General features: G+C 65.1%; 62 protein-coding genes and 4 tRNA genes (2 of these 66 only partly in view). 23 read left to right on the top strand and 43 right to left on the bottom strand.

Annotation, left to right across the window (positions count from 1 at the left end; genetic code table 11):
- The 3 genes in view from ACIGGF_RS08950 to ACIGGF_RS08940 are tightly spaced (at most 35 nt apart) and all read right to left on the bottom strand, a layout consistent with a single transcriptional unit that may run on beyond the window.
- A protein-coding gene (locus ACIGGF_RS08950) for a phosphatidylserine decarboxylase (protein ID WP_397521012.1) crosses the window boundary here: on the bottom strand, positions 1-484 show its 5' portion. It extends 221 nt beyond the left edge of the window; only the first 484 of its 705 coding nucleotides appear in the window; it begins with the start codon at positions 482-484; its stop codon lies off the left edge, out of view.
- A 35-nt stretch (positions 485-519) separates the two neighbouring features.
- Positions 520-717: a serine/threonine protein phosphatase gene (locus ACIGGF_RS08945; protein ID WP_397521011.1), complete on the bottom strand. Its 198-nt coding sequence runs from the start codon at positions 715-717 to the stop codon at positions 520-522.
- Position 718: 1 nt separating this feature from the next.
- Positions 719-1,957, bottom strand: coding sequence for an SDR family oxidoreductase (locus tag ACIGGF_RS08940; RefSeq protein WP_397521010.1), 1,239 nt, complete (start codon positions 1,955-1,957; stop codon positions 719-721).
- A gap of 237 nt (positions 1,958-2,194) precedes the next feature.
- Here ACIGGF_RS08940 and ACIGGF_RS08935 point away from each other — a divergent pair, with 237 nt between their 5' ends.
- Positions 2,195-4,141, top strand: a complete 1,947-nt coding sequence (locus ACIGGF_RS08935; RefSeq protein ID WP_397521009.1) for a CocE/NonD family hydrolase — start codon at positions 2,195-2,197, stop codon at positions 4,139-4,141.
- Positions 4,142-4,151: 10 nt separating this feature from the next.
- Positions 4,152-5,063, top strand: a complete 912-nt coding sequence (locus tag ACIGGF_RS08930) for an alpha/beta fold hydrolase (protein WP_397521008.1) — start codon at positions 4,152-4,154, stop codon at positions 5,061-5,063.
- A 71-nt stretch (positions 5,064-5,134) separates the two neighbouring features.
- Here ACIGGF_RS08930 and rplA read toward each other — a convergent pair whose 3' ends face one another.
- From rplA to ACIGGF_RS08875, 11 genes are all read right to left on the bottom strand, one after another.
- Positions 5,135-5,854, bottom strand: a complete 720-nt coding sequence (gene rplA / locus ACIGGF_RS08925) for a 50S ribosomal protein L1 (RefSeq protein WP_341245277.1) — start codon at positions 5,852-5,854, stop codon at positions 5,135-5,137.
- An 83-nt stretch (positions 5,855-5,937) separates the two neighbouring features.
- Positions 5,938-6,372 (bottom strand): 50S ribosomal protein L11, encoded by a 435-nt coding sequence (gene rplK, locus ACIGGF_RS08920; RefSeq protein WP_008713829.1) that lies wholly within the window; start codon positions 6,370-6,372, stop codon positions 5,938-5,940.
- 64 nt (positions 6,373-6,436) lie between these two features.
- Positions 6,437-7,279 carry a transcription termination/antitermination protein NusG gene (nusG, locus tag ACIGGF_RS08915; protein ID WP_397521007.1) on the bottom strand — a complete coding sequence of 281 codons (843 nt, stop codon included), beginning with the start codon at positions 7,277-7,279 and terminating at the stop codon, positions 6,437-6,439.
- A gap of 65 nt (positions 7,280-7,344) precedes the next feature.
- The gene (gene secE / locus ACIGGF_RS08910; RefSeq protein ID WP_397521006.1) at positions 7,345-7,809 is read right to left on the bottom strand and encodes a preprotein translocase subunit SecE; all 465 of its coding nucleotides are present in this window, start codon (positions 7,807-7,809) and stop codon (positions 7,345-7,347) included.
- Between the two features lie 30 nt (positions 7,810-7,839).
- Positions 7,840-7,912 (bottom strand) — tRNA-Trp (locus ACIGGF_RS08905).
- 202 nt (positions 7,913-8,114) lie between these two features.
- Complete coding sequence (gene hadB, locus ACIGGF_RS08900) at positions 8,115-8,540, bottom strand: (3R)-hydroxyacyl-ACP dehydratase subunit HadB (RefSeq protein ID WP_397521005.1); 426 nt, start codon at positions 8,538-8,540, stop codon at positions 8,115-8,117.
- Positions 8,527-9,039 (bottom strand): (3R)-hydroxyacyl-ACP dehydratase subunit HadA, encoded by a 513-nt coding sequence (hadA, locus tag ACIGGF_RS08895; RefSeq protein WP_397521004.1) that lies wholly within the window; start codon positions 9,037-9,039, stop codon positions 8,527-8,529. The genes hadB and hadA overlap by 14 nt, the downstream gene beginning before the upstream one ends.
- A gap of 142 nt (positions 9,040-9,181) precedes the next feature.
- Entirely contained in the window at positions 9,182-9,349 is a 168-nt protein-coding gene (gene rpmG, locus ACIGGF_RS08890; RefSeq protein ID WP_027498281.1) for a 50S ribosomal protein L33, read from the bottom strand.
- A gap of 81 nt (positions 9,350-9,430) precedes the next feature.
- Positions 9,431-9,503 (bottom strand) — tRNA-Met (locus ACIGGF_RS08885).
- A gap of 62 nt (positions 9,504-9,565) precedes the next feature.
- A tRNA-Thr gene (locus ACIGGF_RS08880) sits at positions 9,566-9,638 on the bottom strand.
- A gap of 149 nt (positions 9,639-9,787) precedes the next feature.
- Positions 9,788-9,870: transfer RNA gene (locus ACIGGF_RS08875), tRNA-Tyr, on the bottom strand.
- A gap of 175 nt (positions 9,871-10,045) precedes the next feature.
- Between ACIGGF_RS08875 and ACIGGF_RS08870 the strand changes: the two genes are divergently transcribed.
- A complete protein-coding gene (locus tag ACIGGF_RS08870) occupies positions 10,046-10,546 on the top strand; it encodes a YajQ family cyclic di-GMP-binding protein (protein ID WP_135041210.1) in 501 nt (166 codons plus the stop codon).
- Between the two features lie 62 nt (positions 10,547-10,608).
- On the opposite strand, the gene htpX is transcribed toward ACIGGF_RS08870, so the two are convergent.
- Positions 10,609-11,475, bottom strand: coding sequence for a zinc metalloprotease HtpX (gene htpX, locus ACIGGF_RS08865; protein ID WP_397521003.1), 867 nt, complete (start codon positions 11,473-11,475; stop codon positions 10,609-10,611).
- An 83-nt stretch (positions 11,476-11,558) separates the two neighbouring features.
- Positions 11,559-12,578: a polyprenyl synthetase family protein gene (locus ACIGGF_RS08860; protein ID WP_397521002.1), complete on the bottom strand. Its 1,020-nt coding sequence runs from the start codon at positions 12,576-12,578 to the stop codon at positions 11,559-11,561.
- A 186-nt stretch (positions 12,579-12,764) separates the two neighbouring features.
- Here ACIGGF_RS08860 and ACIGGF_RS08855 point away from each other — a divergent pair, with 186 nt between their 5' ends.
- Positions 12,765-14,012 carry a geranylgeranyl reductase family protein gene (locus ACIGGF_RS08855; RefSeq protein WP_397521001.1) on the top strand — a complete coding sequence of 416 codons (1,248 nt, stop codon included), beginning with the start codon at positions 12,765-12,767 and terminating at the stop codon, positions 14,010-14,012.
- Positions 14,013-14,019: 7 nt separating this feature from the next.
- On the opposite strand, the gene ACIGGF_RS08850 is transcribed toward ACIGGF_RS08855, so the two are convergent.
- From ACIGGF_RS08850 to ACIGGF_RS08835, 4 genes are all read right to left on the bottom strand, one after another.
- Positions 14,020-14,715 carry a demethylmenaquinone methyltransferase gene (locus ACIGGF_RS08850; protein ID WP_397521000.1) on the bottom strand — a complete coding sequence of 232 codons (696 nt, stop codon included), beginning with the start codon at positions 14,713-14,715 and terminating at the stop codon, positions 14,020-14,022.
- Positions 14,716-14,728: 13 nt separating this feature from the next.
- Positions 14,729-15,868: a glycosyltransferase family 4 protein gene (locus tag ACIGGF_RS08845; protein ID WP_397520999.1), complete on the bottom strand. Its 1,140-nt coding sequence runs from the start codon at positions 15,866-15,868 to the stop codon at positions 14,729-14,731.
- Between the two features lie 63 nt (positions 15,869-15,931).
- Positions 15,932-16,357, bottom strand: a complete 426-nt coding sequence (locus tag ACIGGF_RS08840) for a glutaredoxin domain-containing protein (protein ID WP_397520998.1) — start codon at positions 16,355-16,357, stop codon at positions 15,932-15,934.
- The gene (locus tag ACIGGF_RS08835) at positions 16,350-16,811 is read right to left on the bottom strand and encodes a DUF3592 domain-containing protein (protein WP_397520997.1); all 462 of its coding nucleotides are present in this window, start codon (positions 16,809-16,811) and stop codon (positions 16,350-16,352) included. Before ACIGGF_RS08835 ends, ACIGGF_RS08840 begins: the two co-directional genes overlap by 8 nt.
- A gap of 54 nt (positions 16,812-16,865) precedes the next feature.
- Here ACIGGF_RS08835 and ACIGGF_RS08830 point away from each other — a divergent pair, with 54 nt between their 5' ends.
- Positions 16,866-17,369, top strand: a complete 504-nt coding sequence (locus ACIGGF_RS08830; protein WP_397520996.1) for a DUF2505 domain-containing protein — start codon at positions 16,866-16,868, stop codon at positions 17,367-17,369.
- Here the strand turns inward: ACIGGF_RS08830 and menD are convergent.
- Positions 17,366-18,976, bottom strand: coding sequence for a 2-succinyl-5-enolpyruvyl-6-hydroxy-3-cyclohexene-1-carboxylic-acid synthase (menD, locus tag ACIGGF_RS08825; RefSeq protein WP_397520995.1), 1,611 nt, complete (start codon positions 18,974-18,976; stop codon positions 17,366-17,368). The genes ACIGGF_RS08830 and menD overlap by 4 nt on opposite strands.
- A gap of 62 nt (positions 18,977-19,038) precedes the next feature.
- Between menD and ACIGGF_RS08820 the strand changes: the two genes are divergently transcribed.
- Genes ACIGGF_RS08820 through ACIGGF_RS08805 form a run of 4 tightly spaced genes read left to right on the top strand, consistent with a single transcriptional unit; the run spans position 19,039 to position 22,990 of the window.
- Entirely contained in the window at positions 19,039-19,626 is a 588-nt protein-coding gene (locus ACIGGF_RS08820; protein WP_397520994.1) for a flavin reductase family protein, read from the top strand.
- Positions 19,623-20,687: an AbrB family transcriptional regulator gene (locus tag ACIGGF_RS08815; protein ID WP_397520993.1), complete on the top strand. Its 1,065-nt coding sequence runs from the start codon at positions 19,623-19,625 to the stop codon at positions 20,685-20,687. Before ACIGGF_RS08820 ends, ACIGGF_RS08815 begins: the two co-directional genes overlap by 4 nt.
- Positions 20,688-20,736: 49 nt before the next feature.
- On the top strand, positions 20,737-21,570 hold the full coding sequence (locus tag ACIGGF_RS08810) for a siderophore-interacting protein (protein ID WP_397520992.1): 834 nt from the start codon (positions 20,737-20,739) through the stop codon (positions 21,568-21,570).
- A 22-nt stretch (positions 21,571-21,592) separates the two neighbouring features.
- The gene (locus ACIGGF_RS08805) at positions 21,593-22,990 is read left to right on the top strand and encodes a DUF2252 domain-containing protein (protein ID WP_397520991.1); all 1,398 of its coding nucleotides are present in this window, start codon (positions 21,593-21,595) and stop codon (positions 22,988-22,990) included.
- A 42-nt stretch (positions 22,991-23,032) separates the two neighbouring features.
- On the opposite strand, the gene ACIGGF_RS08800 is transcribed toward ACIGGF_RS08805, so the two are convergent.
- From ACIGGF_RS08800 to ACIGGF_RS08790, 3 genes are read right to left on the bottom strand one after another with little or no spacing between them, the layout of a single operon-like run.
- Positions 23,033-23,476: a DUF6918 family protein gene (locus tag ACIGGF_RS08800; RefSeq protein WP_397520990.1), complete on the bottom strand. Its 444-nt coding sequence runs from the start codon at positions 23,474-23,476 to the stop codon at positions 23,033-23,035.
- 52 nt (positions 23,477-23,528) lie between these two features.
- Positions 23,529-24,500, bottom strand: coding sequence for an o-succinylbenzoate synthase (locus tag ACIGGF_RS08795; protein ID WP_397520989.1), 972 nt, complete (start codon positions 24,498-24,500; stop codon positions 23,529-23,531).
- Positions 24,497-25,141, bottom strand: a complete 645-nt coding sequence (locus ACIGGF_RS08790; RefSeq protein ID WP_397520988.1) for a PaaI family thioesterase — start codon at positions 25,139-25,141, stop codon at positions 24,497-24,499. Before ACIGGF_RS08790 ends, ACIGGF_RS08795 begins: the two co-directional genes overlap by 4 nt.
- Positions 25,142-25,209: 68 nt before the next feature.
- Between ACIGGF_RS08790 and ACIGGF_RS08785 the strand changes: the two genes are divergently transcribed.
- From ACIGGF_RS08785 to ACIGGF_RS08775, 3 genes are read left to right on the top strand one after another with little or no spacing between them, the layout of a single operon-like run.
- Positions 25,210-26,103: a 1,4-dihydroxy-2-naphthoyl-CoA synthase gene (locus ACIGGF_RS08785; RefSeq protein ID WP_397520987.1), complete on the top strand. Its 894-nt coding sequence runs from the start codon at positions 25,210-25,212 to the stop codon at positions 26,101-26,103.
- A 7-nt stretch (positions 26,104-26,110) separates the two neighbouring features.
- Positions 26,111-27,232: a diguanylate cyclase gene (locus ACIGGF_RS08780; RefSeq protein WP_397520986.1), complete on the top strand. Its 1,122-nt coding sequence runs from the start codon at positions 26,111-26,113 to the stop codon at positions 27,230-27,232.
- Between the two features lie 24 nt (positions 27,233-27,256).
- The gene (locus ACIGGF_RS08775) at positions 27,257-27,637 is read left to right on the top strand and encodes a VOC family protein (RefSeq protein WP_397520985.1); all 381 of its coding nucleotides are present in this window, start codon (positions 27,257-27,259) and stop codon (positions 27,635-27,637) included.
- Here ACIGGF_RS08775 and ACIGGF_RS08770 read toward each other — a convergent pair.
- Positions 27,634-28,914 carry an EAL domain-containing protein gene (locus tag ACIGGF_RS08770; protein WP_397520984.1) on the bottom strand — a complete coding sequence of 427 codons (1,281 nt, stop codon included), beginning with the start codon at positions 28,912-28,914 and terminating at the stop codon, positions 27,634-27,636. The genes ACIGGF_RS08775 and ACIGGF_RS08770 overlap by 4 nt on opposite strands.
- 105 nt (positions 28,915-29,019) lie before the next feature.
- Positions 29,020-30,408: a hypothetical protein gene (locus ACIGGF_RS08765; RefSeq protein WP_397520983.1), complete on the bottom strand. Its 1,389-nt coding sequence runs from the start codon at positions 30,406-30,408 to the stop codon at positions 29,020-29,022.
- Between the two features lie 98 nt (positions 30,409-30,506).
- Between ACIGGF_RS08765 and menE the strand changes: the two genes are divergently transcribed.
- Positions 30,507-31,655, top strand: a complete 1,149-nt coding sequence (gene menE, locus ACIGGF_RS08760; RefSeq protein WP_397520982.1) for an o-succinylbenzoate--CoA ligase — start codon at positions 30,507-30,509, stop codon at positions 31,653-31,655.
- Between the two features lie 115 nt (positions 31,656-31,770).
- Here menE and ACIGGF_RS08755 read toward each other — a convergent pair whose 3' ends face one another.
- Together ACIGGF_RS08755 and ACIGGF_RS08750 are read right to left on the bottom strand one after the other, a co-directional pair.
- Positions 31,771-32,145 (bottom strand): DUF4440 domain-containing protein, encoded by a 375-nt coding sequence (locus ACIGGF_RS08755; RefSeq protein ID WP_397520981.1) that lies wholly within the window; start codon positions 32,143-32,145, stop codon positions 31,771-31,773.
- Positions 32,146-32,319: 174 nt separating this feature from the next.
- Positions 32,320-33,996, bottom strand: a complete 1,677-nt coding sequence (locus ACIGGF_RS08750; RefSeq protein WP_397520980.1) for an alpha/beta hydrolase — start codon at positions 33,994-33,996, stop codon at positions 32,320-32,322.
- 62 nt (positions 33,997-34,058) lie between these two features.
- Between ACIGGF_RS08750 and ACIGGF_RS08745 the strand changes: the two genes are divergently transcribed.
- From ACIGGF_RS08745 to ACIGGF_RS08735, 3 genes are all read left to right on the top strand, one after another.
- Entirely contained in the window at positions 34,059-34,838 is a 780-nt protein-coding gene (locus ACIGGF_RS08745) for a PIG-L family deacetylase (protein WP_397520979.1), read from the top strand.
- Between the two features lie 162 nt (positions 34,839-35,000).
- A complete protein-coding gene (locus tag ACIGGF_RS08740) occupies positions 35,001-36,254 on the top strand; it encodes an Hsp70 family protein (RefSeq protein WP_397520978.1) in 1,254 nt (417 codons plus the stop codon).
- Positions 36,255-36,301: 47 nt separating this feature from the next.
- On the top strand, positions 36,302-37,171 hold the full coding sequence (locus tag ACIGGF_RS08735) for a 1,4-dihydroxy-2-naphthoate polyprenyltransferase (RefSeq protein WP_397520977.1): 870 nt from the start codon (positions 36,302-36,304) through the stop codon (positions 37,169-37,171).
- Here ACIGGF_RS08735 and ACIGGF_RS08730 read toward each other — a convergent pair.
- Genes ACIGGF_RS08730 through ACIGGF_RS08720 form a run of 3 tightly spaced genes read right to left on the bottom strand, consistent with a single transcriptional unit; the run spans position 37,168 to position 38,307 of the window.
- Positions 37,168-37,548, bottom strand: coding sequence for a phage holin family protein (locus tag ACIGGF_RS08730; protein ID WP_397520976.1), 381 nt, complete (start codon positions 37,546-37,548; stop codon positions 37,168-37,170). The two genes, ACIGGF_RS08735 and ACIGGF_RS08730, sit on opposite strands and share 4 nt — an antisense overlap.
- A gap of 33 nt (positions 37,549-37,581) precedes the next feature.
- Complete coding sequence (locus tag ACIGGF_RS08725; protein WP_397520975.1) at positions 37,582-38,085, bottom strand: Clp protease N-terminal domain-containing protein; 504 nt, start codon at positions 38,083-38,085, stop codon at positions 37,582-37,584.
- 6 nt (positions 38,086-38,091) lie between these two features.
- Positions 38,092-38,307 (bottom strand): helix-turn-helix domain-containing protein, encoded by a 216-nt coding sequence (locus ACIGGF_RS08720; protein ID WP_397520974.1) that lies wholly within the window; start codon positions 38,305-38,307, stop codon positions 38,092-38,094.
- 15 nt (positions 38,308-38,322) lie between these two features.
- On the opposite strand from ACIGGF_RS08720, the gene ACIGGF_RS08715 reads away from it, so the two are divergent.
- The 4 genes from ACIGGF_RS08715 to ACIGGF_RS08700 all read left to right on the top strand — a co-directional run bounded on the left by ACIGGF_RS08715 (position 38,323) and on the right by ACIGGF_RS08700 (position 42,855).
- Positions 38,323-38,673 (top strand): FAD-dependent oxidoreductase, encoded by a 351-nt coding sequence (locus ACIGGF_RS08715; protein ID WP_397520973.1) that lies wholly within the window; start codon positions 38,323-38,325, stop codon positions 38,671-38,673.
- A 249-nt stretch (positions 38,674-38,922) separates the two neighbouring features.
- Positions 38,923-40,053 (top strand): DUF222 domain-containing protein, encoded by a 1,131-nt coding sequence (locus tag ACIGGF_RS08710; RefSeq protein ID WP_397520972.1) that lies wholly within the window; start codon positions 38,923-38,925, stop codon positions 40,051-40,053.
- A gap of 25 nt (positions 40,054-40,078) precedes the next feature.
- Complete coding sequence (gene pepN / locus ACIGGF_RS08705) at positions 40,079-42,538, top strand: aminopeptidase N (protein WP_397520971.1); 2,460 nt, start codon at positions 40,079-40,081, stop codon at positions 42,536-42,538.
- Between the two features lie 5 nt (positions 42,539-42,543).
- On the top strand, positions 42,544-42,855 hold the full coding sequence (locus ACIGGF_RS08700; protein ID WP_397520970.1) for a hypothetical protein: 312 nt from the start codon (positions 42,544-42,546) through the stop codon (positions 42,853-42,855).
- A gap of 8 nt (positions 42,856-42,863) precedes the next feature.
- On the opposite strand, the gene ACIGGF_RS08695 is transcribed toward ACIGGF_RS08700, so the two are convergent.
- Positions 42,864-43,946: a PLP-dependent cysteine synthase family protein gene (locus ACIGGF_RS08695; protein WP_397520969.1), complete on the bottom strand. Its 1,083-nt coding sequence runs from the start codon at positions 43,944-43,946 to the stop codon at positions 42,864-42,866.
- Complete coding sequence (locus ACIGGF_RS08690) at positions 43,943-44,296, bottom strand: DUF4229 domain-containing protein (RefSeq protein WP_397520968.1); 354 nt, start codon at positions 44,294-44,296, stop codon at positions 43,943-43,945. The genes ACIGGF_RS08695 and ACIGGF_RS08690 overlap by 4 nt, the downstream gene beginning before the upstream one ends.
- A gap of 198 nt (positions 44,297-44,494) precedes the next feature.
- Between ACIGGF_RS08690 and ACIGGF_RS08685 the strand changes: the two genes are divergently transcribed.
- Together ACIGGF_RS08685 and ACIGGF_RS08680 are read left to right on the top strand one after the other, a co-directional pair.
- A complete protein-coding gene (locus tag ACIGGF_RS08685; protein WP_121873449.1) occupies positions 44,495-44,710 on the top strand; it encodes a BldC family transcriptional regulator in 216 nt (71 codons plus the stop codon).
- A gap of 134 nt (positions 44,711-44,844) precedes the next feature.
- Entirely contained in the window at positions 44,845-45,042 is a 198-nt protein-coding gene (locus ACIGGF_RS08680) for a hypothetical protein (protein WP_397520967.1), read from the top strand.
- On the opposite strand, the gene ACIGGF_RS08675 is transcribed toward ACIGGF_RS08680, so the two are convergent.
- The 7 genes from ACIGGF_RS08675 to hemL all read right to left on the bottom strand — a co-directional run bounded on the left by ACIGGF_RS08675 (position 45,032) and on the right by hemL (position 52,768).
- On the bottom strand, positions 45,032-46,663 hold the full coding sequence (locus ACIGGF_RS08675; protein ID WP_397520966.1) for a MinD/ParA family protein: 1,632 nt from the start codon (positions 46,661-46,663) through the stop codon (positions 45,032-45,034). The two genes, ACIGGF_RS08680 and ACIGGF_RS08675, sit on opposite strands and share 11 nt — an antisense overlap.
- A 110-nt stretch (positions 46,664-46,773) precedes the next feature.
- On the bottom strand, positions 46,774-47,739 hold the full coding sequence (gene ccsB / locus ACIGGF_RS08670) for a c-type cytochrome biogenesis protein CcsB (protein ID WP_397520965.1): 966 nt from the start codon (positions 47,737-47,739) through the stop codon (positions 46,774-46,776).
- A gap of 3 nt (positions 47,740-47,742) precedes the next feature.
- On the bottom strand, positions 47,743-49,356 hold the full coding sequence (locus tag ACIGGF_RS08665) for a cytochrome c biogenesis protein ResB (RefSeq protein ID WP_397520964.1): 1,614 nt from the start codon (positions 49,354-49,356) through the stop codon (positions 47,743-47,745).
- A complete protein-coding gene (locus tag ACIGGF_RS08660; protein WP_397521104.1) occupies positions 49,353-50,162 on the bottom strand; it encodes a cytochrome c biogenesis CcdA family protein in 810 nt (269 codons plus the stop codon). Before ACIGGF_RS08660 ends, ACIGGF_RS08665 begins: the two co-directional genes overlap by 4 nt.
- 5 nt (positions 50,163-50,167) lie before the next feature.
- Positions 50,168-50,755, bottom strand: coding sequence for a TlpA disulfide reductase family protein (locus ACIGGF_RS08655; RefSeq protein ID WP_397520963.1), 588 nt, complete (start codon positions 50,753-50,755; stop codon positions 50,168-50,170).
- Positions 50,748-51,410 carry a histidine phosphatase family protein gene (locus tag ACIGGF_RS08650; RefSeq protein ID WP_222093841.1) on the bottom strand — a complete coding sequence of 221 codons (663 nt, stop codon included), beginning with the start codon at positions 51,408-51,410 and terminating at the stop codon, positions 50,748-50,750. The genes ACIGGF_RS08655 and ACIGGF_RS08650 overlap by 8 nt, the downstream gene beginning before the upstream one ends.
- Positions 51,411-51,448: 38 nt before the next feature.
- Positions 51,449-52,768, bottom strand: a complete 1,320-nt coding sequence (gene hemL / locus ACIGGF_RS08645) for a glutamate-1-semialdehyde 2,1-aminomutase (protein ID WP_397520962.1) — start codon at positions 52,766-52,768, stop codon at positions 51,449-51,451.
- Positions 52,769-52,882: 114 nt separating this feature from the next.
- Between hemL and ACIGGF_RS08640 the strand changes: the two genes are divergently transcribed.
- Positions 52,883-53,416, top strand: a complete 534-nt coding sequence (locus ACIGGF_RS08640) for a pyridoxamine 5'-phosphate oxidase family protein (protein ID WP_397520961.1) — start codon at positions 52,883-52,885, stop codon at positions 53,414-53,416.
- Here ACIGGF_RS08640 and ACIGGF_RS08635 read toward each other — a convergent pair.
- From ACIGGF_RS08635 to ACIGGF_RS08625, 3 genes are all read right to left on the bottom strand, one after another.
- The gene (locus ACIGGF_RS08635; protein ID WP_397520960.1) at positions 53,413-54,057 is read right to left on the bottom strand and encodes a hypothetical protein; all 645 of its coding nucleotides are present in this window, start codon (positions 54,055-54,057) and stop codon (positions 53,413-53,415) included. The two genes, ACIGGF_RS08640 and ACIGGF_RS08635, sit on opposite strands and share 4 nt — an antisense overlap.
- A gap of 65 nt (positions 54,058-54,122) precedes the next feature.
- On the bottom strand, positions 54,123-54,812 hold the full coding sequence (gene bioD / locus ACIGGF_RS08630; RefSeq protein WP_397520959.1) for a dethiobiotin synthase: 690 nt from the start codon (positions 54,810-54,812) through the stop codon (positions 54,123-54,125).
- On the bottom strand, positions 54,809-55,252 hold the final stretch of the coding sequence (locus ACIGGF_RS08625; RefSeq protein WP_397520958.1) for an 8-amino-7-oxononanoate synthase. 675 nt of this gene lie beyond the right edge of the window; only the last 444 of its 1,119 coding nucleotides appear in the window; its start codon lies off the right edge, out of view; it ends in the stop codon at positions 54,809-54,811. Before ACIGGF_RS08625 ends, bioD begins: the two co-directional genes overlap by 4 nt.

Below are 55,252 nucleotides of genomic sequence, written 5' to 3'. Positions count from 1 at the left end.
CCCAGAGATCGGCAATCTGTGTCACCGTCACCACGGCACCGGACTCGTGCTCGACCGAGATGGTGAGCCGCTCGTTGGTGAGCAGGTAGTCGCAGCCCTCGTCGTAGGGAGTGCGCCGGGTCAACAGGTTCGCACCGACTCTGGCCATCGACTTGTTGAACGGTGCCGCGGACCGATGACGACGCATGCCGATGGTGCCCGATACCGGAATTCGGTTGCGGTGCACCGAATATTCGGACATGTAGATCCCGATCAGGTAGCCGCTGGCGGTCGAGCCGACTCCGGCGATCTCGTCGAGGACGATCGTCCGCCCCTTCTTGACGGCGAACGCGGCACTGCCCGCCTCCACGCGCTTGACGTACGTGACGAACCCGTCGGCCGGAGCGAGCACCGCCCGCGGATCGGCCGGCGGTTCGCGGTGCGGATCGCGGAAGAAGAACCGGGTCCGCCAGTACACGAACAGCGCGAAGAGAGCTGCCGGCACCGCAGCGAGGCCGAGTACCCACCGACACCACGACATCAGCTGTGCCGCTGTCCGTCGACGCTCTCCGACCAGGTCACGAACGCATCCGCTGCCCGGTTCCGCACCGGGCCGGGCAGCAGTCCGATCAGCCCACACACCACGTAGAAGCCCAGCGAGAGAACGCCGTTTATCACCTCGCGGCCGATGGGTACGTCCCGTAAGCGCACCGAAGTGGGTTCGAATCCGTCCGCCACGTCAGTTGACGGCGGCGGGCGTGAGCGTCTTGAGCTGTGCTTTCTCGAAATAGAGCTCGAACAGTCGGCGGTGGTCGCACCACGAGACGTCGTGATCGAGGGGCAGGATCGCCTCGGGCTTGTGCACCAGGCGCATGAGCTGATCGATGTTGTCGGCCAGCATCGTCTCGGCGAAACGAGGAGAGATGCGCACGCTGACACGCTCCTTGAACTCCTCCCAGCTCACCAGATCGAGCCCGAGCAGCTCGGCGTAGAGGTCGTGCCCGTATCCGGTGGGATTGCTCGGCAACAGCCTCGTCAGAGGATGACTGCGCAGCGAATTGCTGGCCATGACGTCGCACATCACGTCGACCGGGACGTAGTTCATGCCCGGGCCGTCCCAGATGGCACCGGCTGCGATCGCCAGTTCGATAATGCGCCAGAAGCTGTACACGCGACCGGGATCACGGCCGAGCTCGGTGCTGCCGAGGATGTACGGAGCCTCGCACAGAGTGACGGAGTAGGTGTCCGACATCGACAGCCATCCGAGCAGAGTTGCGTTGACCCACTTCATCTGCGCGTATCCGGAGTACCACCACGAGTCGGGACGACGGAAGTCCTCGGGCTTCTGATAGAGGTGGGCACCGATGCTGCCCACGTACGTCAGGTGCTTACGGGCGGAGGTGATGCTGAATTCCAGGATGCGCAGCACGCTGACGAACCAGTCGTCACGCAATTCGGCATAGCTCTCGGTGTAATCGGTGGAGCTGGCGCAGTTAAAGATCTGTCCCACTCCGGCAGCCAGGTCGTAGTAGGCGGCCTTGTCGAGGCCGAACCGGAACGTCGTGGGAGTGCCTTCGACGATGCGAATCTTGTCGGCGTCGACCTCGATCTCGTACTGGTCGAAGGTGCGCTGCAGGCGCTCGAACGCCGTCTCCTCCTCGGTGGGGCGCACCATCGCATAGACGACCTCGACGGCGGAATCACGAGTGAGGCGGCCGATCAGGTGCGCGCCGAGGAATCCGTTGGCTCCGAACACCAGCGCCGAGTCGGTGCGCGGCGGTGCCATGCTCGCCACCCGGCGGCGGGTGTCCTCGTCGACGAACGGCCGCAACGCGGTCGGATCACCGTTGCTCAGAGCGACGACGTCGGCGTACTTGCCGGCGAAGCGAAGCCCCGGGCATTCGCTGGTGATCAGTGCATCCGCGTGCGGCCAGATCGGACGCAACGAACCATCTCCGAACAGTGCTTCTACGTGCATTCTCGCTCCCCTGCAACGATCGGTGTCCCATGTCACTTCGGACCGGCAGAACGTAGCAATTTCGAGGGCTCGAGATCGGGTGACCAGGAAAGTCTGGTACGCCCCATAGCGTGGCTCAACTTTTGTTGAGAGGGTTCCCAACACAACACAGTCGAACGTGCGAATTATTGGAGCAAACTACGACCGATTCGCGTTCCTCGGGACAAACAGGGTCGTTCGACGGTCTAATCGACGTTCATGACTGCCGTGGCGCCCCACCCCCTACTGCAACCCGTACGCGACCCCAGCGGCGGCGACGCGGCAGCGGCGTGGGCGGCGATCGTGCGCGAGGAACCGCGGTATCCGCGAGTGTCGGTATCGGCGAACGTTCGTATCCCGATGAGCGACGGCACAGCGCTGCGCGCGTACGTCGTCCGCCCCGCCGACGCATCGGGTGAGGCGGTGACGGGGAGTTTTCCCACCGTCCTGAACCTGACGCCGTACAACAAGCTGCTGATCAAGAGCATCGACACGATCCTCGAGACCCCAGTTCTCGGTCGTGCGATCAGAGCCTTCTCGTCCGCGTTCGACCTCACCGGAACCCGTTTCGACGGCATCACCGAGATCACCCGAGTGGTTGCAGGCGGGGCGGCGGACCTGCTGTCGGTCAACCGGCACCTCGTCCGCAGCGGGTACGTTCAGATGATCGTCGACGTCCGCGGCACCGGCAGTTCCTCGGGCACCTGGGACGTGCTGGGCACCCGCGAACAACTCGATTCCCTCGAGGTGATCGACTGGGCCCGACGCCAGTACTGGTGCAACGGCAGGGTGGGAATGGCCGGCATCTCGTACTCGGCGATCAACGCGCTGCAGGCCGCAGCCAAGCAACCCGCCGGACTCGACGCGATCTTCGCCGTCGAGGGCTCGGTGGACATCGTCCGAGAAATCTTCGCAACCGGAGGGGCCACCTCGGCGTTCATCCCGCTGTGGCTCACCGCCGTCAACGCATTGAAGTGGGCACCGGCCATCGGCGGCATCGACACGTTCATCTGGCTCCGCGATCGCACCCTGTCCCCCGCCACCAACCTATTCGATCTGGCCAAAGGCTTTGTCACAGGACAAGATTCACGAATCTACGACGACGAGTACTACGACACCATCGACGCCGCCATCGAGGACATCGCCGTGCCGACATTCTTGTACGGCTGCTGGCACGACATCTTCGGCGGCTCCGCGCCCGACATCTACAACCGGCTGTCCCTCGAACGCGGATCGAAGCAGTTGCTCGTCGGTGACGGGTACCACGGCAACCCCGGAATCGGGTTCGGCGAACCGGGCTTTCCACCGCGTCTCGATGTGCTCGAGCGAGCCTGGTTCGACAAGTGGCTGCGCGACATCGACAACGGAATCGAGAACTACGGCCCCGTCACGTTGCGTCAGCAGGGCGGCAATTGGACTGCGCACGGCCGCTTTCCGGCTCCGCGGGCGCAGCCACACAGGCTGTACCTGTCGGCGACGCCCTCGGGAACGGCAGCCCACGCCGTCGCCGACGGCAGCCTCACGACCGAACCGGCCACGTCCCGCGACATCCTGACGGTGCGGCCCTCGTTGCGGGCCGTCGTCTCGCGTGACACCACCCAGGTACTCGCCGGCGTGACGGCAGTGTTGGGGGGCGGATTCACTTACGACAACCGGTTCGCCGAAGGTGCCGCAGTCACCTTCACCACCGGCCCGGCCGAGTCGGACGCCGTTCTGTCCGGTCCGATGAATCTGCATCTCCGGGTGGTCTGCCACGCGCGGGAAGCATTGTGGACCATCATGATCTGCGACGTCGCCCCGGACGGCACCTCGACCGTACTCAGTAACGGCGCACTGCTCGCCTCGCGCCGAGCCGTGGACGACGAGCGTTCGCTGTTCGCTCCCAACGGCGACTACACCCGGCCGTACCACCCGCTCACCGAGGCTGCACTGCTGCCGGTGCCCGTCGGCACACCCATCGTTCTCGACATCGACATCCTCACCACCGAGGCCGTGATCGCCACTGGTCACCGCCTCCGGGTCGACGTGTTCGCCACCGACACACCACGGTTCATCCCGATCCTGCCGGATCTGGTGCGTACGCGACTGCGCAAACAGGACATCAGCATCGACCCACAGGATCCGAGCTACCTGGTGGTGCCGATACTGGGTGAGCCGGGCTGGTAGGAACGACACCATGAGAATCGAACAAGGCATCGCGCCGGCGAACTCCGTCGAGATCGCGTACGAGGACATGGGTTCGGTGGACGATCCCGCGGTCCTGCTCATCATGGGCCTGTCCGCGCAATTGACGTTGTGGCCCATGGATTTCTGTACCCGCCTCGTCGATGCAGGATATCGAGTGATCCGGATCGACAATCGCGACATCGGGCTGTCCACGAAGATGACCGGGCAGAAGGTGCGGGGATCCCAGATCCTCCGAATGATCCGACACGAGCTCGGGATGTCTTCCGACGTGCCCTACACGATCGTCGACATGGCCGCCGACGCCGTAGGAGTACTCGATCACCTCGGCATCGATACCGTGCACGTCGTCGGTGCATCGATGGGCGGCATGATCACTCAGGTCTTCGCCGGTAGTTACCCCGAACGAACCGAATCGGTGGGCATTCTCTTCTCGAGCACCAACGAGCCGTTCCTGCCTCCGCCGGACCCACGCGCCCTGCTGCCCCTGCTCGGTGGCGTCGGGAAGGACGCCACGAAAGAGGAAATCATCGCGCATTCGGCAAAGACGTTGTCCACCATCGGCTCTCCCGGCTTCCGCACTCCGCTCGAGGAACAACTGGAGATTGCGCAGGTGATGTACGAGCGGAACTACAACCCCTCGGGCGTCGTACGGCAGATGGCTGCGATCACCGGCACCGGCAGCCTGCGGCCGTACGCGAAGAAGATCACCGCGCCGACCACCGTCATTCACGGGACCGCCGACAGACTGGTCCGACCCTCGTGCGGCAAGGCCATCGCCCGCGCCGTTCCCGGAGCCGAGCTGACGCTGATCGACGGTATGGCCCACGACCTACCCGCAGCATTGCTGGACCGCATCAGCGGCATCATCCTGGCCAACTTCGCCCGCGCGAAGGTTGCCTAGAGCATCGGTGGGCCACGACGAAGGCCGGCCTCCCACGGGGAGACCGGCCTTCGTTTTGAGCTGAGAAGAGATTACGCGTTCGCGTCGTCCTCGAGGAGGTTGCGCGTACGGTTCGGATCGACCTGGACGCCGGGTCCGGTGGTGGTCGAGACGGTGACCTTCTTGACGTAACGACCCTTGGCCGACGACGGCTTCGCACGCAGGATCTCGTCCAGCGCTGCGCCGTAGTTCTCCACCAGCTTGGTCTCGTCGAACGAGGCCTTGCCGATGACGAAATGCAGGTTGGCCTGCTTGTCGACGCGGAAGTTGATCTTGCCGCCCTTGATGTCGTTGACGGCCTTGGTCACATCGTTGGTGACCGTGCCCGTCTTCGGGTTCGGCATCAGACCACGCGGTCCGAGGACACGGGCGATGCGGCCGACCTTGGCCATCTGGTCGGGGGTGGCGATCGCGGCGTCGAAGTCCAGGAACCCGCCCTGGATGCGCTCGATCAGATCTTCTGCACCAACGACGTCGGCTCCTGCTGCCTCGGCTTCAGCAGCCTTCTCACCAGCGGCGAAAACAATAACCCGAGCGGTCTTGCCGGTGCCGTGGGGAAGGTTGACGGTGCCGCGCACCATCTGGTCTGCCTTGCGAGGGTCGACGCCGAGTCGCACTGCGACCTCGACGGTGGGATCGAACTTGCTCGACGCGGTCTCCTTGGCCAGCTTGGCGGCCTGGAGGGGAGAGTAGAGGTTGTCCTGATCGATCTTCGCGGCCTGCTCGAGGTAGGCCTTACTGCGCTTTGCCATGTCTTACTGTCCTTCGTTCGAGTTCAGAGTGGTTGACGAGCCTGGCCGGCTCTCCCACGTGTGATGCTTGGAGAGGCTGAAAATCAGCCTTCGACCGTGATGCCCATCGAGCGAGCAGTGCCGGCGATGATCTTCGCGGCCTGATCGATGTCGTTGGCGTTGAGGTCTTCCTGCTTGGTCTTGGCGATCTCGCGCACCTGATCCATGGTCACCTTGGCGACCTTGGTCTTGTGCGGCTCGCCGGAGCCCTTTGCCACGCCTGCAGCCTTGAGCAGCAGCTTGGCAGCGGGAGGAGTCTTGAGCTTGAAGTCGAACGTACGGTCCTCGTAGACCGAGATCTCGACCGGCACGACGTTGCCGCGCTGCGACTCGGTCGCGGCGTTGTACGCCTTGCAGAACTCCATGATGTTGACGCCGTGCTGACCCAGTGCTGGGCCGACGGGCGGTGCCGGGTTGGCGGCACCGGCCTGGATCTGAAGCTTGATGATCCCGGCTAGCTTCTTCTTCTTCGGGGGCATTTCTTTTTCCTTGTATTCGCTCGGGTTTCTTGCGGTTGCTACTGCAAGTCTGTGCGCGCGGCTTCTAGATCTTGGAGACCTGGGTGAAGCCGAGCTCGACCGGGGTTTCACGGCCGAAGATCGATACCAGCACCTTGAGCTTCTGCTGCTCGGCGTTGACTTCGCTGATGCTGGCGGGGAGCGTCGCGAACGGGCCGTCCATGACGGTGACCGACTCGCCGACCTCGAAGTCGACCTCGATGGTGGGCTTGGACGTGGTGTCGCCGCCCTGCTCGGTTGCGCCTGCGGTCGCTTTCGCGTCCTTCTTGGCACCTTCCTGCGGCATGAGGAACTTGACGACCTCGTTGATGGTCAACGGCGACGGGCGTGACGTCGCACCGACGAAGCCGGTGACACCGGGGGTGTTGCGCACCGCTCCCCAGGACTCGTCGTTGAGTTCCATCCGGACGAGGATGTAACCCGGCAACACCTTGCGGTTGACCTGCTTGCGCTGGCCGTTCTTGATCTCGGTGACCTCTTCGGTGGGAACTTCCACCTGGAAGATGTAGTCGCCGACGTCGAGGTTCTGCACACGGGTCTCGAGGTTGGCCTTGACCTTGTTCTCGTATCCGGCGTAGCTGTGGATGACGTACCAGTCGCCGGGAGCCCGGCGCAGAGCCGCCTTCATCTCGGCGACGGGATCCTCGGGCTCGGCAGTGACGTCGGCGTCTGCAGTGACATCGGCATCGGCGGTCTCGCCGTCTTCGGCGGGTGCGTCCTCACCGGCGGCAGCGGCAACGTCGGCCTTGATGGCTTCGTCGGTCTCGCGGTCCTGAGCGGCCTGCTCCGCTTCGAGGCCCTGCTTGGTCGCCTCGACATCGGCGTCGAATGCGGCCACTTCGGTGGCGTCGTTGTGCGGCGTGCTCACGTCAGCACCCTTTCTCTAGTTTCCTGCTCGGTTCGATCGTCGAAAAGTCTCGGCAGCCGTCTCGGTCAGCCGAACAGCCAGCCGACGCCCCTGAGGAACAACACGTCGAGGCCGCTGATGTACGCGACCATGAACGCCAGAAAGACGAGCACGACGCTGGTGTAGGTGACCATCTGCTTCTTGTTCGGCCAGATGACCTTGCGCAGCTCGGCAACGACCTCACGGAAGAACTGCAGCAACCGCAGAAAAACGTTCGGCCGCTTGTCCGTCTTGGTCTTGCCCGGACGTTCCCTACCGGAGTTCGCTTTGGCCGGCGCGGTCGACGACTTGGTCATCGACACCCCGGCACTGCTGCGGGACCTGCTCGACGATCGCTTGCCGGTGGGTACCGCCGCACCTGCAGCGGCATCACCGGTGGACGTGTCAGCGTCAGAAGGACGGCCCTCGGAGCCAGGTACGACGTCGTCTGGGGTCGAAGAGTCCTCGAACTCCCCCGATCGACCGTCGCGCTTACCGCGCTCCTCGCTCACGTCGTTCCTCTCAGTTGCTGACACCTTGGGCAGGGGCGACAGGACTTGAACCTGCAACCTACGGTTTTGGAGACCGTTGCTCTACCAATTGAGCTACGCCCCTTCGGCCGAAACTTCTCGGCCGTTCTGGTGTCCATCCGGCTGTGCACGGTCCACGCTCACCTTCTCAGGAGGACGCGGGCAGCGCGGAGCGCCGGATTACCCCAGAAATCTCAGTGTACTGCACACCCTTCGGAACAGATAAATCCCGTGCTCCCGGCAGGAAACGGTCCCGGCTGCCAACTGCTTCTGCCGGATCGACATGGTCAGGCCAAGCGAACCGTGGCGGTCGCTCGCCCGAAGATCTTCTTGCCCGCGGACTTCGCGACGATGGCAACAGTCGCAGTTCGCGTCTGGGCGTCCACGGATTTGATCTTGCCGGTGAACTCGACCTGCGCTGCGGAATCGGCCGAGACGTACACCGGCGTGGTGAAGCGCACGTTGTACTCGGTGACCGCACCCGGGTCGCCCAGCCACGATGTGACGAAGCCAGCGCCGAGACCCATCGTGAGCATTCCGTGCGCGATCACGTTGTCCAGCCCAGCCAGTTCGACTACCTCGTCGCTCCAGTGGATGGGGTTGGGATCGCCGGAAACGCCGGCGTAGTTCACCAGGTCGCCGCGGGTCAGTGACACGATCCGCTCGGGCAGCTCGTCGCCGACGGACACGTCGTCGAAGCTACGAAGCGCCATGCCGGATCACTTCCTTGACCGCGTGGGCGATGTTCTGGTCGATCTCCCCACCGGTACGCGCCACGATGGTCGTCCAGGTGGTTTGCACGAGGTCACCGTTCTGATCGGTGATGATGTTCTTGGTCGTCATGATGTCGCTACCGCTCATCTGCCGAAACGACTCGAGGTAGACATCGCAGAAGATGCGGTCGCCGACCTGGATCGGGCGGTGGAATTCGAGCCGCTGATCGGTTTGCAGAATCTGGCTCGGGTCGTAACCGGTGATGACCTCTTGCAACATCCGGGTCTGCGACATGATGCCGAGCAGGGAAACGAACGTCAGGGGCGCGATGAGACCGTCGTACCCGAGGCCTTTCGCCGCTGCCTCGTCGTGATGCGCGGGATGAGAATCCTGGACGGCACGCGCATACTCCCGGACCTTCTCGCGGCCGACCTCGTAGAAGTCCTCGACGCGAAAATGAGAACCGACCATGGACGCCGCATGTGCGGACGCATCCATGGTCGGTTCGTTGTGTGAAGCCTGTGACACGGGAAAGTCAACCTTTTCTACCCTGGACGCAAAAGCCGTTAGGGGTAGAGATTACGACCTAACGCCGGGCGCCGACTGGAGATCGGAACTGCGAACCAGCGAGCCGTGAAACCTAGCGAGATTCGCGGTGAGCCCGGTGCGTTCCGCAGTTGGAGCAGAACTTCTTCAGCTCGATGCGGTCGGGATCGTTGCGACGATTCTTCTTGGTGATGTAGTTGCGGTGCTTGCAAACCTCGCAGGCCAAGGTGATCTTGGGCCGCACATCGGTGGAGGAGGCCACTGGACGCCTACTTTCGGGTAAATCTGATCTGGGTCAATCAGGACTGTTCATGCGTGCTACTTGCCGTGCTTGCCTACTGTGTAGCGGTGACCGGACTTGAACCGGCGACGCAACGATTATGAGTCGTTTGCTCTACCAACTGAGCTACACCGCCTCAGGTGCTCATCGTCCACCATCCCACGAAGGGAGGTCGGCGTCGAGCCATCCAATCCAGCGAGCCCCCTAACGGAATCGAACCGTTGACCTTTTCCTTACCATGGAAACGCTCTACCGACTGAGCTAAGGGGGCGGGATCAGCACGTGCGTTGCCGTGCGCTGAAGCCTTCAAGAGGTTACACATTCGGAGCGCCGACTACCAAATTGCGTGGTCAGCGAGCCGTTCATGCCCCTCTCACATGGAAACCCCAGCGAGAGAAATCCTCGCCGGGGTTCCAGGTGTGGCAGATGTAGGATTCGAACCTACGTAGGCATAAGCCGACGGATTTACAGTCCGCTCCCATTGGCCGCTCGGGCAATCTGCCGTGTTGCGATCGAAGTCCATGCTGGTCTTCGGCGCGGTGAGAAGAATACAACGAACGTCCCCCTGGAACGCAAACCGGGTGGATACGGTCGGTAGCGGGCCGATAAAGTCCCTGCAGGATGTGGGCGAACATCATCACCGCATCAAATATTCGATTCGACTGGAGAGTGTGAGAAGTGGCTGATTCGTCCTTCGACGTAGTGAGCAAAGTCGACCGCCAGGAAGTGGACAACGCTCTGGGACAAGCCGCGAAGGAGCTGGCGACCCGCTTCGACTTCCGCGGATCCGACACCAGCATCGAATGGTCCGGTAGCGGCGAGGCCGAGACCATCGTCATCACGTCCGAGTCCGAGGAAAAGGTCAAAGCCGCCCTGGACGTGTTCAAGGAAAAGCTGATCCGGCGGGACGTGTCGCTCAAGGCCTTCGAGACCAACGACCCGGCCGCGTCGGGCAAGGTCTACAAGGTCACCGGCAAGCTCGTGCAGGGCATCAGTACCGAGAACGCCAAGAAGATCTCGAAGAAGATTCGGGACGACGGCCCCAAGGGCGTCAAAGCGCAGATTCAGGGCGACGAGCTGCGCGTGAGCAGCAAGAAGCGCGACGACCTCCAGGCCATCCAGCAGCTGCTCAAGAACGAGGACTTCGGGATCGCTCTGCAGTTCGTCAACTACCGATAATGCCTTCGGCAGTGGTGTGCTCGAGTGCCCCAGGAGGCACTTAAGCACACCACTGCTCGGCACTACGGCCGGTGGCCGGCCATCCGTTCGAGTCGCTCGATACGGTCGGCCATCGGCGGGTGGGTGGCGAACAGCGCACCCGCCTTGTCGCCGATCCGGAAGGGATTGGCGATCATCAGATGTGACTCCGCGGCCAGCCGCGGCTCGGGTGGCAGCGGTGCCACCTGCACTCCGTGCTCGAGCTTTCGGAGCGCCGACGCCAGCGCCAGCGGATCACCGGTCAGTTCGGCTCCGGACTGGTCGGCCTGATACTCACGCGAACGAGAGACCGCAAGGCGAACCAGGCTGGCGGCAATGGGCCCCAGCATCGACACCAGCAGTAGCGCGAGCGGATTCGCTCCCCCACTGCCGCGTCCACCGAAGACGTTCGCGAAGAAGGCCAGGTTCGCCAGGCCCGAGATGACCGACGCCATGGCACCGGCAACCGAAGAGATCAGAATGTCTCGGTTGTAGACGTGGGACAGTTCGTGCCCGAGCACCGCGCGTAGTTCCCGTTCGTCGAGGATCCGCAAGATGCCGTCGGTGCAGCACACCGCTGCGTTGCGCGGGTTACGTCCGGTGGCGAACGCGTTGGGATTGTTGGTCGGGCTCACGTACAGCGCAGGCATCGGCTGATGAGCCGCCGTTGCCAATTCGCGCACGATCCGGTACATCGCCGGCTGCTCGATCTCGGTCACCGGCACCGCGTGCATGGACTTCAGAGCCATCTTCGCGCTGTTGAAATACGCATAGCCGTTGACGCCGACCGCCAGCACGATCGAGCCGACCAGGATGGTCGAGTTACCGAACAGCGAGCCGATGAAGACGATGAGTGCAGACATTCCGACCAGCAGGCCGAACGTCTTCGCACCGTTGGCGTAACTGTTCATCGTGGCGAGCGCCTCCTCGTACCGGGTGTTCCTACCCGATGCAACGAATACACCCCGACCTGCAGTTCCCGCCTACAGGTTCGCTAGCCGACGCGTTCGACGGTGTAGTTCACCAACCGTCCGAGTGCGTCGTTGGCCGGTCCCTGCGGAAGCTGCGCGAGCTCCGCATGCGCCCGAGCTGCGTACTCGCCGAGGGTGTTCTTGGCCGAGACCATTCCCGGCGAGCGCTGCAACAGCTCGAGGGCCTCGGTGACCAGGGCGTCCTCGGTGACCGGGCCGGCCAGGATCTCGCGGAGCCGATCGCCGTCGGCACCTTCTTCGCGGAGCGCGAACAGCACCGGAAGGGTGTGCACGCCTTCGCGCAGGTCGGTGCCGGGGGTCTTGCCGGACTGCTCGGTGGCCGACGAGATGTCGATGATGTCGTCGGAGATCTGAAAGGCGGTGCCGACCGCGTCACCGAGGCGCTCGAGGCGTCCCACGTGCTCGGCGTCGCCGCCACTGAACGTGCCGCCGAACCGTCCGCACGACGCGATCAGCGACCCGGTCTTCTCCCACACGACCTTGAGGTAATGCGCGACGGGATCGTCGGTGCCTTTGGCTCCGATCGTCTCGCGCATCTGCCCGGTGACCAGCTCGGCGAATGTCTCCGCGATGATGCGCACTGCGTCGGGCCCGAGAGTCGAGACCAGCCGTGACGCGTGCGCGAACAGGTAGTCGCCCGCGAGGATCGCCACACTGTTACCCCAGCGTGAGTTCGCACTCTCGGCACCTCGGCGCATCGACGCCTCGTCCATGACGTCGTCGTGATAGAGCGTCGCGAGATGAACCAGCTCGACGACCGTGGCGGCGGTGACGATCGCCGGATCGGTCGGCGACGGCCCCAGTTGGCCGGTGAGGACGGTGAACAGTGGCCGGAATCGCTTTCCACCGGCCTTGGCCAAGTGCAGCGCTGCCTCGGTCAGAAAATCTTCGCCATCGGAGAGTTCGCTGATCATCAGCTCCTCGACGCGGGCGAGGCCGTCGGCGACCGACCGTGCGAGCTCCGGGTCACCCAGGTCGACTCCGGCAACGACCGTCGCTACGGCAGCGTCGTCTGTACTCACGATGTTGGTCCCTGTCCTGTCGTCGACTGCCGGCGAGGGCAGCGAAGCGCCGCTGCTCGCCTTCTACCGTAGTGAACCTAGCGTGCAGACAGGTGCGACGGTGTCACCGACCACAGGTGACGCTTCACACGGCGTCGACCATAGGCCCCCGACGCACCTGCCCGCGAAATCGGGATACTGGACTGTGTGAGCACCCCCAATCCGTCCCCACCCACCTCGACCGACGTCCTGGTCGTGGGCGCAGGCCCCGCAGGATCGTCCGCTGCGGCGTGGGCCGCGCGATCGGGCCGAGACGTCGTCCTCGTCGATGCGGCCGTCTTTCCGCGGGACAAGACGTGCGGTGACGGATTGACTCCTCGTGCCGTTGCCGAACTCGATGAGCTCGGTCTGGGCGAATGGGTGCGCGGAAAGGCACGCAACCGTGGTTTGCGGTTGAGCGGGTTCGGCCAGGAACTGCAGCTCGAGTGGCCGAGCAAGTCCTTGCCCACCGTCGGAAGCGCCGTCGCCCGGACCGAATTGGACGATCGCATTCGCGCAGTCGCCGTCGAATCCGGGGCGGTCATGGCCGAGGGAGCGAAAGCAATCGCGGCCACGCGCGAGGGCAACTGCGTGCGGTCGGTCACCCTGCAGACCGAGACCGGAACCAGCGATATCTCGTGCCGCACACTCATCGTGGCCGACGGCGTCCGCTCCACCCTGGGTAAGCAACTCGGGCGGCAGTGGCATCGGGACACCGCTTTCGGCGTCGCCGCTCGTGCATACATCGACTCGGGGCGCAGCGACGACGAGTGGATCAGCTCGCACCTCGAACTGCGCGATGCCGCAGGCACTCTGCAGCCCGGCTACGGCTGGGTCTTCCCACTGAACGACGGCAACATCAACATCGGCGTCGGCACGTTGGCCACCGCCAAGAAGCCGGCAACCGGGGCGCTGCGCCCGCTGCTCGACCTCTACACCCAGCAGCGGCGAAACGAATGGGAACTGACCGGCGAGTTGCGCTCGGTGGCGTCGGCGCTGCTACCGATGGGCGGTGCCGTCTCCGGAGTTGCGGGCGTCAACTGGGCCATCATCGGCGACGCCGCCGCGTGTGTGAATCCACTCAACGGCGAGGGCATCGACTACGGGCTCGAAGGCGGCCGCATGGTCGTCGACCTGCTCGATCACCCCGATCTCACCGACGCCTGGCCCAGTCTGCTGCGCGAGCACTACGGGCAGGCCTTCTCCATCGCTCGACGCCTCGCCGGACTGTTGACCGTGCCCAGATTCCTGCCCGCAGCGGGACCGGTGGGCATGCGCTCACGAGCCCTGATGAAAGTGGCCGTCCGCTGCATGGGCAACCTGATCACCGAGGCCGACAGCGACCTGGTTGCGCGTACCTGGCGAGCGTCGGGAACCGGTTCGTTGAAAATCGATTCCCGGCCGCCGTTCAGCTGAAATAAGATCAGGGTCGAATTGCCTTGTGCAGCGCCACGATTCCGCCGGTGAGGTTGCGCCACTGCACGTCGGTCCACCCGGCGTCGACGATGCGTTGGGCCAGCTGTTCCTGTGTGGGCCACGCACGGATCGATTCGGCGAGGTAGACGTAGGCGTCGGGGTTACTGCTCACGGCGCTGGCAACTTTCGGTAGCGCCTTCATCAGGTACTCCATGTACACGGTGCGGAAGGGGCCGAACACCGGGGTGGAGAACTCCGACACGACGAGGCGTCCACCGGGTTTGGTGACGCGGGCGATCTCACGCAGTCCGGCGTCGAAATCCGAGACGTTGCGGAGGCCGAACGAGATGGTGGCGGCATCGAAGCTGGCGTCGGCGTAGGGCAGCGCCATCGCGTCGCCTGCCACCATCGGGACTCCGCGTTGCAACCCCGCCTGCAGCATGCCCTTGGAGAAGTCGGTGGCCACGCACCAGGCTCCGCTGCGGCCGAGTTCGACGGTCGACACGCCGGTGCCAGCGGCGAGGTCGAGAACCCGCTCGCCCGGTTTCAGGTCGAGGGCTCGACGCGTCAGTTTGCGCCAACTACGGTCCTGCCCGAACGACAGAACCGTGTTGGTGATGTCGTAACGACGGGCGACGCCGTCGAACATCGACGCCACCTCGTGGGGCTCTTTTGCCAGGGTCGCGCGCGATGTCTGTGCCACGAGTCCAGACTACTCAGGCAACGTCGGCTGCTCGCGGTGCTGTGATGCCTTGCACGTCGTAGTAGTGCGAGATCAACTCGTCGCAGATGGCGGGCCACGTTCGGTGCAGAACCGATGTGCGGGCGGCGTGGCCGAAGCGGGCGCGGGTGGTGGGTTCGGCCAGGGCTCCGACCGCGCTGGGTAGCAGCTCGGTGAACCTCTCGACCGGCAACAAGTAGCCGTTGCGGCAGTGCGAGACCAGGTCCCGCGGGCCGCCGGCGTCGGGTCCGATGACGGGGACACCACTGGCGAGTGCTTCCTGGACCGCCTGGCAGAAGGTTTCGTGTTCGCCGGGATGGACGAAGATGTCGAAACTGGCGTACGCCTGGGCGAGTTCCACGCCGCCGAGTTGTCCGGTGAAGATGGCGCTCGGCATCAACGCCTGCAGTGCTGCCGAGTCGGGGCCGCCGCCGACGATCACCAGTTGGATCGACGGGTCTGCGGCGAGGACGGCGAGCCGCTCGACATGCTTCTCCGGCGCCAGCCTGCCGACGAATCCGACGATCAGCTTCTCGCCCGATCCCCACTGGCTACGCAGGCCTGCCGACGCGGCCGAGGGCGCGAAACGGACGGCGTCCACTCCCCTGGCCCACCGGTGCACGCGCGGGATGCCATGCGATTCCAACGCATCGACGGCCGAGGTGGATGGCGCCAGGGTGCGCGCCGCGCCGCGGTGCAGCCGCCTGGTCCAGCGCCACGCCGCTTTCGAGGTGAGTCCGAGGCCGTAGCTGGCGGCGAAACCAGCGACGTCGGTCTGATAGACCGCAACTACCGGCACATCGAGCCGGTTCGCTGCAGCCAGCCCACCGGCCCCGAGCAGGAACGGCGAGGCCAGGTGAACGACGTCGGGGGCGAACTCGCGCAGCGCCGAGACCATCCCGAGCCCGGGGACGCCGACGGGCAGCGAGCTGACCTTCGGGACCATGACGGACGGCACTCGATGCACCGGAACGTCGCCGTGCCACGTCGAGGCCTTCGGCCCGGACGGATTGTCGGGGGCGATGACGACTGCATCATGCCCGGTCTTGTCGAGGTGTTCGAGGACACGGATCACCGAGTGGGTGACGCCGTTCATGTTGGGTAAGAACGATTCCGCAACGATGGCTACTCGCACGAGCCTCAGTGTTCGCGAGCTGCCCGTCGACCAGATGTGGACAGCGTTACGGGTGAGCCAACGTCACACGAATTGCGCGAGCACCCACGACGGATCGGGATTGGTGCGGTGCTCGGCACCTACGAACACCGTGGGAACCGTCTCGTTTCCGTCGTTGACCGACCGAATCCGCGCTGCTGAGGCCGGATCCTGGCGGATGCTCGCCCACACAGCCTTCTTTCCGCGCAGCAGCAGGGCCACCCGCAGCCGCAGGCAGAAGATGCAGCCCGGTCGCCAGTAGATGAGCGGCACCGACCTGTCCGACGCCTGCTCACGCGAGGCGTCGTCGGGCAGAGATCGTGGATACAGCACCGGTGTCGTCAGAACGAGAAGGAAGCCCACCGCGAGCACCATCACGACGATCGACGACGCGACATTGCCGAAATTCACCAACGAGAATCCGGCCACCGCGGCGAGAGCGGCGATGCCCCACTGTTTGGCGTTACGCATACTGTGCCTCCTTACGCTGGGTCTCCTTGCGGCGAAGCCACACCAGCACGGGCCCGGCGATGAGCCAGGTGACGACGATGACCGATCCGGCCGGAACGATGGCGACGGTAGCGTCACGGCCGGCGACCCGCACCAGCAGTTCGACGTCGTCGGGGTCGGCCCGGTAGTACTCCACTTCGATGCGTTGGCCCGCGACGAGGTTGGTGGGATACAGGACGCCGAGCGCCGGGTTGTGGGTCACCCCGTCCGGCGTGATGAAACTGACGGCCGACCGTAGTTTGCCCGCCGACAGCACTTCGGCGGTCGCGGTGCCCTTGTCGGAGTCGATGGTCACGTCGTTTCGCCAGGCCCCGACCACCAGCAGCACGGCCAGCACCGAGATCGCGACGGCGACCACGAGCACGACCAGCCGGGTTCTGCGCAGCGTTCGGCTGCCTCGGGCTGTGTCGGTCACGTCCACAGATTACTTCGCAGCGGATCGGGCTCGGCTCGGGTAGCGTCTGCTCCCATGTCTCGCAGTTTCGAACACACACTCCGCGCGTCCAATCCTCCTGCTGAAGTGCACGCAGCATTGACCAGTGAGGATCAGTGGATGGCGCGCTTCGCCAAAGCGAAGAAGACGGACGGGTACGAGCTGACCAAGCATGCCGACGGCGGCCTGACGGTCGACATTTCCGAAGAGGTCGGCACCAACGAGCTCCCCGGATTCGTCACCAAGGTCATCAAAGGCAAGCTGATCGTCTCCCGCACCGATCACTGGGGTCCGCTCGAGGGCGACCACGCCGAAGGAACGCTGACCGGTAGCACCACCGGCCTACCGGCCAAGATCACCGGCACGTTGTCACTGCAGCCCGACGGCACCGGCGCGAAGTTGCACATCAAGGGTGAATCGACGGTCAAGATCCCGCTCGTCGGCGGCAAGATCGAAGACCTGATCAACAAGATGATCAAGGACATGATCGATCAGGAAACCGGCGAAACTCTCGAATGGGTTGCAGCGCAACAGAGTTAGAGACGGGCCCGGATCGCTGCGTGTAGATCGCGCAGTCCGGACCGTTCGGTGGTCACTTCCAACACCCTGATTCCCGCGGCATGCGTCGCGAGTTCGGCTGCCAGCTCGGACAACTCGACCAAACGATGCTCGACGCGGTACGCCCCGCACAACGCTCCGAGATCCATTCCGTGCGGTGTCCCGAACACCCGCTCGAAGACACCCGCGTATTGCGGATCTCCCTGTTCGAGCAACTCGAAGATGCCGCCGCCGTCGTCGTTGGCAACGACGATCGTCAGATCCTCGGGACGCGGCTCGCCGGTTCCGATGAGCAGGCCCGCTGCGTCGTGCAGAAATGTCAGATCACCGAGAAGCGATACGGTGCGGCGCTTTCCGGCCATCGCGGCCCCGATGGCCGTCGAGACGGTGCCGTCGATACCGGCGACGCCGCGGTTGGAGAGAACTTTCACCCCCGGGATCGGAGTCGAGACCAGGGCCGCGTCGCGCACGGGGTTGGAGGCACCGAGCACCAGCTGATCGCCGGGCTGCAGCGCGGACATCACCACCTCGGCCACGTGCAATCCCGTTGCCTTCGGATGTTCTCGAAGCTGTTCGTGCACAGCATGTTCGGCGCGCTCCGACAGTGCGGCACAGCGAGCGATCCACGCCGGATCCGGCGTGCCGGTGGTGACTGCGCGAGTTCCGGTGGCCAGCACGTTGCCCGAGACGTCCGGCCACCGCGGACCGGTGGTGAGCGCGATGACATCCACCGCCGGATCGGCGAGCAACGCCGAGACCTGCCGATGCAACGTCGGACGCCCGGTGATGACAGCCTGCCGCGGCTTCAACTGCGCAAGGGCCAAGGGATGCAACGCAATTCCGTGTAGCGGCGCGGTCGGCTCGGCGACGGTCGGCAATCCGGCCAACTCCGGGCGCACGCCGCCGCCGTGGCCGGAGACGACCACGGTGTCGACCGACAGATCGAGTTCGACCGGTACGTCGAGCGTCGCCTGGGTGGTCGAGGTCCACGGCATCCCGTCGGGACGGCCTTCGGGACGCGCCCCTGGATCACCGAGGGCGGGAACCAGCGGCTCGCGCAGTGGGATGTCGAAGTGCACCGGCCCGGCATTGCCCGAGCGCGCACCACGCGCGGCCGCGATGACTCGCGAGACCGCACTGCGCCACTGACTGTTCTGCTTCGGTCCCTCTTCGGCGAGTCCCAGGCTGATGGTCGCGCGAACCTGGGATCCGAACAGCCCGAGCTGCTCGATGGTCTGGTTGGCTCCGGTGCCGAGCATCTCGTAGGGCCGGTTGGCGCTGATCACGATCAAGGGGATGCGGGCGTAATTCGCTTCGAGGACGGCAGGCCCGAGGTTCGCCACCGCGGTTCCCGACGTCATCACCACGGGAACGGGTTGGCCGCTGCCCAGGCTCAATCCGATGGCCAGGAATCCGGCGGTCCGTTCGTCGATCCGCATGTGCAGTCGGAGCCGCCCGGCCACGTCGGCTTCCTGCAACGCGAACGCCAACGGGGCGTTCCGCGAGCCGGGGCACAACACGACGTCTTCGATGCCGCTGCGCGCCAGTTCATCGACGACGGCAGTGGCCTGAGCGGTGGACGGGTTCACAGAATCCAGAGTGTCAGATGCTCCGGTCGGCCGCCGCAACCGGGCTTTGACAGTATTGAGACGTGCGTACCGTCTTCCGGCCCGATGAGGTCTCCCCCCGCCGCTTCTACCAGCTACTGACCGCGTCGGTGGTCCCGCGGCCCATCGCGTGGATCTCCACGGTCTCCGCCGACGGTGTGGCGAACCTCGCGCCGTACAGCTTCTTCACGGTGTCGTCCGTGGAGCCGCCCGTCGTCCAGTTCACCTCGGTGAGCCGCAAGGACAGTCTGCGCAACATCGAGGCCACCGGCGAATTCGTCGTCAATCTGGCGACGGCCCCGTTGGTCGATCAGGTCAACGGCAGCTCGGCGAGCTTCGATCACGGCGTCAGCGAATTCGAGGCAGTCGGCATCGAGAGCGAACCCAGTGCAATCGTGGCCCCGCCACGCGTGGCGGCCGCACCGATCGCCATCGAGGCCACACTGCACCGCGTCGTCGAAGTGGGTAACTGCTTCGTCGTCATGGGCACCGTCGTCGCGCTGTCCGTGCGTCCCGAATTCCTGGCCGAGGACGGCCTACCCGAGTTCGACGCGATCGCTCCTCTCAGTCGCCTGGGCCGCGCCGAGTGGGGAATGCCGCCCGAGGTGCGTGAGATCGAGCGACCTTCTTGATCCGCTGGCTGCTGCTCGTTGCGGTCACGGTCGCACTGACCGTCGGAGCCGATGCACTCGGTGTGCCGTCGGCTGCGTTGTTCGTTGCATTGTTGGTGGCCATCGTGTTCGCGCTCGCCGGTTGGGCACCGACCACCGGGACCGAGCGAGCTCCGCTGCCGCGCAGACTGGGGATGGCAGCACAGGCCGTTCTCGGCGTCGAAATCGGAACGCTGGTACAGAGCGACACCCTGAGCTCGCTGGGCGACACCTGGTTGCCGGTGCTGCTGGCATGCATCGGCACACTGCTGTTGTCGATCGCGGCCGGCGCGCTGCTGGGGCTTCGCAAGGACATCGATACTCTGACCGGCTCGCTGGCGCTGGTCGCAGGCGGAGCGTCGGGCCTGGTCGCGATCACGCAGGAGCTCGGCGGCGACGAACGAGTGGTCGCGGTGGTGCAGTACCTGCGCGTGGTACTGGTGACCACCACGTTGCCCTTGGTCGCGACCCTGGTGTTCCAGGCTCGCCCGGGCCAATCGACGGTGACCGCAGACGTGCACGAGGCGCTCTGGATCGACCTCGCCTTCGTGCTGATCTGCGGCCTCGTCGGCGTGCTGCTGGCGCGTCTGATTCGGCTGCCCGCCCCCGCTCTGCTCGGTCCGCTGATCGTCGCCACGCTGGCCGACGTCCTCGGGATGTCGTTCGGCGCGTCCGTTCCGACGCTGTTGCTGTGGGCGGCGTACATCGTCATCGGCTGGCAGGCCGGATTGCGCTTCACCGTCGCCAGCTTGAAATCCATCTCGCGCGTACTGCCCGCCTCGCTGATGTTGATCATCGCCGTCACGGTCGGCTGCGCGATGCTCGGATTGTGGCTGGCCTCGGCAACCGGGACGAGCGGATACGAGGGCTACCTCGCGACCACTCCCGGTGGGGTGTACGCGGTGTTGGCCATCGCGGCCTCGACCGGCGCGAACATCACCTTCGTCGTGGCCGCACAAGTGATCCGAGTGTTCATGATGTTGTTCGCGGTACCCGTCGGGGCCAAGGTGGTCCAGCGGTATCGACGCGGCAAGCCCGACTGAGCGATCGACGCAACCCCATCGCAGCTTAGGGTCGGCTAACCTCCACGTCATGGCCAAGTACCTCAAACCGGAGAATCCCCGGTTCTACCGCCTGACCGTGCTCGCGAGCGACCGAATCAGTCCGAACTTCGTTCGGGTCACTCTCGGCGGAGACTCGCTGACGAACTTCACCTACATGGGTTACGACCACTGGTTTCGCCTGTTTCTCCCGCAACCCGGCCAGGACGAACCGCGCATTCCCAGCGCCACCTCCATGCTCTGGTACGCGCAATACCTGGCCTTCTCCAAGGACACCAAGCCGGTGGTGCGGAACTACACCATCAGCCAGTTCAGGGCTGCGGGGCAGGGCACGCACGGGGAGGGCGCGGAGCTGGACGTCGATTTCGTGGTGCACGGAGACGAACACGGCGGCCGAGCAGGTCCAGCGTCGTCGTGGGCCACTCGGGCGGTTCCCGGCGATCGAGTGGCAATTCTCGACGAAGGGCGCATCTACAACCCCGACGGGCACGCGACGTGGCAGCTGCTCGTCGGCGACGAGAGCGCTGTTCCGGCCGTTCTCGGCATCCTGCGGTCATCGGCAGAGAATGTGCGGACCACAGCCTTCCTCGAGGTTCCCACCGACGCCGACGTACAGCAGCAGGACCTACCGTCCGTGGTCGATCTGCACTGGATAGTCCGCTCCGACCCGCTCGCGAAACCGGGCGCGGCTGCCCTCGCTGCGGTGCAGCAGGCCGACCTTCCGGACGAGGCACCCTTCGTCTACGTGGCCGGGGAACAGGGGTTGGCGTCGGGCCTGCGTCGGTACCTGGTGAACGAGCATTCGGTCCCCAAGTCGCAGATCTGCTTCACCGGATACTGGAAGTTCGGTAAAGCTGCCGGATAGCACTGGATTAGTGTGATCTCACATGTCCGGCTTGGGAAAAGGTCACACCGTCGTCCCCGACTCGGGAGATGTGGACAGCGCGTCGTTCGCCTCGCTACGCGCTCGGCCGCTCCCCCGAGCCGAGCGATACGAGCTGGGCCGACGCCTACGCGAGAAGGTGCCGATCGCGTCTCTCGGGGAGTGGGCACCGCCGGCGGACCGACCCGATCCGGTGAAGCAGATCGAGTACTCCCACCAGGGCCGCATCGAATGGTTGATCCCGACGCGCCTCGAGCGAATGGTCGAGTCACCGTACGGATTTCTGCGCGGCACGGCCATCGTCATGGCTCGGGACGTCGCGATGCTGCCCTCGACGGGAATCAACCCGGTGATCAGCGGAGACGCCCACCTCGGCAACTTCGGGTTCTACGCCTCACCCGAACGTGACCTCGTCATCGATCTCAACGACTTCGACGAGGCACACCCGGGAGCATGGGAATGGGATCTACGACGGCTCGCCGCGAGCATCTGGGTGGCCGGCCGACAGAACGGACGCAGCGAGGACCAGTGCTGCGAGGCGGTTGCCGCCTGCGTGTCCTCGTATCGGATCGAAGTCGCCAGGCTGGCGGACGAACCGCTGATGTCTCGCTCGTTCCAGCGCCTGACGGCGGAGAAACTGCAGCGCGACGCCACCGAGGGGTCGCTGCGCAAGGAGATCAAGCGCGCCACCAAGAAGGCGCGCCGACGTACCAGTGACCGGGTGCTCCCTCGATTCACCGAAGAACACGAGGGCAAGCGCAGAATCGTCGAGGAACCGCCCATCACGACGCGCATCTCGGCGAAGGACGAGGAGCTACTCGCGGTCGGCTTGGACGAATATCTGCTCACCCTCACCCCGCACTGGCGTCGGGTGCTCGGGGGTTACACGTTGATCGACGTCGCCCATCGAGTCGTCGGAGTCGGCAGTGTGGGGCTGCGGGCGTATGTCGCGCTACTCGAGGGCACCAGCGAGGACGATGTGGTGTTCCTGCAGCTCAAGCAGGCCAGACGCTCGGTGCTCGCGCCGTACGTGCACGGCGAATCGGCCTGGCACGATCACCAGGGCCAACGTGTCGTCGAATATCAGCAGGATCTGCAGACGGTCAGCGATCCGCTGCTGGGATGGACCACCATCGACGGACGGCAGTACTACGTGCGGCAGTTCCGCAACATGAAGGGAACCATCGACCTGTCGTCGATCGACGCCCCGGCGCTGGTCGACTACGCGCGGGTGGTGGGTCGACTGCTGGCCAAGGGACACGCGCGCACCAGCGGTGCATCGATGATCTCGGGCTACACGGGCGATTCGGACGAGCTCGACGCCGCACTGTGCCGATTCGCGCAGCTCTATGCCGACCAGACCGAGGCCGATTGGGAGTGCCTGCGGCAGTGGCGTGGTTGAGTGCCGCAGGGGGCACATAACCACGCCACTGCGCGGAGCGCACTAGGCGTGCTTGGCGACCAGGTCACCCACCCGAGGCAGTGCCTCGGTGACGTTCTTCTTCGCCGAACCACGCAGGCTGCCGTAGAACTTCTTGACGACGGACTTGTCGGTCTCCTCGATGCGCGCATCGGTGACAGAGAGCAGCGCGTCGGATGCGGCGTCGCCGTTGGCAGCGAGGTACTGACCGAACGTGCCCTGCGGGGCGGCGTTGTACGACTGCCAGAACGGGTCGAGCTTGTCGACGAAATCGGGCCACAGAGCCGAGACCGCGCTGTCGATGTACGACGGCCCGACCTTCTTCACTGCGCCGTAGCCCCCCTTGACCGCGAGTCCACTCGCGCCCCTCTTGTCCGCAACCTCGGCGTCGATCAGTGCCAGGACATCGGCGCGCAATGCGTCGGCCTTGGACTCGTCGAGCAGCGAATCCTTGAGTGCAGCAACCACTTCGAAGTTCCTCCCAGATGTGTCAGCGGCCCCACGCGGACCGGGCGCAACACTACCGCAGCAGCGCGTGGCATCGCCGCACTCGCTCGATCCACCACTGGGTGCGATCGGCGTCGGCATCGAGCTCGATCAGTGCCTCGGGATCGGGTTCGACGCTATCGACCGGGTACGTTCCATCGATCACCTGCGGCGCAGTTGCGACGTCGCGAACGAACAGAGAGCCCGTCCCCAACCCGCAGGCGAACTCGAGATGCGGCAAGGCAGCGGCGGCAGCGAGCCCGGACGAGATGCCCACCGCCGAATCGAGCGCACTCGACACCACCACCGGCACGCCGTACTCCCCCAGCTCACCGGCCAGTTCGAGCACGGCCCGCATCCCGCCGAGCGGGGCGACCTTGAGCACCGCGATGTCGGCTCCGCCCGCCCGCACGACCTTCATCGGGTCCTCGGCGCGGCGAATGCTCTCGTCCGCGGCCACCCGAATCCCCGGGGCCCGACGCCGCAGTTCGACCAGTTCGGCGACGGTGGCGCAGGGCTGCTCCGCGTATTCCAGGGGGCCGTCGGCAGTCAGGGCCGTCAGTGCTGCGACGGCCTCGTCGACGGTCCAGCCGCCGTTGGCATCGATGCGCACTCGCGGGACCAGCTCGCGAACCGCACGGACGCGGGCCACGTCGTCGGCCAGGCTCTGCCCCTTCTCCGCCACCTTCACCTTCGCCGTCTCGGCCCCCGGCGATCGTTCCAGCACCGATGCCACGTCCGCGGCCGGTACCGCAGGAACCGTCGCGTTCACCGAGATACGTCGGCGCAGTGGGCTCGGCGGGCCCTCCCACGCGGCCTCGATCGCCGACGCCAACCACGGGGCGGACTCGGCGTCGTCGTACTCGGGGAACGGCGAGAACTCACCCCACCCGGCGGGCCCGTGGATCAGCATCACCTCACGGGTGGTGATGCCACGAAACTTGGTGCGCATCGGCAGCGACAGCACGTGTGCACCGTCCAGCAGGTCGTCGACCGCCGGGATCATTGCTGTCCCGGAAGCAACTGCACCATCAACGCCTCGCAGTCGGCCAGCAGGTTGCCTTCCAGATCGGTCAATCGGGCGTCGATGAAGGTCTTGCGCCCTTCCACCCTGTCGACCGCACCCTCGACGACCAGCTCGGTGTCCAGCGGCGTCACCTTGCGGTAGTTGATGTGCAGGTATGCGGTTCGGCTGATGGGGCGGCCGTACGCGTGCTGGATCAGGCCGAAGAGGTCGTCGAACAGCAGTGGCAGGGTGCCGCCGTGCGCAGCGGCGTTGCCCCCGAGGTAGAAGCGGCGGAACACGCCCCGGCTGCGGACGCCGTCGGCGTCGAACTTCTCGATCATCCACGGCGGCATCAGTAGCGAACCGCGGCCCGGCAGAGACAGCACCCGGCCCGCCGTCTGCTCACCCTCCGCAACCACGTGCGGCTCCAGGAGCTCGATCAATTCCCGAGCCTTCGTCGCGGCCGCCTCGGTGACGTCGGCGGGCATCGACGTGGACACCGCGAGGTCCTGCACCGTGCGCAACGCCTCGAGCAACTTCCCGTACTCCGGTCCCACCTTCGCCGGCAGAAAACGCGGAAAGCCGCCGTGGTGGTCGTAATCGGGATCGGCATCACGGTCGAGCTGCTTCGGATCGGTCATGACTTGCACGCTAGCTGTACCGACCGGCCGCCACGGATTCAGCCCTCGCCACCGTTAAGCTGGCGCACGTGACTTTCACTCCCGAGCTGTGGCTCCCCGTTCCCGGTTTCGAAGATCTGACCGACATCACCTATCACCGGCACGTGTCCGACGCGACCGTCCGGGTCGCGTTCGATCGTCCCGAGATTCGCAACGCGTTTCGCCCGCACACGGTCGACGAGCTCTACCGTGCGCTCGAGCACGCGCGGGTGAGCTCCGACGTGGGCACGGTGCTGCTCACCGGCAACGGGCCGAGCAGCAAAGACGGCGGCTGGGCGTTCTGTTCCGGCGGCGATCAGCGCATTCGCGGACGCAGTGGCTACCAGTACGCAGAGGGTGAAACCGCCGACACCGTCGACAAGGCTCGCGCCGGACGGCTGCACATTCTCGAGGTGCAGCGGTTGATCAGGTTCATGCCCAAGGTCGTCATCTGTCTGGTCAACGGCTGGGCGGCGGGTGGCGGCCACAGCCTGCACGTGGTGTGCGATCTGACCCTCGCGAGCCGCGAACATGCTCGGTTCAAGCAGACCGACGCCGACGTCGGCAGCTTCGACGGCGGCTACGGCAGCGCGTACCTGGCAAAGATGGTCGGCCAGAAGTTCGCCCGAGAGATCTTCTTCCTCGGCGAGACGTACTCGGCCGAGGAGATGCACCGCATGGGCGCGGTGAACAAGGTGGTCGATCACGCCGAACTCGAGAACACGGCCATCGAGTGGGCAGCGAAGATCAACGCCAAATCCCCCCAGGCGCAACGGATGCTCAAGTACGCGTTCAACCTGCAGGACGACGGACTGGTGGGCCAGCAACTGTTCGCCGGTGAAGCAACTCGCCTGGCGTACATGACGGACGAGGCCGTGGAGGGCCGCGACGCCTTCCTGGACAAGCGCGAGCCCGATTGGTCGCCGTTCCCCCGATACTTCTGACCGTCGCGTGAACTCGACGTCGCGTCACCGCGGTCAGGGCGGTGTTGCGAGCTCGGTTCGAGCCTGGTTCGCCCAGCCCTTCGACTACCGCTGGATGGCCGACTTTCAGAACTCGCGTCCCACCGGAAAAGTCATCCGTTGGGTGATGGCCGTACTGACGCTGAGCTACGGCGCGCTCGCGGTGGTGACGCTGTTCGCGGTCGACACCTCGCGGAGCGTCGTCGCCATCGGTTGGAAGGCTGTCCTGATCGTCGTGGTCCTGGTGGTCGCGGCCGCGTGGATCACCAGACCGTTCCCGGGGCGCCTCGGAGTGGTGGCGTTCGCGTTGTTCGCGGACCTGGGCACGGCATCCACGCTCCTGATCAACCCGATCCAGGACGCTGTACTCACGTGCGCACTGTTCGCCGTCATCGGCACCTTCTGCACGTTCTTCCTCAGCCCCCGCTGGCTGGTGGCCCACGTGGTCTTCGCGGTGGCATGCACCGTCGCCGCCGCAGTGGCGACCCACAGTGCTACCGACGTGGACATCGCATCGTCGATCTTTCGGACAGCCGTCGTGCTGTTGACGATTGCCGGGGTCCCGCTGACCTCGCACCTGCTGGTGACCGTCCTGACCGAGGATGCTCGGAGTTCGCTTCTCGATCCGCTCACCGGGCTGCTCAATCGCCGCGGACTCGACGCTGCCGTGGACGACGTGTGGCTGCTCGGCCGGGAGCAGGATCGATGTGTGGCGGTGCTGGTGGTGGACATCGACCGCTTCAAATCCATCAACGACCGCTACGGGCACGAAGAAGGTGACGCGGTCATCGTGCGCGTCGCCGAGCGGCTCGGTGCCCATCTCGACGCGTACGGGGTGCTCGCCCGCACCGGCGGTGAGGAGTACCTCGCCGTGGTGTCGACGTCGCGGTTGCACGTCGACGCGCTGATCCACGGAGTGCGCCGGACGCTGCTCGACCCCTCCGACGCGGTCTCGGTCACGGTCAGCATCGGGGCGGCGATAGTGCACTGGGATTCGGCGCTGTGGGCTCAGGACATCGACATCGCCACCCGCGTAACACGGGTGGCCGATTCCATGATGTACGAGGCCAAGGCTGCCGGCGGCGATCGGGTGCTCAAGAGCGTGCTGTAAACAGGACCGTGGTATCCATGCGGGGTGGACATCCTCGCTTCTCGGACAATTCTGCGCCCGGCCGACTATGACAAGACCCTCGAGTTCTATCGCGACGGCCTGTCTCTCGCCGTGTTCCGCGAGTACCCGGGTGGCACGGTGTTGTTCCTGGGTCAGGGCCTGCTCGAGATCGCGTCGCATCATCGCGGCGACGGGCCCGGGACGTTCACCGGCGCGCTGTGGCTGCAGGTACGCGACATCGGTTCGGCAACACAGGAACTCGCAGCAGCCGGAATTCCCATCGTGCGCGAGGCGCGAACGGAGCCGTGGGGTCTGATCGAAATGTGGATCGAGGATCCGGACGGAATCTCGATCGTCCTGGTGCAGATCCCGCAGGATCACCCACTGCGACGCGACACCCGCTAGCTGCCCGCGCTGTCGGCGATCGTGCGCAACACCGACTGCGCCGACTGCGGCCGCGACCACAAATAGCCCTGTGCCAGAGTGCACCCGAGTTCGAGTGCAGCGTCGGCCTGTTCTCGGCTCTCGATGCCTTCGACGATCATCGTCAGGTCGAGATCCTTCGCCACTCCGGCCAGCGACCTGATCATCGACCGTCCGGCGACGGTATCGACGAACCGCGTGAGGTGACCGTCGATCTTGATGCCGTCGGGCTGTAGTGTCACCAACCGTTCGAGCGAGGACCAGCCCGAACCGAAATCGTCGAGCAGCACCCTGAAGCCGAGCCGATGCACGTCGTCGATGTGCCGACGCAGCAACGGTCCCGGCGTCACGGCGGTGGTCTCGGTGAGCTCGAGCGAAATGGAGGACGGAGACACCTCCGATGACGCGATAGCGCGTTCGAGGTGGCTGACGCCATCGGGGTGGGCCAGGTGGCGTCCAGAAATATTGACGGTCAGCCGCAGGTCAGGACGGTATCGGTGCCACTTCTTCATCTCGGCGGCGGCCTGGGTGAGCACGCTGAGATCGACATCGATGATCAATTCACTGGCCTCGGCGAACGGAACGAAATCCGCCGGTACCACCATCCCTCGGGTGGGGTGGTGCCAACGCGCCAACGCCTCGAAGCCGACGATCTTCTCGGTCCGCAGATCCACGATCGACTGAAACCACGGCACGATGTGACCGTCGGCGATGGAGTCGGCGATGTCGTTGTCACTGCCCAGCCGAATGACACCGGACCCGACGCGGCGATGCAGATCGAGCTGCTCCTCGAGCACCGACGCGAATTGTTCGAGTTCCTGCATCTGCTCACCCGAGAGTGAGCGCGGCGTGCGATCGAGCAGGCACAGAGTGCCGATGACCAAGCCCTCGCGTCCGCGCAGCGGGACAGAGGCATACGACGCGATGCCGTTGTCGTCGAGGATGGCACGCTGCCGGGTGGTGGCACTGACCCGCCCGTGCGCGACGACCGCCGGCACACCGGAGCGCACCACGTCGTCGCACAGCGTGTCGGCTCGCACGACGGTGGACATCGGCGGCCCGCCTACGTTGACCAGGGTGTACTGAGTGTCCTCGTCGAGCACGTTCAGTTGGGCGATAGCGAATCCCACACTGCGAGCGGCGAATTCGACGGTCGAGCGCAGGGCAGGGGTGGTCGCCTCCACATCGAGATATCGACGGGCGGAGTCGCTCTGACGGCGAGACTGCGAGCGCGCAGTGTCCGCGAACTCACCTTCCACCTTCGATCTCCTCGCAGCACATGCGGCCCCGTTGCTGGAGCCGGTTTCACGTGAGCTTAACCGGCCACGATCTGGTAAATCGACCGGCAGCTCAACTCCTGGTGATCACAATGACGGATAGCGTGTATGGAGAAGCCGATGCCGCAGAACAGCTGCGGCCAGTCGCCTGCCTTCGTAGGTCGCGATCAATTCGGCGCTTTGCGCCTCAGACGGACCCGCGGATTCCGACATGTCGAAGGCTCCGAGTGCATTCAGTTCAGCAATCAAGGTCCTGGCCAACGGCTCGGCGTGCTCGGAGGCGGGAGCCTCGCCGGCGTGCGTCCAACCCTCGGCGCGGAGCAGTCGCGCCAGGTCGTCGGCGCTCGTGTCCACATCGGCGACGTCCTGGCCGACGATCATACGAGCGAGGACGACCTCCGCAGCAATGGTGTCCGGGTGATATTCGGTACCGACGATGCCGCCGGTGAGGACGCGCCACAGCCCGTCGGAGCTGAGCCGTCGGGTACGGGCCGTCGGCACCAGCCGCCCAGCTGAACGACGCAGTAGGCGCACCCTCATGAGCAGGCGTCGGAGCAGCAGAATCTTTTCGGTGTCGAGTTCGCGCCTGACGTGAGAGGGCCGCTCGGCCGGCGGAAACACCGTGTTCGCGATTTTCGTCACCAGCTCGTCCGGTAGGTACCCGGCATCGGTGAGCGCGACGCCGTCGCCGATACATCCGATGAAATTCTCCAGCCTGCGCACGCAGCCGTACATCGGCTCCACTGCGTCGTGCAGCGCGTCACGCAAACCCAGATAGAGCTCGGCCCGCGGCGGACTGTAACTGCTCCAGAGTTCGATGCGGTGATCCAGTAGTTGTTCGAGCAGAACGGCGTCGGAACCGTCCTTGCCCTTCTCTGGGGTCGACACTGCGTCGGAGGTCGGCACTGCCTCGGAGGTCAGCACAGCGTCGGAGGTCAGCACCGCGTCGGTGACGCCGCGTCGGCGCATGGCCCGGGCATTGGCACCGAGGGGTCTGCCACCCGGAGTGGACGGCTCGAACTCACCGGCGATGGTCGCCACTTCCAAGGTCTCGCCGATCTTTTCGACGATGACACGCTCTATGCCGGTCGGGGCGTCCTGCCAGGTGACCAGTTCGGTGTCGACGGCACCGATACCCGATTCTTCGGTGGCCCCACGGTACTTCTGCAACCAAGCGGCATCGTCGAGTGTTCGGACGAGCTCTTCGGTGATTGCACTTCGCGCGATGTCCGCATACCCCGCGCGGCCGAGGCGGTCGAGCAACTCGCCGAGCGCACGGGCGATGTCGACGCCGCGGTCCGGCCCCTCCGCGGCGTGACGAAGATAGACCCACAGAAAAGTCTGCACAGAATGTTGTGTGGGGCCCGCAGGCGGCGACACGCCGACCAGACCGTCCCATCCCAGACGCGCATCGGCAGCCAGCGCGGGATCGACGGAATCGAAATACGACAGAGCGGCAGACACCGCGTCGTCCATGCCCGATCCCTTCACAGTGTTCCACTGTTCCACAGCTCGCCGATATCGGGACACCGCCGACCCGTTCGGGCGGCGACGCGAGGACTAACCTCGGCACTGTGCTCGACAGTGTGCTCGACAGTGTTCCCATCCCGGCTGGGCCGGCCGCGGCAGACCTACTTCCGCGGCTGAGCCGCATGCTGGCCGGTGACGGACCGGCCATCATGCCCGTCCCCGCCGACGATCCACGCGAAATCGCGCGCCTGCACGACGCCTTGTCTCCCGGAACCCCGATCGCCGACGGCATAGCGCTGGTCGTCGCCACCTCCGGTACGACGGGAATTCCCAAGGGAGCCATGCTGTCTGCGTCGGCACTGACGGCGTCGGCGACAGCCACCGAGGAGCGACTCGGCGGCCCGGGCTCGTGGCTGCTCGCATTGCCGGCCCATCACATCGCCGGGATGCAGGTACTGCTGCGCAGTGTGCTCGCCGGAACATCGCCGGTGATCATGGATGTGTCCCGCGGTTTCGACCCGGCTGCATTGATCGCGGCCGTGGGAGAAATGTCGGGCCCGTTGCGCTACACGTCGCTGGTCCCCGGCCAGTTGGTCAAGGCATTCGAGAACCCCGAGGCGGTGGCCGCCCTGGCGTCGCTCGACGCGGTATTGCTCGGCGGAGCTGCAACTCCGATTCCGTTGCGAGACAGAGCAGTCGACGCGGGAATCCGGTTGGTGCGCACCTATGGCATGAGCGAAACCGCCGGCGGCTGCGTGTACGACGGGGTTGCGTTGCGAGACACGATGGTGCGCATCGACGACGGCCGAGTCGTGTTGGGCGGACAGACCCTGGCCTCGGGATACCGCGGATTGCCCGACCACCCGGCGTTCGCCGAGCCAGGATGGTTCCGCACCGACGACGCCGGAACCCTGGTCGACGGGGTACTGAGCATCACCGGCCGCCTCGACGAAGCCATCTCGACCGGCGGCCTGACCGTCGTACCCCAAGTTGTCGAAGCCGCGCTCGCAACCCATCCTGCCGTGATCGAATGCGCGGTCGTCGGACTGCCGGACGAGCGACTGGGCCAGAAAGTGGTGGCCGCGGTGGTGGCATCGAAGCCGGTGACTCTGGCGCAGTTGCGCTCTCACGTCGCATCGTCGCTGGACATCACGGCCGCGCCACGGGAGCTGTTTCTGCTCGAATCACTGCCGACCCGCGGGCCGGGAAAAGTGAATCGAACCGAACTACGCAGGGTGTTGGAGCGGCGCTGAATTGCGCGACACGCAAACGCGAGCGCGTTCGTCAGGTGCGAGCGGAATAGTCGACGAACAGGTAGCGATTCTGCACGCGTCCAGCAAACGCGAGCGCGTTCGTCAGGGCGAGTGATCAACCGAGGGGCGTGCCCTGATGGTGCACCAGTTCCCAACCGGTTGCTGTGCGCCGCCACAGTGACGTGCGGCGTGCGCGCCGGTTGGGCGTCCTTGAAATCCATTGCACCAGAACGAGATCAGCACTGATCATCCGGCCATCCAGTTCGAGTACCTCGATGTCCACCGGCGTTTCGTCGCGGAGCATGTCGAGGATCGACGACTTGTCCCACACCGCACCCGAGGCTCCAACTTCGGAGAAATCCTCGGCGAGCAGGCTGTTCAGCCGCTCGCGGTCGCGCCGGCATTTCCGTGTCTGGAGTGCCCGTTCGAGCTCGAGAACAGTCGACAGGTCGGCATCCGTACACGGTGAACCCTCGCGATCGGGCGTCATGGGTTGCACTGTCTCATGAACGCACGCCAACGCAAACGCGTGCGCCTTCGTCAGGTGCACGCGGAACAGTCGACGAACAGGTGGCGATTCTGCACGCGTCCAGCAAACGCGAGCGCGTTTGCGGCGAAGGTGGTCGACGGCGCTAGCGAATCGGAGCAACCGGTCGGCGACGCCTCAGCCCGCCATTTTCTCGTACAGGCGCTCCACGTCCGAGTCCGTCCAGCCCGGCGGCTCGAGGATGTCGGCCCACATCCGTACTGCGTCGGCTCCGTAGCTGTGGCCGTGACCGTCGTCGACATCGGTGGAGAAGACTTGATCGAAGGTCAACTGCCAGAACGTGACGAACGGGAACCACTGCACCCCCGGATCGACGTCGGTGCCGCGTGGCTCGCGCAACCAATCGGGGCGGCCCAGAATCAGGTCGGGTGACCACCACACGATGGGGTCGGATGCGTGCTGCCAGTAGGCGATTCGTGGTTCTTCCCAGAGCCCGCCGATATCGAGGTCACCGGAAGAGCCAGCGAATCGAACGTGTTCGCCCCCGTCGACGACCGGCAGGATCTCGCGGGACCCGGCGTCGCGTCCATCGGTGATGCGGGCCCATTGCGGGGTGAAGTTCGGGTTGCCGACCCAGAGGGCACCGTCGATACGCGCGATCATGTCCTGTGCACCGCTGAACGCATCTTGCCCGCCGTAGGCGCCGAGGCTCTCGCCGAACAGCACCAGCTTCGGTCTCGCATCCTCCGGAAGTTCACTCCACACCTCGTAGACCGCCTCGAACAATGCCCGGCCGGCATCCTGCGGAGTCTGCCGATCGGCCAGAAATGCCATCGGGCTCGGCAAGAACGAATACTGCATCGACGCGATAGCCGAATTGCCGTCGTACAGAAATTCGAGCGGACCGGCGACGGATTCGTTGACCCACCCGCGTCCGGTGGTGGTCGCGACACCGAGCACGGCCCGTGAAAAGGCATCGGTACGCCGAAGTTCGGCCACCACCCGCTCGGCGACGCCCTCCACCGTGTCGGCCGACTCGACACCGGCATACACTCGGATCGGTTGCACTGCAGGCCTTCCGGTGAAGTCGGCGATCTCCTCGGGCGATGATCCGGAGACGACGAACCGTCGACCCTCCTGCCCGAGCGAATCCCACTCCTCGTTCGAGGCATCCGAACCCGAGAGTTTCTCTGCCGTGGGCTTTTCCACTCCGTCGTGGTTGCCGCGATCGGCGGCCGAGGCCGACTTCTCCGCAACGGCCACAATTCCGCGAATCAGCGCACCGTTGACGGCGAACACGACCAGCAGCGCAACGACTACGACGCTCGCGATCCTCGCAACCGGCCTCGGAACGTACTGCTTGCCCCATCGCGTCAGCGCCCGAGTCGCTCTGCGCAGCACGCGGCCGAGAGCAAGCACTGCCACTGCCACCACCAGCGACAGCAGCATCACCGCGACGTAGAGGGGCCGACCGGGGTCTTCCACGCCGACCAACTTGCGCACGATCTGCTGCCACCACGATCCGAGAACGAGGAACAGTGGAATCATCACCACCGCAGCCGCGGCCAACGCCCACCACCCACGTCGACGCCACTTTTCCGACCATGCCGGCGACACTCCGCAGATCCGGACCACCCACGCCAGGAGGCAGCCCACGCCGTAACCGATCGCGACGCTGATTCCGGTGGCCACCGCCTGCAGGTACCACGCTCGGGGCAGCAACGACGGGGTCATCGACATCGCGAAGAACACCAACGCGAAGAAAACCCCGACCGGATGCAGTGCGCGGCAGTACCGATCCGCGCGCGAATCCCGCCAGAACGAACGAATCGAGGCCGACCGCCGTGTGGTCACTCGCCGATCGTATTGGCCCGCCGACTGGGCCGCACCCACTTCTACGTGCAAGCATCTAACGCATGAGTGTTCTGGTCTGCTTCCACGCACATCCCGACGACGAAGTGTTCAGTACCGGTGGCGTGATGCGGTTGGCCGCCGACGCCGGCCATCGCGTCGTGCTCGTCACGGCAACCGACGGTGCCCTCGGAGAATTTCCGGAGGGGATCCTCACCGTCGGCGAGACGTTGGCCGAGCGCCGGCGCATCGAACTGGATCGTTCGGCCGCCGTTCTGGGAGTGGACCGCATCGTTCGGTTGCACTACGCCGATTCCGGCATGGCGGGCACTGCCGAAAATGGCAACCCGGAGGCCTTTTGCAACGCCGACGTCGAGACTGCCGCTGGACGACTGGCCGACGTACTGATGGAAGAGAAGGCCGACGTCGTCACCATCTACGACCCGAACGGCGGATACGGGCATCCCGACCACATCCAGGTTCACGTCGTCGGCAAGCGCGCCGCCGAGATTGCCGACACTCGTTTCGTCTACGAGACCACGACCAATCGCGACCACATGCGCCGGCTGATGGAGGCGAATCCGCACTGGGGTGAGGAGGCGTCACCGCCGGACATGGACACGTTCGGCCTGCCGGAAACGGAGATCACTACGGTGGTCGACGTAACGAGTGTGATCGATGCCAAACGGGCCGCCATGGAAGCGCACGAGACGCAGGTCGGCGACTTCGGACCGTTTCTGCAGATGCCCATCGAACAACTCACCAGCGCCTTCGGCACCGAGTGGTTCAGAAAGCTGCGCGGCACCGGCGGCGTAGGAATCACGGAGACCGCGCTGCCGCTCTGACGGGACGATCGTGAGCGGATGAGCCGACACCCCGAATCGACATATGGATTGTTTTGAGGCCGTAACAAAACCGGAAGACGGTACAGTGGGCTCGTTGCGTGCCTCGACGGCGCGCAATGTACATCAGATTGCCGTCATCGAAACGGAGAGGCCGGAGAAGCGATGCGTTCGTCCGTGGGTGTGTCACTGGGCACGTGCGGCATCCGCACGGCACGCACCACCGAAGACGGCACCTGGACCGACGACACCCCGTTCGACGACTGGCAGCTCTCCCCCTCCGCGGAGGACGTCGCGCGGGTGATCCGGGGCATCGTCGATCGGCCCGACGCACCGCAGTCCCTCGGCGTCGCCCACCGCACCCCCGCGGAACGCAATCGAATCTCCGCGGCCTTGTCCGAGGAGTACGTCTCCGACGTGCACCTCATCGACGAGACCAGTGCAGCACTGGAATACCTGCGGCCCGGCTTGCCGTCCCACCACCGAACGATCGCATTGTTCGACGCCGGAGACAGCGGCGTCGGCATCGACATCGTCGACGTCGAATCCGGCCGCTCCTACGGTTCGACCCGCACCACCGCGATCAGCGGTGCCGCATTCGACGCCGTCGTCCGCGATCACATCCTCGGTCTCGGCATCGTTCGACCGCCGCAATCTCCCGACGAGGACAATGCGCTCACGGCCTTCTGCCGCGGAGTGAAGGAAGCACTGTCCACCCATCGGACCACCAGCACCCCCGACGGCGAGCACATCCTGCTCGAACGGCACATCTTCGAGTTGTCCATCGCGCGCTCCACCGAGCAGGCCGCCGCGACGGTACGTCAGCTCGGTCGCGAGGCCGAGTTCTATCCCGATGCCGTCGTCGCGATCGGTGGGACCTCCAACATCCCGCTGATCCGAGCCACGCTCGAACGCTTCTTGCAGCTGCCGGTCATCGTCCCGGATCGACCGGAACTGGTGATCGCCGGCGGAGCGGCCGTGCACGCCACCCACGTCGACGCGGCCCGCGTGCCTCCCCTCGTCTCGCACCGACCCGCACTGACACGGCTGGGCATGATCGCGCTGCCGATCGCCGGCGTCATCGCCGCCATCGGTCTGTTCACCGCTGTCGGGTCCAGCGACGGAGGTCAGCCGCTGAGCACCCCAGGGAGCGTGGGCGAGCGCGTTCCCCAGACCACACCGCCTGCGGCCGTCACGACCACGACCACCACCTCGTCGCCCACCCCGGATATTCCGCCACCAGCCCCGACGACCACTGCTGCGCCGCCGCCTGCTGCCGACCGGACACCCTATGTGCCGCCCCGGCAGCGCTACTACCCGCCGGCACCCCCACCCGCACCCACAGTGCCGTTGCCGCAGATTCCCGGCATCCAGATGCCCGTCATTCCCCTGCCGGTACTGCCGCGCCTGCCGTTCTGACCGGCCGCGTTCTCACCCGTCGAACACATACGGAAAGATCGTCGCTCATGGCCACCACTGCTCAATGGATCGAAGGTGCGCGACCGCGCACACTTCCGAACGCGATCGCTCCCGTCCTCGTCGGTACCGGTGCAGCCGTATCGCTGGACGGCGGCGTGTGGTGGAAGGCCCTGCTGGCATTGATCGTCTCGCTGGCCTTGATCGTCGGCGTCAATTTCGCCAACGACTACTCCGACGGAATCCGCGGCACCGATGACGATCGAGTCGGACCGTTGCGGTTGGTCGGCTCGAAGGCGGCATCCGCCGGCTCGGTCAAGAACGCCGCCATCGGTTGCTTCGCCATCGGCGCGGTGGCCGGATTAGTGCTGGCCGCGACCAGTGCCTGGTGGTTGGTCGTCGTCGGACTGGTCTGCATAGCGGGTGCCTGGTACTACACCGGCGGCTCGAAGCCCTACGGGTACAGCGGATTCGGTGAAATCGCGGTGTTCGTGTTCTTCGGACTCGTCGCGGTTCTCGGCACTCAGTTCGTCCAAGCAGAACAGATCGACTGGGCGGGAGTACTGGCCGCAGTGGCTGTCGGATCGTTCTCGAGTGCAGTCCTGGTTGCGAACAACCTCCGCGACATCCCCACCGACACCGAATCCGGAAAGCGCACCCTCGCAGTGCGATTGGGTGACGCGCGTACTCGCTACCTACATCTCGCACTGCTGGTGGTGCCGTTCGCGATGACCGTCGTTCTGATCGCTCGGACCCCGTGGGCATTGGTCGGCCTGCTCGCGCTCCCCTTCGCCGCTCGCGCCAACGCACCGGTCCGCAAGGGCGCACATGGGTTCGAGTTGATTCCAGCACTGCGCGATTCGGGCTTGGCCATGCTCGTCTGGGGTGCCAGCACCGGTGTTGCGCTGGCGTTCGCCTAACGCTTGTCGGGCACGAACGCGCCGAGCAAGAAGTTCACGATCGAGATGACGATCGCGCCCCAGAACGCGGCGGCAAAACCCACGATTTCCAGGCCGTAACCGGTCTGCGACGACAGCCAGCCCGTCAACAGCAACATCAACGCGTTGATCACGAGAGTGAACAGTCCGAGAGTCAGAATCAGCAATGGTAGCGACAGAAGCTTCACCATCGGCTTGATGAACGCGTTGACGATCGTCAGCACGGCTGCGATACCGAGCAGCACCACGATGTCCCACCCGTCGCCGCGGCCCGAGCTGGTGACAGTGAGTCCATCGACGAATTCCTTGGCGACCCAGATGGCAACAGCGTTGAACACAAGCCGAATCAGAAAGTTCATGGCCGCCATCGTAGGGGCCGAAACAGTGTGGAGCTACGGCGTCCGAACGAGAAGTACCGTCGACCGCAGCTCTCCGAGCGTGCAATGCCGCTGCACCAGTTCGGTGAACCACGGATCAGCTCCTCGAACCAAACCGAGAAGAACATGTTCGACGCTGATCTCGCGGTCGCGTTGTTCGACGGCTTCCTTCAGCGACAGTTTCAGGACCTCTTTGGCCGAACGTGCGAAGGGCAGATGAGAATCGTCAGGGCGGTCGACTGCACCGAACCCCACCGCGGTCTCGACGGTGTCGATCACTTCGCGCAGATCGATGCCGATGGACCGTAGGGCTTGGGCATCCCTCGACCGGACGTCCTCGAGAGCGTTGTGCAGGGTGAACCCGGCCTCGGCCAGCGCAGAGCTCAGCGGTTCGTCGGCATTCTCGAGCGCACCGAGGAACAGATGAACGGGCTCGATTCTCTCCGAGTGCAAAGCCCTGGCGTGTATCCGGGCACTGATGACGACCGCCCTGGCCTGTTTGGTGAATCGCTCGAACATGGTTGTCTACCTTCCCTTTCCGCCGTGCTTCTTGTGAACGGCCTGCCTGCTGACACCGAGCGAGTCCGCTACCGCCTGCCACGCCCATCCCTGATTGCGTGCATTGCGAACCTGGACGGCTTCCAGCCGTTCGAGTAGACGACGAAGGGCGGCTACAGCACGCAACCCCTCCCCCGGATCGGAACTGGCGGCTGCGGCTGCAAGTGCAGTGGCTTCGGTCATGGTCGTCAATCTAGGTTGACGAACCGATTTTTGTCAACCTTTGTTGACGAAAGTTGCGATACTGGCATCGAGCTAGCCGACGGGACCGTCGTTCCCCGCATTGTCGTATTCGTCGGCCCCACGTTCGTCCCGAACGACATGCTTCTCAATTCGGTCGGATGCACTCGTCTCGACAACGGGTGGGTGGCCACCGACCCCACCGGGCTCACCAGTGTCGCCGGCGTATGGGCTGCAGGCAACGTATCGGATTCGCCGGCCCAACTGATCAATGCGGCAGCGGCAGGATCGAGGGCCGCAATCGCCATCAACCACTACCTCCTCGAACTCGATGTGAGCCGGGCTGTCTCCGCGGTCCACGGCACCTGACCTGGGCCGAGAAACTTGTCGGTACCCCGATCTACACTTTGCGCAATGGGTCGAATGCATGTTCGATCACCGTCGCTGGGGGGTGACATGGGGTTACGAAGAACAACGTGGGCGACTGACGACCACTCTGCGCTTGCAGGTGTTTTGGGCGCGCGCCGGGCGATCAACGCTGCCGCCGCCTCGGAGCTTGCTCTCATGGACGAGTACGTCCGGAATCGAACTGCCTCAGCTTCACCATGGGTCACCGGGGTGACCGAGAAGGATCTGTACAGCTCGGCGATCTGTGAATTGGCGGCGGCACTGTCGTCGACTTTCGCCGCCGTCGACAACAAGCTGCAGATGTGGTGCCGATTGCGCCCTCTCGTACGTCAGAGTTTCATCGACGGCTCGCTGGATCTGGAGCGAGTGCGAACGATTCACGATCATCTGCTTCATGCCCGGCCGAAGACGGTCGTCGCACTGGAGGCCGAGGTCCTCCTAGCCGCCCATGAGATGGCTCCGGGCTCGTTGGGTCGCGAAATCGACCGACTGCTCATCGAGGCCGACGCCGACTGGGACCGTGCGATGCGCGATCGAGCCGCCCGCGCCGAGAAGCGAATTCGGCTTCGACGCCGAGCACGGGGACTGTCGAGTCTGACCACACTGATGACCGACGGCGAGGCAGACGACCAGCTTTCGCGGATCGACGCCGAGGTCGCGCGCCTTCATCCGGAGGATCCGCGTTCGGACGACCAACGCAGAGGCGACGCCCAGACCACGTTGATGCGCGGGGAGACGCTCTTGTGCGTGTGCGCGACGTGCGCAGCATCTCGGGCTGCTTCCGACGGTCCCGAGGACGGCTGCCCAACTCTCGAGGACACAGAGCCCCCGGACACTGCGGCGGCACCGGACGCACCGTCACCACAGCCGCAGGCACCCGGCCCGAGTGCGCCCACACCTGCACCCGCTATCGAGACACGATCTCGGCCGGGTGGAGGAACACTGATCGAACGGTGGCGTGCCATCGTCGGGGACGATCCGATCGGCATCCACGCCCTGTACCCAGACGGCCACGGCGGCATGAAACGTCCGCCTCCGGGCGCACTGAGCTATACGCCCAGTCGCGCACTCACGGCGAAAGTTCGCGCCGAACACCCGTACTGCCTGCATCCTGGCTGCAACGTGCCCTCGGAACGTTGCGATCTCGACCATATCGTCGAATTCGACCGACAACGCCCCGAGAAAGGCGGATGGACGATCCTCACGAACATAGGTCCGCGCTGTCGGCTGCACCACAACTTGAAAACGCGAAAACTCTGGCGCACAGAACTTCTCCCGGAAGGAGTTCTGCACATTGTCGATCCACTCGGAAATCACTATTTCACCCCGCCCGCCCTGTGAAAAGGAATCACCTAGGGTTGGTTCGGTGAGCACCGCGAATCTGACCCGGACCGAAACTCGCAGGCGATCTCGCCACATCGACGGGGTGAAGTACGAGGTACATCTGGATCTCTCGCGCGCCGGCGAACTGGACGCCGATGTTTTCGAGACTGTCACCACCATCGAATTCGACGCGACCACCGCAGCGACGTGGGTCGACTTCATCGGTGCTGCTGTCGATGAAGTCGTCGTCAACGGAACCGAAGCCGAGGTCGATTACGACGGCGCTCGAATCCAGTTGGTCGGACTCACCGAGTACAACGTCGTTCGAATACGTGCTCGTGGGCGCTACAGCAGGTCGGGTGAGGGACTGCACCGCTTCGTCGACCCCGTCGACAACAACGTCTACCTCTACACACAGTACGAACCGGCCGATGCTCGGCGGGTATTCGCGAACTTCGAGCAACCCGATCTCAAGGCCTCGTTCACGTTGACGGTGACAGCACCACCCGAGTGGACGGTTCTGTCCAACCGCGCGGGAGTCACCGCGGACACCGTCACCACGTTCGCTCCGACCCTGCCCATCTCGACCTACATCACCGCAGTCGCGGCCGGCCCGTACCACTGCGTCGAATCATCCTGGACACGAGGCGAAGTGAGCGTACCCCTCGGCGCGTACTGCCGGGCTTCACTCGCCGAGTACTTCGACGCCGAGGACATCTTCGACATCACGAAGCGGGGCCTGGACTTCTTCCACGACAAATTCGACTATCCCTACCCGTTCGGGAAGTACGACCAGATTTTCGTCCCCGAATACAACCTCGGCGCGATGGAGAACCCGGGACTCGTCACGTTCACCGAATCGTATGTATTCCGTTCGGCGGCAACCGAAGCCCAGTACGAGGCTCGCGCCAACACGATTCTGCACGAGATGGCGCACATGTGGTTCGGCGACCTCGTCACGATGCAGTGGTGGGACGATCTGTGGCTCAAGGAATCGTTCGCGGACTACATGGGTGCCTACGCTTCGGCAGAGGCCACTCGGTTCACCGATGCCTGGGTCAGTTTCGCGAACCGCCGAAAGGGGTGGGCCTATCTACAGGACCAGCTTCCCACCACTCACCCGATCGTCGCCGACATCACCGACTTGGAAGCCGCCAAGCTCAACTTCGATGGCATCACCTACGCCAAGGGAGCCAGCGTGCTCAAACAACTAGGGGCATTCGTCGGTGCCGATGCCTTCTTCGCAGCCTCGCGCAACTACTTTCGCACTCATGCCTTCGGTAACACGACACTGACGGACCTCTTGAGCGAGATGTCCACCGCCAGCGGGCGCGACCTCGACACCTGGGCGGACGCGTGGCTCCAGACCACTGGGGTGTCCACCCTGACCTACACCGGCGATGCCGTCGAGCAGACGGATCCGCGACCGCACCGCCTTGCCGTGGGACTCTACGATCTGGACGAGGACGGGAATCTGACGAGAACCCACCGCCAGGAACTCGACATCTCCGAGGCGCGAACGCCGGTCGACTTCGAAGATGCCGCATTGGTTCTACTCAACGACGACGATCTGACGTACGCCAAGATCCGGTTCGACGAGCGCTCCACGGCAACCGTGCTGGCCCACCTCGATCGCATCGTCGACCCCCTGGCCCGAGGTCTGGTGTGGTCCGCACTGTGGAATCTCACCCGGGACGCCGAACTCTCTGCAGGCGAATACATCGACGCCGCAACCCGATTCGCGCCGAGCGAGCCCAAGATCGGACTGCTCTCCGCAGTCACAGCCAACGTGATGTTCACGCTCGAGCACTACCTCCCCGACGATCGACGACGCGAACCCACCCGGCAGTGGTTGGACGCGTCGTGGACACAACTTCGGTCGAGCGAACCCGGGAGCGACGCGCAGTTGGTGTGGGCGCGTGCGGTCGCATCGACTGCGCAGCTGGACGACTTCTTGGCGGAGGATCTGCGCTCACTTCTCGACGGCACGCGCACCATCGCGGGGTTGCGACTCGATCCTGATCTGCGGTGGGCATTGTGGCTGGCGCTCTCGGCCACCGGCCACGCGACGTCCGAGGACCTCGATGGTGAACTCGCCGCGGACGACACCTTGTCGGGGCACACCGCCCACGTTGCGGCGTCGGCGGCCATGCCCTTGGCCTCAGGCAAGGCGAAGGCGTGGGCTGCTGTCACCGAACGCCAGGACCTTTCCAACGATGTGCTCGACGCCTTCATCACCGGCTTCACCGCCGGTCACCGACCAGACCTCACTCAGCCCTACGACGAGCGATACTTCGAATCCATCTCGGCCCTGTGGACTTCCCGCAGTATCGAGATCGCCCGGCGAATAGTCGTCCGTCTCTTTCCGCAGCAATCGTCGACCGACACTGCGGACGCCTGGCTGGCCGACCACGAGTGGGCACCGGCTGCGTTGCGGCGCTTGGTGATCGAGCAGCGAGACCATCTTGCGAGGAGCCTGCAGGTGCAGGCGCGGCTAGGCTGACGACCATGCCAACCAAGGACACTCGCCGCTCGCTTGCTACGTCCGCTCTTGCTGCCGGCGGTCTGCTCGGCGGCTTCGCCGTTGCCCGCCGGTCACACAATCGTCAACTCGGCGGAGCGGTGCTCGCAGCCGTCGGCGTGGCATGCACGACCCAGTGGCAGAAGTCTTCGGGTTCTGCCCGTGCCGGTGCCTTGCTCGGGACGTACCTCGTCGCGTTCGGGGCTTCGCACCCACTGGCCAAGAGGATCGGTGCCTGGCCGGCGGTCGTCGCGGTGTCCGCTGCAACAGCGGCGGCGTCGACAGCGGTGAGCACATAGGCCGCCGTTCAGAACACTCCGGTGCGAATGAACTTCTCGAGCGCAGCGGTCGGTTCGGCGAGATCCATGCCCTGGTTCGCGACCCAGGTGTCGTCGAAGTAGGTCTGCGAGTACCGATCTCCACCGTCGCACAGCAACGTCACAACGCTGCCGCGTCGGCCTGCGGCGATCATGTCCGAGATCAATCCGAACGCACCCCAGATGTTGGTCCCCGTCGATCCACCCACCCGCTTTCCGAGTGCTTCCGAGGTGAATCTCGCGGCGGCAACCGACGCCGCGTCGGGAACCGCGATCATACGGTCGATCACCTGGCCGACGAACGACGGTTCTACCCGCGGCCGGCCGATTCCTTCGATGCGGGAGGACAAGCCTGTCTCGAAGCCGGCGTCCCCGGTTCGGTACCCACCGATGAACGCCGAGTTCTCGGGGTCCACCACAGCCAATTTCGTTGCGTGCCTGCGATATCGGATGTATCGCCCGATGGTGGCACTGGTTCCACCGGTTCCCGCGCCCACCACCACCCAGTCGGGGATGGGGCATTCTTCGAGTCGGAGCTGATCGAAGATCGACTCCGCGATGTTGTTGTTTCCGCGCCAATCGGTAGCGCGCTCGGCGTGGGTGAACTGGTCCATGTAGTGGCCGTCGGGTTCGGCGGCGAGCCTGTGTGCTTCGGTGTACATCTCACCGGGTCGATCGACGAAATGGCACCTCCCGCCGTGTGACTCGATGAGAGCGACCTTGGCCGGGCTGGTGCTTCGCGGCATCACCGCGACGAACTTCAGACCCAGCAGTCCGGCGAAGTAGGCCTCACTGACGGCGGTGGAGCCCGACGAGGCTTCGATCACCGTGGTGCGCTCGGTGATCCACCCGTTGCAGATCGCGTAGAGAAAGAGCGACCGCGCCAGCCGGTGCTTCAGGCTGCCGGTGATGTGAGTGGATTCGTCTTTGAGGTACAGCGATATTCCCCATGCCGACGGGAGGGGGTAGCGCAACAGGTGGGTATCGGCGCTGCGTTGAGAGTCGGCTTCGATCAGCCGGACGGCGTTGTCGACCCACGCCCGTGATGCCGAGTGATCAACGGACGCCGTCATTTCTTGCCGTCTTCACCGCGCAGTTTGGATTGAAGGTCCGCCCGCGCGGTGCGCCTGTTCTCGTCGACGGCCGCGATGGATTCGTTGACGCGGATGCGCATCTTCTTGAACAGCAGCAGCGAGAGCGGTAGCGAGATCAGCACTGAGAATATGGCGGCAACGAGGATCGGAACTTCGACGCCGAACAGTAAACCGACGCCTACGATCACTGCGCCGATCGCGATGACGAGCGCGAGCCGCGCGAAGGTGTAGACGCCGAGATTCACAGCGAGGGATTTTTTGGCGGACGCGCCCGGCGTGGCATTTCCGCTGGTCGGTTCGCTGCTGTCGGCATTCGTCGCGTCACTCACGGGTCCCAGGTTACCGGTCGGGACGGGCATTCCGACCCACCCCCATCGTGACCGATTTGTCCATTACCTCCCCTTTACCAACCTTGTATCAGTCGAGTACCTAGGGGTTCGAGTGCAACCATGGGGTTCACACGCAGCAGACCGATATCTCCGGTTCGACGCATTTGCTCCGGAACGCACCGTAGGAGGACACGACAGATGAGCGCACCCACATTCCACAAGGCTCAGGACTCACTGCTCACGCCGGGTCAGGTAGCCGCGCTTTTTCACGTCGACCCCAAGACCGTGACCCGCTGGGCACACGCCGGACGGTTGGGATCGCTCCGCACTCCCGGTGGACACCGCCGCTTCCGTGAAACCGAGGTCATGCAGCTGCTGACATCGCTGACGACGGAAGCCGGCGCACACCGCTGATCCGGACCTTCACTTATCAATTTCGCTGTTGATCCGCACCCGTCCGAACTCATCGAACATTCTCAGGAATCTTCGACGCTCGACGGGTGCGGTGGCTGTTGCATCGCGGCTACCCTCGTAGGAGGAGGTGCGTCGTGATCTATTTATTGGCGTTGATCGGCTTGGTGGCTTTGGTGGTGCTCTTCTGGAAGGCTTTCGGGCCCAGCGCAGGAGTTGCACCGACCCGCACGGTCGGACCCGACGACGATCCCGATTTTCTGTGGCGAATCAACCGGGAAGCTCGCCGCGGCGGAAAAGACGGGACCGAGGCGGGCACCGAACCTAACGAGTAGGGTTCGGTAGCTCTCGAACGGGGCGGGAAGCGGTGGGCGAGTCCGGGAATCCGGCCGCTACCGCTGCCGCAACTTCGAGGAGTGCTGTGCGGGTGCGTCCACGAAGGCGATCCAACTCGATCTCTGCGCCTTCCTCGAGATGCGGGTCGAACGGAACCGTTCGGACATGGGCGCAGCGTTGTTCGAAGTGCTCGATGACCTTTTGAAGATCGACCTTTCCTGCTCGGGGGCGAACACCGTTGACCACGGCCACCGATGTGGCCACCAACGAGCGATAGCCGTGGGCGTCGAGCCAGTCGAGCGTCGCCGACGCGCTCCGTGCACCGTCCACCGACGCCGAACTGACGACCACGAGAGTGTCGGTGCCCTCGAGAATGCTCTCCATGGCCGAGTGCATCAAGCCGGTGCCGCAATCGGTGATGACGATGCTGTAGAACTTCTCCAACAACTCCACTGCGCGGTCGTAGTCTTCACCGCTGAATGCCTCCGATGCTGCCGGATCCGAGTCGGATGCCAATACTTCCAGCCGGTTGGCATTCTGCGACGTGTATGCCCGAACATCGCTGTAGCGATCCAGGGAGTCGATGTCACGCAACAGGTTTCGAACGGTCGCGGTCGTTTCGCAAGGAACCTTCTGACCCAGCGTTCCACGGTCGGGGTTCGCATCGATTGCGATCACACGGTCACCTCGGATGCCCGCGAAGGTCGACCCCAGAGTCGCCGTGGTCGTCGTCTTTCCCACACCGCCCTTCAGCGAGAGCACCGCAACTCGGTAAGACCCCACCAGCGTCCGGTCCACCTGCGCGGTCAGCTCGAGACGGCGCTGCTGGGCGGCGCTGTTACCGACATCGATGCGACCGCCGGACGTCACGTACAACGCTCGACGCCACCCGGCGACCGGCGGCACGTTCGTCGGCCGGATGAGCAACGAATCCCCGAGATCGTGCGCGGACGCAGGCTGCATGATCGGCCGGACCGCCGATGCCTGGGGATTCGAAGGAGCGATCCGCGATGCCCACTGATCAGGTGGATTTCCTCGTGACCGGACTCGCTCCTGGGAAGAAAGCCAAGCTTGTTGCGGCACTTCGTGATTGCGCGGTACCCGCTGTTGGTTCGGTGGTGGCACCGACGGCACCGGCGGGCTCTGGATGGGACCCTGCGCCGGACGTCGAGCTATGGGAGCCGCCTGCGCGGGCGGAGCAGCAGGCACCTCCGGCGGAAGGACCGTTACGCCGCGCTGCTCCAGCACAGCCGTCTCCTCCAGGACAGCCGCAACCTCATCGGCATCGGCATCGGACCCACTGGAGGTGTCCGCCCCATCGCCGAATTCGATCGGCGCGGACGCGGCTGTCGATTCACCCACTGGTGTCGTGGAACCCGCCACCGGTGCAGGCGTGAGCTGGCGTGGCGCTGACGCCTGCTCGTCCTTGCTCTCGGGCGGCATCGTGATGGGCGTCGAGCGGAACGGTTCTCGTGCAACCGCGGGTTTCGAGTCGGGGACCGCCGCAGCCTCGGCGACGACTGCCGGCACATGAGGCACCGGATCCGGAGTTCGGTCATCGGGCGAGTCGTCGTCCAACGGACGGACGGGTTCCCAATTGTTTTCATGCCGATCGGCCATGACCGATTCCCCCCAGTTCGCGTCCTACATCCTTCGATCAGGCTCGGATGTCTCCCCCATCGAGCCGGATCGGACGCTACCAGCTGAGCGGCCTGCGCAGCCGCCGAGTGCTAGTTCAGGCCGGCGTAGCTGTGCAGTCCCGATACCACCATGTTGATGATGAAGAGGTTGAACAGCATGGCGGTGAATCCCGCGACGTTGATCCAGGCCGCGCGGGTGTTGCGCCATCCGGAGGTCGCGCGGGCGTGCAGGTAAGCCGCGTAGATGATCCACGTGATGAACGACATCGTCTCCTTGGGGTCCCAGCCCCAGAAACGTCCCCAGGCAGCTTCGGCCCAGATTGCACCGAGGATGACTCCGGCCCCGAAGAGCGGGAACGCCACGATGGTCGTCTTGTAGGCGAGTCGGTCGAGGGCCTGTGCGTCGGGCAGCTTGGAGGCGAACTTTCCCCAGAACCCGACGCTTTCCTCGCCGATGGGCTGCTTGATGCGCAGCAGGAACAGCAGGCTGGCGACGCCGGAGACCAGCAGGATGCCGCTGCCGACGCTGACGATGGTGACGTGGATGGGCAGCCAGTACGAGCGCAGTGCCGGAACGACCGGAGCAGCGTCGGCGTAGAGCTTGGTGGCGGCGAAGAACATCAGGACGATGATCGGCGCCAGGACGAACACGAGCATCGGACGCATCGTCTTCTTGCGCAGCACGATCACCGAGGTGAGGGCCGCGGCCGCGGTGGCCATCGTGACGAACTCGTACATGTTGCCCAGCGGGAAACGGTGCGTGGCGAACCCGCGCAGGACCACCGAGGCGATGTGCAGTGCGAGGGCCGGGGCGAGCAGCGCGAAGCCCATGCCTGCCAGACGGTCGGAGAGCGGCCGCTTCGGCGCTTCGGTGACCCGTCCCGGCCGGTTCTCGGTCACCGGGGCACCTGCGCCGACGAGCTCCTTGGCCTGAGCGGCCGTGGCCTTGGCGGAGGCGTACTGGGCGATGAGCAGAACGAATGCGAGCACGTAGATGGTGAACGCTGATTCGAAGGACCAGTCGCTGTACTGCGAGAGAGTCTCGTTGATCGGCATCGGTCAGTTCTCCTGTTTCGAGGTGTCGCCGAGCAGGCGGGTGCACAGGCGGTCGAACTCTTCGCCCCACCCCGCCTGATCGGTGCGTGCAAGTCCGCCGAGGTCTACTACAGTACGTCGTGCCTGGGTGTCGGCGGTGAGCCGGACCCAGATTCTGCGACGCTTGATCACCAGTGAGACGAGCAGTCCGCCCATCATCGTGAGTGCGAAGATCAGCACCCAGGTCTGGGCCGGGTCGTGCGAGACCTGAAGGTTGACGAATTCCTTTGCGCCGTCGAACGTGACGACGGTGCCGTCGCTCAGCGTCGCGGATTCTCCCGGCATCAAATTGACGCGGTCCTGCTTCACCAGCCTGCCCTGAGCGATCATTTCCTGATCGAGCGAGAAGATCGACTGCGGCAGTCCGGTGTCGAGCCCTGTGTCGCCCTTGTAGATGTCGATGGCGACCGCGGGGTCGTTCATCGCGGGGAAGCTCGACGACAGCAGACTGCCCTGGAACGACGCGGTCGGCGCGAACAGTCCCTCGATGGCGATCTGGTTCTGGCGGCGGTCCACTGCGTCGGGATACAGACCACCGGGCGGGTCGACGCGCAACACTCCGCTGGACAGGAAGGTCGTCGCGTCCGTCGGCTGCCATTGGATCGTGTCGGTGCGGGTCTCGCCGTTCGGGAACGTCACGGTGAAGGTGGGTGCGTAGCCGTGGCCCTGCAGGTAGACGCGGTCTCCTGCGACGCGCAACGGGTGATTGACCTGCAGTTGGTCGTCGCGCCAGACGTTGTTCGTGAGGTCCCTGCCCGCCTGGTACTCGATGTTGGAGGTGAACATCTCGGCCTGGCCGGTGTCGAGGTAGTCCGCTCGAAAGTCCTTGACGCGTACGCACAACGGCTCCAACGCGGTGCCGTCGACGAGGTTGCCGGCGCGGAAGGAGTCGTAGTTCGCGGGGGTCGAAGTGCAGAATCCGGGTCCGTCGTCAGCAATGACGATGCGGTTGCCCTCGTAACCGAGCAGCTTGCCCATCGCGATCGCGGCCAACAGTCCGACGAGCGAGAGGTGGAAGACCAGGTTGCCCAGTTCACGGACGTAGCCCTTCTCCGCCGACAGAGTGACTGCTCCGCTTTCCTCGGTTCGCTGGGCGACGCGCCAGCCGCGCAGCTGGGTGCGCACCCGTGCGGCGATCTCCTCCGGCGTTCCGTCGGTGTCGTGACGACTGTGGTGCGGCAGGCGAGAGAGGTTGCGGGGCGCGCGCACGGGCTTGGTGCGCAGTTGCTTGGCGTGCTCGATGCAGCGCGGCAGGATGCAGCCGATCAACGAGATGAACAGCAGTGCGTAGATCGCGGTGAACCAGAAGCTGCCGAACACGTCGAACAGCTCGAACCGGTCCATGATCGGACCCAGGGTGGGACGGTCGGCGATGTACTCGTCGACCTTGCCCGCATTGAGGCTGCGCTGCGGCACCAAGGCACCGGGAACCGCGGCGAATGCCAGCAGAAACAGCAGCACCAAGGCGGTGCGCATGCTGGTCAGGCCGCGCCAGGTGTTGCGGACCAGCGCCACTGCCTGGCCGAGCGGAGACTGCTTGCGAGGGGCTCCGGTGCGCTCTTCGAGGTCGACGGTCATATCGGCAACACCACATCGGAGACGAAGGCGTCGCGCACCCAACCGACGAACTGATCCCACGCACCGGTGACCAGTGCGATTCCTACTGCTATCAACATCATTCCGCCGAACACCTGTATCTGTCGTGCATGTGTACGCAGCCAGCCGACGCCTCGCAGCGCGCTGACCGAACCGAACGCGAGGATCACGAACGGCAATCCCAGACCGAGGCAATACGCCACGATGAGGGTGACGCCGCGCGCCGCCGTCGCACCGTCGGTGCCTGCGGCGAGCGAGATGACGCCGGCGAGCGTCGGACCGAGACAGGGCGTCCACCCCAGTGCGAACACGCCGCCGAGCAACGGCGCACCGGCCAGCGAGCCGATCCGTTTCGGCTCGAACCGCACATCGCGTTGCAGTGCGGGTATCAGTCCCACGAACACCAGACCCATGGCGATGGTGACGACACCACCGATGCGCATGAGCAGTTCGCGGTTGATCGCCAGCACGGAGATCGCTCCGAAGACCGATGCGGTGGCGAGGACGAACACCACGGTGAATCCGAGGACGAACAGTCCCGCCGCTCCGGCTACGCGCAACCGGCCGCTACGCACTTTCGTCTTGACGGCTGCCTCGTCGGCGCTGACGGCCGGGGCGTCGGCTCCGACGACTCCGGCGAGGTATGAGAGGTATCCGGGCACCAGGGGCACCACGCACGGCGACGCGAAGGAGACGAGCCCGGCCAGCACGCAGGCTCCGAGGGCCAGGATCAGCGGCCCGGAGGCCGCGGCTTCCTGGAAACTCGCGCCGATCCCGGCTAGGTACATCTCGCTCACGGCTGCACTGGCTCCTCGGCTGCCACGCGTTCGACGACGGGTTGCAGGTCCTCGGCGAGTAGCTCTCGCAGGAACACCGCCGCGACGCGATGCTGCCGGTCGAGCACGAGGGTCGTCGGGATGACGGAGGTGGGGACGCCGCCGAGCGCGGTCAGAGTGCGCATCGGCGGGTCGTAGATGGAGGCGTAGCCGACGTTGTTGCTGATGACGAAGTCCTGTGCGGCGGTTTGTGATTCGTCGCGCACGTTGATGCCGAGAAATTCGACGCCGAGAGACTTGGTGGCCTCGTAGACCTCTTCGAGGTCGTCGGCTTCACCGCGGCACGGTCCGCACCACTGACCCCAGACGTTGAGAACCACGACGTCGCCGTCGTAGTCCGACAGCGAGGTCGTCTTGCCCTCGGTCATCAGATCGGGCCCGGACAGCTCGCCGATGGTGCCGCGCTCGTCGGGCTCGTAGTAGATGTCGGTCTGTCCGCCCGGGGAGACGAACTGGAAGGTGCCTCCCTGCGCGACGGCGTCGGTACCGGTCGAGCACCCCGCGACGAGCGCCGCTGCGGCAACCGCGAGCAGAAACCTACGCACCGGAGATCCTCGGGTCGGACGAGCCCGCGGGCTCGGAGTAAACGAGGTCGACGAGTTGGTCGCCCTCGTAGACCAACGACGTCAGCGACGCGAGTCCGCATTGACGGTTGCGTGGGTCGTGCCAGAGCCGGTCGCCCTGCAGGAATCGGCGCAGCGTCCACACCGGCAGTTGGTGGCTGACGCAGACCGCCTCGTGCCCGACGGCTTCGACGCGGGCCGCGTTGACGGCGGCGAGCATGCGGTGCGCGATCTGCAGGTACGGCTCTCCCCACGACGGGGTGAACGGGTCGCGCAGTTTCCACCAGTGCCGTGGCCGACGCAGTGCGCCGTCGCCCACAGCCACTCGCAGTCCCTCGAACTCGTTACCCGCTTCGATGAGGTTCTCGTCCTCGGCGATCGTCAGACCGTGAGCCGCCGCAATGGGTGCGGCGGTCTCCTGCGCGCGCAGCAGCGGCGATGCGACGACGTGGGTGATGTCGTGCCCGGCGAGCGCATCTGCGACGGCCTTGGCCTGCGACTGTCCCGTCACCGACAGCTTGAAGCCCGGCAGCCGTCCGTACAGGATGCCCTTGGGGTTGTGCACCTCGCCGTGCCGGAGGACATGCACGATGGTGCGCGTCGTCGAGTGCGGATGTGTTGCGGGGGCCTCGGTCACGTCGGGTCCTGTTCTTGCTGGTCGGGTGGTCGGGGTGATCAGTGCGGTGCGGTAGCGGCTGCGGCAGCTTTCGCGGCTGCCGGGGCCGCGTCGGCGATGATCTCGAAGGCTCTGTCGTCCAGGGCCGCAGAGACGAACCAGGCCTCGAATGCGCTCGGCGGCGGGTACACCCCACGCGAGAGAAAAGCGTGGAAGAACGCCGGGTATCGCCACGTCTGCGCGGCTTTGGCCTGCGCGTAGTCGGTGACGGGCCCATCGGCGAAGAACACACTCACCATAGTGCCCGCGAACTGCACGTGGTGGGTGACGCCTTCGGCGGTGAGAGCGTCGCCGAGCAGTGTCCCGAGTCGCTGAGAGTTGGCCTGCAGCTTCTCGTAGACGGCGGCATCGGCCAGTTGCAGGCTCGTCAGTCCGGCCGCGACGGCAACGGGGTTTCCGCTCAGGGTGCCCGCCTGATACACCGGGCCGGCCGGTGCGAGGTAGGCCATGACGTCCGCGCGGCCGCCGAATGCGGCGGCGGGCAACCCTCCGGACATGACCTTGCCGAAGGTGTAGAGATCACCGGCGACACCGTCGATGCCGTACCAACCGGCTGCGCTGACGCGGAATCCGGTCATGACCTCGTCCATGATCAGCAACGCGCCGCGTTCGGTTGCAAGTCGACGTAATCCCTCGTTGAAACCGGTGACCGGCGGGATCGCGCCCATGTTGCCTGCGGCGGCTTCGGTGATGATGCACGCGATCTGGTCGGGGTTGGCATCGAAGGCGGCGGTCAACGCATCGAGATCGTTGTAGGGAACGACGATGGTGTCCGACGCCTGAGCGCCGGTGACTCCGGGTGATGTCGGCAGTCCGAAGGTGGCCAGTCCCGAGCCGGCGTCGGCCAGGAGTGCGTCGACGTGGCCGTGGTAGCAGCCGGAGAATTTGAGGATCTTGGTGCGTCCGGTGAACCCGCGTGCCAACCGCACCGCGCTCATGGTTGCTTCTGTGCCCGAATTCACAAGGCGTACCTGGTCGACGGGGCCGACGCGGCGCACGATTTCCTCGGCCAGTTCGATTTCGCGCTCGGTGGGTGCACCGAACGACAGGCCGGTCGCGGCCGCCTTCTGGACCGCCTCGACGATGGCGGGATGGGCGTGTCCGTGGATCATCGGGCCCCAGGACGAGATGAGGTCGACGTAGGACTTACCGTCGGCGTCGGTCATCGTGTATCCGCTGGCCTGCGTGATGAACCGCGGTGTGCCACCGACCGACGCGAAGGCGCGCACCGGCGAGTTGACGCCACCGGGAATCACCGAGCTCGCGCGGGCAAAGAGTTGGGCCGATACGGGGGCGTCGTCGCCGGTAGGAACAGTCACGACCTCCAGTGTCCCAGGTTCTGCGAAATCACCAACTACAGGGCGTAATAATGCGCTCTCGGTCGGTGGTCCGCCGGACGATTGAGCGAACTGCACACCGGGTAGTCGGTTCGAATGACTGACACCGATAGAACAGATACCGGTAGCACCGGAGACGGCGTCACCAAGGTGGCCGAACTGATGTCCGAGGCCGGACTCTGCATGTTCACCACCGTCGGACGAGACGGCCACCTCATCTCGCGGCCGATGGCGCTGCAGGAAGCCGAGTTCGACGGCGATCTGTGGTTCTTCGCCGCCCATGACTCTCGCAAGGTGGCCGACATCGCGGCGAACCCGACGGTCAACGTCTCGTTTCAATCAGGCGAGGGCTGGGTTTCCCTGTCCGGAACCGCCGCAGTGGTCGAGAACCAGACGAAGGCCGAGGAACTGTGGAACACCCGGACGGCCACGTGGTTCGAGAAGAACCCCGATTCTCGTGAGGTGGCGTTGATCCACGTGGCCGCCGAGGGTGCCGAATACTGGTCGACTCCGGGTTCGAAGGTCTCGAATCTGATGGCCTATGCCAAGGCCAAGATCACCAACGAGCGACCGAACCTCGGCGAGCACGAGGTCGTGGAACTCGAACTACCCCATACGTCGACGAACTAGTTCCGCTCGTGCCGGGGTGCCGTCGGGGGAACGTCCGGGTTACCGGTCAAGGCCGAATCTCCTGCGCTGCGATCGGCAGTCGCATTCCGATCGACACCGTCGTTTCGATCGACCGCTGTATTCCGGTCGACAGCTGCATTCCGGTCGACAGCCGCATTCCGGTCGACAGCCGCATCCCGATCGACAGCCGCATCCCGATCAAAAGCCGCATCCCGATCAAAAGCCGCGTCCCGGTCGCCAGCCAAGTTCCGATCATTAGCAGCGTTCAGGTCGGCACTTCCGTTCCGGTCACCGGTCATCTTTCGGCCGCCTTTGACGTCCGGATCGATAGCGTTCGCGCGCTCGAATTCAGAGTTCACTTCGTCGCGCGATGCCGCCGCAACTCCCTGGTGGGATTGTGCCTGCTGTGCAAGTTTTTCGGCCTCGGCGGCTTTGACGTCGGCTTCCGCCTGCGCGCGACGTGCCTTGGCCTCGCTTTCGCGGGCCTGTAGTTCACGCTCTTCCGCGATGGCTGACTGGTCGGCGGCCTTTTCGCGAATATCGTTCGCTTCCAGCCTTTTTCGCTCCTTGCCTTTGCGCGCCACTATCAGGGCGACGGCAACGACCAACACGACGACGACTACTGCGATGATGATCCACACTGCGGTGCTCATATGGGAACTCCCGATCTGTTTCGACTGCCCAAGCGGCAGACCATCCCAGCCAGTTACCCGAGTAATGAGGCGGTAAACTCGCCGAATATCGACCGAGCAAGCACGCCGAATTCGTTGCTGTTCAATGCGCCGGCCCCGGCGGGCATCCGTGCACGCAGCTCGACACCCGTCACCAGCGGCAACTCTTCCAGGTTGATTCGTGCCGCCAGACTCGGTTCGGTCGGCCACGACCCGATCACCAGTCCGGCGCAGTCCGCGTCCGCAGTACGCACAGCGGCGACGGTCAGCGCGCTGTGATTGAGCGTCCCCAACTCTGCCCCCGCCACGATCAGGACCGACGCCCCGACGGCACCGGCCAGATCGAGCACGGTGAATCCTTCTGCGCCCAGGCGCACCGCCACCCCGCCGGCACCTTCGACGAGGACCAGGTCGACGGCCTCGTCGAGCGCGCGCACGGCGTCGACGACGGAGTCGAGTTCGAGCATCGGCCGGCCCGATCGCCGCGCCGCGACATCCGGCGCAAGCGGCTCCGGGTACCGCGCCAGCTCGATTCCGCAGACCCCCGAAAGACGTTCCACCACATCGATATCCGATTCATCCGGGCCGTTGTCGCCAACTCCGGTCTGCGCCGGTTTGCACACCGACACGGTTCGTCCGTGTGCAAGGGCCGCGGCGGCGAGCGCAGCGGTCACCACCGTCTTGCCCACGTCGGTCGAGGTTCCGGTAATGATCATTACCGTCATCCCAGCACCGCTGCCAGAACGGATGCGGCACGGCCCATATCGGCATCGGTGAGGTCGGCGCGAGCCGTCAGTCGCAATCGAGATGCGTCCGGGGGAACGGACGGCGGCCGGAAGCACCCGACGCGTACGCCGAGCTGCAGGCAGTTCTCGGCCGCGCGGACGGCACGCTGCGAATCGCCGAGTATCACCGGAACGACTGCCGATGCAGTGGGTTCGGCTCCCGCCGCAGCAGCCAATTGTGTTGCTCGACGGCCGATCGCAGTCACCCGCTCGGGTTCGGCGCGCAGAATCGCCAGCGCGGCCGACGCTGCGCCCACCGAGGCCGGGGCAAGTCCGGTGTCGAAGACGAAAGTGCGCGCGCCGTGCAGTACCTCGTTGCGGACGGCGGCAGGCCCGAGTACCACGCCGCCCTGCGACCCGAGTGCCTTGGACAACGTCGC

It is taken from the genome of Rhodococcus sp. NPDC078407, from assembly GCF_044542515.1.
In the GTDB taxonomy this organism is placed as follows: Bacteria; Actinomycetota; Actinomycetes; order Mycobacteriales; family Mycobacteriaceae; genus Rhodococcoides.
The sequence above is the reverse complement of the archived record's forward strand: the minus strand, read 5'-3'. Positions and strand labels throughout refer to the sequence as shown.

Bases quoted from the DNA above. Each gene is read 5' to 3' on its own strand.
- ACIGGF_RS08940 (WP_397521010.1), bottom strand. From the start codon at position 1,957: ATGCACGTAGAAGCACTGTTCGGAGATGGTTCGTTGCGTCCGATCTGG.
- ACIGGF_RS08935 (WP_397521009.1), top strand. From the start codon at position 2,195: ATGACTGCCGTGGCGCCCCACCCCCTACTGCAACCCGTACGCGACCCC.
- ACIGGF_RS08930 (WP_397521008.1), top strand. From the start codon at position 4,152: ATGAGAATCGAACAAGGCATCGCGCCGGCGAACTCCGTCGAGATCGCG.
- rplA (WP_341245277.1), bottom strand. From the start codon at position 5,854: ATGGCAAAGCGCAGTAAGGCCTACCTCGAGCAGGCCGCGAAGATCGAT.
- rplK (WP_008713829.1), bottom strand. From the start codon at position 6,372: ATGCCCCCGAAGAAGAAGAAGCTAGCCGGGATCATCAAGCTTCAGATC.
- hadB (WP_397521005.1), bottom strand. From the start codon at position 8,540: ATGGCGCTTCGTAGCTTCGACGACGTGTCCGTCGGCGACGAGCTGCCC.
- hadA (WP_397521004.1), bottom strand. From the start codon at position 9,039: ATGGATGCGTCCGCACATGCGGCGTCCATGGTCGGTTCTCATTTTCGC.
- htpX (WP_397521003.1), bottom strand. From the start codon at position 11,475: ATGAACAGTTACGCCAACGGTGCGAAGACGTTCGGCCTGCTGGTCGGA.
- ACIGGF_RS08840 (WP_397520998.1), bottom strand. From the start codon at position 16,357: ATGCGTAACGCCAAACAGTGGGGCATCGCCGCTCTCGCCGCGGTGGCC.
- ACIGGF_RS08830 (WP_397520996.1), top strand. From the start codon at position 16,866: ATGTCTCGCAGTTTCGAACACACACTCCGCGCGTCCAATCCTCCTGCT.
- ACIGGF_RS08810 (WP_397520992.1), top strand. From the start codon at position 20,737: ATGGCCAAGTACCTCAAACCGGAGAATCCCCGGTTCTACCGCCTGACC.
- ACIGGF_RS08805 (WP_397520991.1), top strand. From the start codon at position 21,593: ATGTCCGGCTTGGGAAAAGGTCACACCGTCGTCCCCGACTCGGGAGAT.
- ACIGGF_RS08795 (WP_397520989.1), bottom strand. From the start codon at position 24,500: ATGATCCCGGCGGTCGACGACCTGCTGGACGGTGCACACGTGCTGTCG.
- ACIGGF_RS08790 (WP_397520988.1), bottom strand. From the start codon at position 25,141: ATGACCGATCCGAAGCAGCTCGACCGTGATGCCGATCCCGATTACGAC.
- ACIGGF_RS08765 (WP_397520983.1), bottom strand. From the start codon at position 30,408: ATGGACGACGCGGTGTCTGCCGCTCTGTCGTATTTCGATTCCGTCGAT.
- ACIGGF_RS08755 (WP_397520981.1), bottom strand. From the start codon at position 32,145: ATGACGCCCGATCGCGAGGGTTCACCGTGTACGGATGCCGACCTGTCG.
- ACIGGF_RS08745 (WP_397520979.1), top strand. From the start codon at position 34,059: ATGAGTGTTCTGGTCTGCTTCCACGCACATCCCGACGACGAAGTGTTC.
- ACIGGF_RS08740 (WP_397520978.1), top strand. From the start codon at position 35,001: ATGCGTTCGTCCGTGGGTGTGTCACTGGGCACGTGCGGCATCCGCACG.
- ACIGGF_RS08735 (WP_397520977.1), top strand. From the start codon at position 36,302: ATGGCCACCACTGCTCAATGGATCGAAGGTGCGCGACCGCGCACACTT.
- ACIGGF_RS08730 (WP_397520976.1), bottom strand. From the start codon at position 37,548: ATGAACTTTCTGATTCGGCTTGTGTTCAACGCTGTTGCCATCTGGGTC.
- ACIGGF_RS08725 (WP_397520975.1), bottom strand. From the start codon at position 38,085: ATGTTCGAGCGATTCACCAAACAGGCCAGGGCGGTCGTCATCAGTGCC.
- ACIGGF_RS08720 (WP_397520974.1), bottom strand. From the start codon at position 38,307: ATGACCGAAGCCACTGCACTTGCAGCCGCAGCCGCCAGTTCCGATCCG.
- ACIGGF_RS08700 (WP_397520970.1), top strand. From the start codon at position 42,544: ATGCCAACCAAGGACACTCGCCGCTCGCTTGCTACGTCCGCTCTTGCT.
- ACIGGF_RS08695 (WP_397520969.1), bottom strand. From the start codon at position 43,946: ATGACGGCGTCCGTTGATCACTCGGCATCACGGGCGTGGGTCGACAAC.
- ACIGGF_RS08685 (WP_121873449.1), top strand. From the start codon at position 44,495: ATGAGCGCACCCACATTCCACAAGGCTCAGGACTCACTGCTCACGCCG.
- ACIGGF_RS08675 (WP_397520966.1), bottom strand. From the start codon at position 46,663: ATGGCCGATCGGCATGAAAACAATTGGGAACCCGTCCGTCCGTTGGAC.
- ccsB (WP_397520965.1), bottom strand. From the start codon at position 47,739: ATGCCGATCAACGAGACTCTCTCGCAGTACAGCGACTGGTCCTTCGAA.
- ACIGGF_RS08665 (WP_397520964.1), bottom strand. From the start codon at position 49,356: ATGACCGTCGACCTCGAAGAGCGCACCGGAGCCCCTCGCAAGCAGTCT.
- ACIGGF_RS08660 (WP_397521104.1), bottom strand. From the start codon at position 50,162: ATGTACCTAGCCGGGATCGGCGCGAGTTTCCAGGAAGCCGCGGCCTCC.
- ACIGGF_RS08640 (WP_397520961.1), top strand. From the start codon at position 52,883: ATGACTGACACCGATAGAACAGATACCGGTAGCACCGGAGACGGCGTC.
- bioD (WP_397520959.1), bottom strand. From the start codon at position 54,812: ATGACGGTAATGATCATTACCGGAACCTCGACCGACGTGGGCAAGACG.